This is a genomic window from Aequorivita iocasae (genome assembly GCF_016757735.1).
In the GTDB taxonomy this organism is placed as follows: domain Bacteria; phylum Bacteroidota; class Bacteroidia; order Flavobacteriales; family Flavobacteriaceae; genus Aequorivita; species Aequorivita iocasae.
Genome location: NZ_CP068439.1, coordinates 576,420 through 634,090 on the forward strand (window position 1 = coordinate 576,420; position 57,671 = coordinate 634,090).

Consider the following 57,671-nt stretch of genomic DNA (forward strand, 5'->3'; position numbering starts at 1 on the left):
CCACAGGGAATCATGTTATCAAAATAGCCTAGATCTGTATTTACATTCAGTGCAAACCCATGCATCGTAACCCAGCGGCTGGCGCGTACGCCCATGGCACAAATTTTTCTCGCAAAAGGGGTACCCACATCTAGCCAAACTCCGGTTTCTCCTTTACTGCGCATTGCGTTTAAACCGTATTCACCTAAAGTGAGGATAATCATTTCTTCCAGCAAACGCATGTATTTATGAATGTCTGTAAAAAAATTCTCCAAATCCAATATGGGATAGCCCACAATTTGCCCAGGGCCGTGATAGGTAATATCGCCTCCCCTATTAATTTTATAAAATGTAGCGTTTATTTCCTTTAACTTTTCTTCGGGAATAAGCAAGTTCTCAATATGCCCGCTTTTCCCCAGAGTGTAAACGTGTGGATGCTCCACAAATAAAAAATAGTTAGGAGTCTGCTTTATTGGAGCAATCTGTTTGTGATTGGCTTTTTTCAATTCTAGAATTTTTTGAAAAAGGGCTTCTTGGTAATCCCAGGTTTCTTTGTAATCCCTTAATCCCAAATCTTCTACCTTCAATACTCTTTGCAAAACCGTTACCTTTAAATTTAGTGGGGTAAAATTATTAATATATATTAATTATTATATCCCATTTAATGTATTTCAAATTTTTTTGGACAAAAAACAAAGTTAAGTTCTTAAAAATTTACTAATTTCCTTAAAGGGTCTTATATTTACAGTTCTAAACATTCATAAAATTACCTAAAAATGAAAAAAAGTACTTTTAAATCCATTGTGGTTTTATCCCTTTCACTCTTGTGTTTTGGATTAAACGCACAGAATTCCTCTAAACTTTGGACCCCAGTATCAGAGCGGGCTGTCTCATCAAAAGTTAAGGAGTTCAGAAATTCTGTTCCTACTGATTATAAGCTTTTCAGTTTAAACACACCAGCACTACAATCCATTCTTGCTACTGCTCCTTCTAGAGCAAACCTTAAAAACTCTAATGTAATTATTGAGCTTCCAGTTGGCAACGGTGAATTGCAAAAATTTAGAGTTGTAGACGCGTCAAACTTTGCTCCAGAATTGCAGCAAAGACACCCTGATATCCGTTCTTTTGCTGGCCAGGGTATAGAAGATCCTTCAGCAGTTGCTAGATTTAGTGTTTCACCATATACAGGTGTACATGTAATGATAACTTCGGCAAAGCACCCTACAGTATACGTAGATCCATACACTCAGGATAAAGGCCAATACATCAGCTATTCCAGAAAAGATTTGCCTTCATCTCTGGAGCCATTTGTATGTTTGGTAGAGGAGCAAATTGGGCCACGACCAAATATTGATGAAAATGCAAGTGCCAATCGAAATGCAGACGATGGGATGCTTAGAACCTTTAGATTGGCTCTAGCTGCTAATGGAGAGTATTCTCTTTGGCATTTAAACAATCAAGGTATTGATCCAGCTGCTAGCGATGCTATTAAAAAAGCAGCCGTTTTATCTGCTCAAAACGTAGCAATGACAAGAGTAAACGGTATTTATGAAAGAGACGTTGCCATAACAATGGTAATTATTCCTAATAATGAGGATATTATATTTTTAAACCCTGCCACAGATGGCTTAGATAATACTTCTAATGTAATTAACCAAATACAGGCTAAAATAGACGGTATTATAGGTTTTCCAAATTATGACATAGGACACGTATTTACCACTGGAGGTGGAGGTATTGCACAACTGCGTTCCCCTTGTACTGCAAATAAAGCAAGAGGTGTAACAGGATTACCAGCCCCCATCAATGATCCATTTTATGTAGATTACGTAAGCCATGAGATGGGCCACCAGTTTGGTGGTAACCATACCCAAAACAATAACTGCCAGAGATCGAATGCATCTTATGAACCAGGAAGCGCATCAACCATTATGGGCTATGCCGGCATTTGTCCTCCTAATGTTCAAAACGTTAGCGATGATTATTTTCACGGTTACAGCATCCAGGAAATGTGGAACTTTGTATCAGTAGGCCAAGGCCAATGTGCTGTACAAACTCCTACTAACAATCTTCCTCCAGATGTAGATGCAGGACCTGACTATACCATTCCAAAATCAACTCCTTTTGTACTTAAAGGAACAGCTATGGATCCTGATGGAGATATTTTGAGCTACTGCTGGGAGCAATTAAACAGCAATCCCGCACCAATGCCACCACTTAACACTTCAATATTAGGGCCAGCCTTTAGATCTATAGATCCACTTGACTCACCGGATAGATATATGCCTATGATTTCAACTGTTCTTGCTGGACAATTAGGGGGACCAGGAACTTCAAATATCTGGGAAGTTGTACCTTCTGTAGCCAGAACTATGAACTTTAGATTAACCGTTCGGGACAACGTAGCCGGTGGTGGCGCTTCGCAAAGCGATAATATGCTATTGACTTTTGATGGAGCTTCGGGTCCTTTTGTAGTAACCTCACAAGCCACACCTACCAATTGGACTATCGGAGATACAGAGACCATTACTTGGGACGTCGCCGGAACTGATGTGGCACCCGTAAGTTGCTCTAATGTTGATATATGGTTTTCTACTGACGGTGGAATCACTTATCCAATCTCTATTGCACTTAACGTACCTAACACCGGTAGCGCAGTTATAGATGTGCCAAATGTGAATACGACTACTGGAAGATTGATGGTAATGGGATCAGACAACATTTTCTATGACCTTAACGACGATGTTATTACAGTTGATGGAACTGTAGGTGTAGATGACTTTACGTTTGAAAATTTTGCTGTTTATCCAAACCCTTCAAATGGCACTTTTAATCTTTCCTTCAAGCCAGCTTCTAACGACAACATTGAAGTTTCACTTTATGATTTGAGAGGAAGAGCTATTAATCAATATACATTTGATGATGTTGCTGCTTCTACTACATTCAGCAAACAATTGAATTACAACTATATTGAAAGCGGTATGTATTTCCTTGTTGTGAAAAATGGCAACAAAGTAACTACCAAGAAGATTGTGAAGAATTAATTCAAAACAGCTTTTCAATAAAAAAAGAGGCGTTCATAATATGAACGCCTCTTTTCATTTAATACAGTTCTTTTCTCTTTATTCTTTATTCTTTATTCTTTATTCTTTATTCAAAGTTTAACCGTTTCCGTAATCCGAGAAACTACTTGCGATGTTTTTCCCACCTTAAAATTAAGTTCAAACATCAAATCACGATTATTTTTTTCTACCAAAAGTTTTCCGTCATTTATTGGGTAATAACCCGCTTCTCCTTTACAATAGCAATGCTTGCCATATAGTAGTTTCACATCACTTAAATTCTGGTTTATGATACTCATATTTTCTGCCGTAGCTGGTATTTCGAAATGGATGGTTTCAGAATAATCACCATCTACAGTTCCTTCAGGGCCCTTTTTTATATAAGTATAGACTACTACTATATTTTGGCCATCAACCATTTCTGGATAGACCGCTCCCGTACCATCTTCTTTAACAATAAGGGTTTTATTTTTATGCAAGACCACGCTACACGTACCTTCTTCTGGGCAATTGTTTTTAGTATCAACTTGTTCCATAGTGTTCTTTTCTGTTGTAGTTACTGTTTCAGTCTGCGTTTTACAGGCGTTTACCATAACTAGTGGGATTAAAAAATAGAATGCTTTCATAGGTGAATGTTTATTGTTAGTAAAGGTGAATATACAAATACATTGCCGAAGTTTATTATTTCTCCAATTCCACTTCCAAATCTAGCAGGTCTGGGTTCTTGAAATATTCAATAAAAGATTTTTGTACGGTCATTGTTTTTCCATCTGCTGAAAATGTAGCTCCAGGTTGGGATGTTTTCTTTATTTTCTTAGGAAAAGTATATTTTAAAGTATAATTAGAGCCCCCCATAAATGCTTCAGCCTGTTTTAAACTATCCACCTGTTTTTGGTGCATTGCCTTATCTTTTATATAAGCATCGCGCTTAAATATATTCTTTTTAAAAGAATAGTTTACGCCTATAAGTTCTGGAGAATCCTCTTCTTTTTTTATTTCGGTATTTGAATCTGGGTTGGGCATTAAATCGCTTGCCTGTTCCAGTCCGTTAAACATATCGTTCGCCTCGTCCACATTTTTAAAATTTGTTGAAATATCATAGACCATTTCAGAGGCTTCTGAATCCATTTTCAAATGAATGTTGTAATTCTCCAGTTTTTTCAGTTTAAGCTGTTCCTTAGCAGGAAGTTTGGAGATACTGTCCCTTTTTTCTTCCAAAAAAAGTTTCATATTAACAATAGTATCCATTTTCACTACTGTTGAATCAACCATTGCGGCACCACCAAAGGCCATCATTTCGTTAAGGTTTACTTCTATGGCCATGGAACCACTTCCATCTTCATTCAAAACCATGGTTTCTGTAAATTGGCAGCTCAATACGGTAAATGCCAAGATTAAAAGTGCTGGTAATTTTAGTCGCATGGATTTATCTGTTAGGATTATTCAAAATGATAAGTGCTGCAATAACACCGGGAATCCAACCACAAACCGTAAGGATAAAAACAATCAATACCGAACCACAACCTTTGCCGATAACGGCAAGCGGCGGAAAAAGGATTGCTAGCAGGACGCGCCATAAACTCATAGAAAACAAAGCTACGATTTATATTCGTTATTTTCAGACTTAGTTAATTCGGGATTTGGAATTTCATACGTGCCTTAAACTTCTTATTTCCAACTTCAAATCTTCATTTCGTTTTTCGTATTTCGTTTTTCCCTCTCCATTTCCCTATCTTTGCAAACTTATATTTATACATACTTTATGCAACTGTCTGAACTGGAAATCATCCGAAGAGAAAAACTACAACAACTGCGCAATATGGGCATCAATCCCTATCCCGCAGACCTGTACCCCGTGACCGATACCTCAAAAAAAATAAAACAACATTTTGAGGAAGGTAAAAGAGTAGTTATTGCCGGAAGGTTGATGAGCCGTAGAATTCAAGGAAAAGCTTCTTTCGCCGAACTTCAGGATGCAGACGGACGCATACAGGTATATTTTAACCGCGACGAAATCTGTACCGGCGAAGACAAAACCCTTTATAACGAAGTCTATAAAAAACTGTTGGACATAGGCGATTTCATTGGGATCGAAGGTGAACTCTTTAATACTCAAGTAGGTGAAAAGACCGTAATGGTAAAAAACTTCACCCTGCTTAGCAAAGCCTTAAAACCATTGCCACAACCGCGCGTAGATGCAGATGGAAAAGTACACGATGCCTTTACCGACCCCGAACAACGATACCGCCAGCGCTATGCAGATTTGGTAGTGAATCCGCACGTAAAGGAGATTTTCGTAAAACGAACCAAGCTTTTTAACGCCATGCGTACCTTTTTTAACGAGCGCGGCTATTTTGAAGTGGAAACTCCCGTTTTACAACCCATTCCGGGGGGTGCTGCGGCAAGACCTTTTATTACGCACCACAACTCCTTGGACATTCCACTGTATATGCGAATTGCGAATGAATTGTACCTAAAAAGATTGATAGTTGGTGGTTTTGACGGCGTGTATGAATTTTCCAAAAACTTCCGAAACGAAGGGATGGACCGAACCCACAACCCAGAGTTTACCGCAATGGAAATTTACGTTTCCTATAAAGATTACAATTGGATGATGGAGTTCTGCGAGCAATTGCTGGAGTTCTGCGCAATGGAAGTAAACGGCACCACAAAAGCAACCTTCGGAAAATATGAAGTAGATTTTAAAGCGCCTTACACCAGAATTACCATGGCCGATGCTATTAAAAAATTCACCGGTTTTGACATTACCGGAAAAACCGAGGACCAAATCCGCCAAGCGGCTCTGGATATGAAAATACCCGTGGACGATACCATGGGCAAAGGAAAGTTGATAGATGAAATTTTCGGTGAAAAATGCGAAGGTAATTTCATACAGCCCACCTTCATCACAGATTATCCAAAGGAAATGAGCCCGCTCTGCAAAGAGCACCGCGACAATCCCGAGCTTACCGAACGTTTTGAATTAATGGTCTGCGGCAAGGAAATAGCAAATGCGTACAGCGAATTGAACGACCCAATAGACCAGCGCGAGCGTTTTGAGGCACAACTAAAACTCGCAGACAGAGGCGATGAAGAAGCTACGGCCTTTATAGATTACGACTTTCTTCGGGCGTTAGAGTACGGCATGCCGCCAACCAGCGGTATGGGCATTGGTATGGACAGATTGATTATGTTTCTTACCAACAACGCGTCCATACAGGAAGTGCTCTTCTTCCCGCAAATGCGCCCCGAAAAGAAAAAAGTGGAAATGACCGAAGATGAAAAAGCTGTTTATACACTTTTAAAAACCAACTCGCCCATTGCTTTGGAAGAACTAAAAGCCCAAAGCGGCTTAAGCAATAAAAAATGGGACAAAGCCATAAAAGGATTGACTGCTTCAAAATTGGCAAAGGTTGAAAAGACGGATGAAAGCTTGAGGGTTTCTGCAACTTAACTTGCAAATTTTCTTACTTCGAGTAGAGCATCAAAATTAGATGTAGTGACAAAAATCTAGGTATCTTAATAAACCACCGCCCATGCTTTTCCTCCTTTTTGGCATAAGTGGTCTGGCATCCCTGCCAGAAACATGAGCGGCGGTATTTTAATTTCGAAATTATTTATTTTATCGCTTCTAGAAAACAAACAATTAGGGAAGACATCCTTTCGTTGAGGGAAAAATGCGTTTTAGGCAATTTTTTAATTTAACAGCCAAAAACGTACACATTCGTACTATTTTTATATTTTTAGCCACCATATTATTTACAAAATGAAAAAAATATTTCTACTTATTTTAATAGGCGTTGTGATCATTTCCTGTGGAAAGGATGACGATTATGAACCCGTGGAAACAGACAACCAAGCGCCTTCAAAACCCTTAAACCTAACCGCATCCGAACAAACGGAAACTTCCCTGAAACTCACTTGGGATGCCGCAACAGATAATGTGGGCGTTACTGCCTACCGAATTTATCAAGACGGAACGGCACTTTCAAGTACAGTTACCGAGACTACTACAAACATTACTGGTTTAAATCCGGGAACGGCATACAGTTTTTACGTAACGGCACTTGATGCAAAAAATAACGAATCTGCCCCAAGCAACACGGTTGATGCACTTACCGTAGCCCAGCCGTTAACTTTTTTGCCCACACTTTCTGAAATGGGCGTATTTGCAGGAACCCTTTCAGATTTAAATCCTGCCGATGGCGTGCAACTTTACGAAATAAACAGCACCCTTTTTACAGATTACACCCATAAACAGCGATTGATTCGATTGCCGGAAGGGCAAAGCATGCGTTATAACAATACAGATTTACTGCCAAGCTTTCCTGATAATACTTTAATTTCAAAAACCTTTTATTACAATATAGACGAGCGCGACCCTTCCCTTGGGAAAAAAATAATTGAAACCCGCATTCTTCTAAAAGTAAACGGCGAATGGCTTGCGGGAGATTACATTTGGAACGCCGCCCAAACAGAAGCTACCTACCGTGAAACAGGAAGTACAGAAGCAATCAGCTATATTGATGGCAATGGCCAAACCCAAAACGTAGCTTACGAAATACCTTCCAAACAGGATTGCTTTACCTGCCATAACAATAATGCTACTACTTTTCCCATCGGTCCAAAACTGCGCAACCTAAACTTTGTACCCTCCTATACCACCCAAAACCAATTGGATTATTTGGCTTCAATAGGAATGTTACAAGGTGTGTCAGCCAATAACATAAGCGTTCTACCCAATTGGGAAAATGACAATTTATTGTTGGAAGACCGCGCACGTGCTTACATGGATATTAATTGCGCTCACTGCCATCAGCCCGGCAGCAGTGTACCACCTGGTTTCATGTTAGATTTTAGACTAGAGACAGATTTCAACGATACCGGTATTTATGCCAATCGCGGCGAGGTAATAGCACGTTTTCAAAGTACACTGCCAACCTACAGGATGCCACAGTTAGGAAGAACTGTCGTACACTCAGAAGCTTTACAAATGCTGGAAGAATATATTGATTCCCTTTAATGTTTTAGAAAAAAAGTATAGAGCCGCTGATTGCGGCTCTTTTTAGTTTATACTGTTTAGAAATTAAACCTATTTGTATTTTCAACGTCATAGCTATGTTGAACAATAAAAATAATAAACATGAAAAAAGCAATGATAATTTTACTGGCGTTTACAACTTTCGCCATAACCGCACAAAACAAAGATGCTGACCGAAGGGAGCAACGTAAGGAGATGAAAGAAAATTTCACAGCTGAGCAAAAGGCTGAGCTACGGGCAAAAAAAATGACTCTTGCCTTAGACCTAAACCAGTCACAACAGGAAAAAGTAAAGAAAGTTTTTCTGGAAATGGAAGCAACAAAACCCAAACGTCCCCACAACTGGAAAGAAATGACCGATACCCAAAAGTTTGAGGCTAAAAACACCATGCTGGACAGCCGTATTGCCATGAAAAAAGAAATGAAAAATATTCTTACCGAAGAACAATTTACAAAATGGGAAAAGCAACAACAGCATAGAGAGCACCGCTTCAAGAACAAAAAAGGCAATAAGCAAAGCCTTCACAGGCAATAAAATCTCTAAAAACATTTTTTGGTGCAATTATTGTTTAAATTATAGGCAAATTGGTTACATTAGTAACCTTAAATTAAAAAAACAAAAAAATGAGAAACCTACTAACAGTATTTGCCTTTGCAGCCACAATGCTTTTTGGAATTCAGAATGCTTCTGCTCAAGAGTTATCACAAGATAACACCCGCCCAGAAGTAATAGCAAAAACGGAAACTGCAAAACTTACCGAAACCTTAGACCTGACTGGTGACCAAAGTCGAACCATTTTCAGAGCATTGGTGGCTAAAGAAGTAGCCTATCGGAAAAATAATTTGACTACCGACACTAACAGCAATTCAGCAGAAAAGAAACAAATTGATAATCAGTTAAAAGATGCAATGAAAAAAACACTTACTGCTGAACAATATGCTAAGTGGCTGAAAATAAATAATTAGTGATTAATTATATTTAAAGTCAAGACCCTTTCTAAATTTAGAAAGGGTCTTTTATTTTATCTAATTTTTATTTCTTAATTAAGTGTTTTCGCAACTTTGCCGCAGGCAGAAATGGTAGCATCCAAATCATCATAGCTTAAAGCATCGCAGATAAACCAGGTTTCAAAAGCGCTAGGTGCAATATAAACACCTTCCTTTAGCATTCCATGGAAAAACTTTTTAAAGCTTTCATTGTTTGCCGCTGCCGCGGAATCAAAATCAGTAACGGGTTTGTCAGAAAAATGTACTGAAATCATGGAGCCCACACGATTTATTGTAAATTTTACACCTTCTGAAGTAAGTACCGCTTCCAAACCTTTGTGTAAATATTCTGTCTTTTTGGCAATGGAATTGAAGATCTCTCTGTTTGAATCCAATTCCTGCAGGATGGCCAATCCAGCAGCCATCGCCAAGGGATTGCCACTTAAAGTCCCTGCCTGATAAACAGGCCCCACAGGTGCCAAACGATTCATAATTTCTTCTCTTGCAGCAAAGGCACCAACTGGCAATCCGCCGCCAATAACCTTTCCAAAGGTTACAATATCCGCTTTCACTCCAAACAATTCCTGTGCGCCGCCGGCAGCAAGCCTAAAACCCGTCATTACTTCGTCAAAAATCAAAAGGATATTGTTTTCATCACAAAGTTTCCGCAAGCCTTCCAAAAATCCCTTGGAGGGTGGAATACAGCCCATGTTACCTGCCACAGGTTCTAAAATAATACAGGAAATCTTATCCTTATTTGCTGTTATTACTTCTGCTACATTTTTTAAATCGTTGTAGGTAGCCAGCAAGGTATCTTTTGCAGTGCCTTGCGTAACCCCCGGACTGTTTGGGCTGCCAAAAGTTACTGCGCCACTTCCGGCTTGTATGAGGAAAGAATCGCTATGCCCGTGGTAACAACCTGCAAATTTTATAATTTTATCCTTTCCCGTATAACCTCTTGCCAATCGCACAGCACTCATACAAGCTTCAGTTCCGCTGTTCACAAAGCGTATTTTATCTATATTGGGAACCATGGAAACGGCCAGTTCGGCGATTTTAGTTTCAATTTCCGTAGGCATTCCAAAGGAAGTTCCTTTTTTTGCCTTTTCAATTACAGCATTTACTACAGCTTCGTGTGCATGGCCCAAAATCATCGGGCCCCATGAATTTATATAGTCAATCAGTTTGTTTCCATCTGCGTCATATAGATAAGCGCCTTTTGCTTTTTCAACAAAAATGGGTGTCCCTCCCACTGCCTTAAAAGCGCGGACAGGGGAATTGACACCGCCAGGAATGACTTTCTCTGCTTCTGCAAAAAGGGCGCTGCTTCTTTGGTAATTCATATTAAATAATTGAGGGTTTTATTTATAAATAAGTGGGTTGATTTTAAGAAATCTTTTTATTTCTCTGAAATTTTAAATTTCCACTCAAAAGATTTTACTGATTTTTTTCAGGATGCAAATACAAGATCTGCCCAATAGACAAATCGTTATTTTTTAAACCATTGTATTTTTTTAGGGTTTCAACGGTAATATTAAACCTTTTTGAAATACTGTAAAGGGTATCTCCAGCTTGTACGGAATAAGTTCCAATTTTTGCATCATCGGGGTCAATGGCACCCACCCTTCTTCCTAAGACCTCATCATCATAAGCGGTAAGATTATATCTTTCAATAATGCCTATAAGCTTGTCAGGATATTTGGGGTCTGTGGCATAGCCCGCGTTTCGCAAGCCTTTTGCCCAACCCTTATAGTCATCCTTGCGAAGTTTGAATAAATCTTGATAGCGGCTTCGCTGTGTTAGGAACAAAGAGTGGTCTCTATAGGAATATTTAGGGTCGTTATATTTTCTAAAGCATTCGCCACGCTCGTCATCATCATGATAAACGCGGTCGCCTTCCCAGCCTGTATGGCATTTTATCCCAAAGTGATTATTGGCCTTCAATGTAAGCTCACCGGCCCCGGCACCACTTTCCAAAATTCCTTGGGCCAATGTAATGCTGGCGGGTATTCCGTATTGCAGCATCTCTTCCTTGGCAATTTCACCATATTCTTTAATGTAATTGGCCACGCGTTCGCTATAAGGTATGTTGACCGGCACTACTACAACCTCGGGTTCTTCTGCCTTTGTATCCTTTTCCTTTACGGTTTGATTTACCCTAACAACACGTTCGGTGTTATGTTTTTTTCGGTACTTGGTCGCGGTTTTTTTTGATTTGCAACTGCTAAAACAAACGATAACTACAAGAAGAAGGATAGTAATTCTGCCAATCATTTTATTCAATTATAGGTAGGTTTTTCTTTTTCAACTTTTGATTCATTCCGGCCATGCCCTGTAAGCCTCCGGTATGGACTGCAAAAATACGGCTATTTTCTTTGAAATGCCCTTTTTTTAAAAGGTCCATAATGCCATACATCATTTTTCCGGTATAAACCGGATCCAGCGGAATATTGGTCTCTTTTTTAAACTTATTCATAAAACGTATTAAATCAGCATCTATTTTACCATAACCGCCGAAACTATATTCATCCGTTATAGAAAAATTGCTTTTTAATGTATACTTTTCAATTTCTCGTGATTGAAAGATACCCTTTAATGCCGAAAATCCAAGAATGTGTTGAGTTTTATTTGATGCCTTTACCAATCCCGCCATGGTACCGCCAGTACCCACTGGGACGCAAATATAATCAGCACTTTCTGGAATATCCTCTAGAATTTCTTCGCAGCCCTTTACCGCCAAGGCATTGGTGCCTCCTTCGGGAAGGAGGTAAAAATCTCCAAACTTTTCTTTTAGATTATTAATAAATTCGAGTTGATCTTTGCACTTGTATGAATCCCTTGATATAAAGTGTAATTGCATTCCACAAGTAGCGGCAAAAGTAAGTGTAGGATTTTCAGAAATTTTACCTTCAAGCTCCTCTCCTCTAATTATGCCAATAGTATGGAAACCCATTTCCTTGCCGGCTACAGCTACTGCAGCAATGTGGTTTGAAAAAGCTCCTCCAAAAGTAAGTAAGGTTTCATAACCGTTAATTTCGGCAAATTGGATATTGTATTTAAGCTTTCTGAATTTGTTGCCTGATACAAAAGGATGCAACATATCCTCTCGCACCACATACAGCGAAAATGAATCCATTCCAAACGATGAAAGGGAAATATTCACCAAGCTACGATTTTTAAAATCAAAAAAAGTGTTCATTCCTCCAAAGATAATAAGACAAGTGCCATAAAAAACCAAATAAAATAAAAGAGCCGACAATATAAATTACAAAAACGCAAACCATTGTCAGAAAAAACTTAAATAAATGTGAAAAAATGTAGGAAATAACTGATAAATAACAATTTATGAAAAAATAAATCAAACATTTTATCCGGAAAATTTGCACTTTATCGGAATTATGTTATATCATTGTACGAATATTTTCAACAACCCCAAATCATGAAAATACAACTACTTCTGCAATTAACAAACCATAGTATATAACCACGAGTATATACTATGGTTTTATTTTTTAAAAAAATAGATTCTTTAACTCATGTCAATTTCATACACTATTGCCCCAAAAAACTTGTAAATATGAAACGATTCTTACAATATTTTTTATTGCTTAGTGCCCCACTACTTTTTTCACAGACTCCCTGTGTCAATGGAATGGCCGGCGGTTTCCCTTGTGATGGACTTACTTTGCAAGGACATATAAGCATTGCGAATTTAGGAGGCAAGGCATATTCGGGGAATAATCCAATGGAAGCACAGGATTCTTGGGGCTGGACAGATCCACAGGATAACAAAGAATATGCACTTGTAACACTTAACGACGGAATTGCCTTTGTAGATATTTCTGTACCCACCAGTCCAAGATTTTTGGGGAAATTAAACTCTACTACTGGAGCGACTAGCTGGTGGCACGACGTGAAGGTTTATAATAATCATGCCTATATAGTGAGTGAAAGTTCAAACTTTGGAATGCAAATTTTTGATCTTACAAGATTAAGAAATCTTTCTACAAGTACTATTAATACTAGTGGTCCAAACCCCATGAGAATATTTACACGCGATGGATTATATACTGGTGTATCTACCACCCATAACTTGATTATAAATGAAGAAACAGGTTACTTGTATTTATTAGGCTCCAACCGGAATGGTGGCGGTCCCAGAATTTTAAATTTAAATAGCAACCCCACAAACCCAACAGCAGTAGGAAATATTTCAACTTGGGGTTATTGTCATGATGCTCAAGTTGTATTGTATGATGGTCCCGATCCCGATTACCAAGGCCATGAAATTTTTGTTGGCGCTTTTGGGGGAAACAAAAAAGTTAACATAATAGATGTTACCAATAAAAACAGCCCCACTCTCATTTCATCCGTAACCTATCCAAATATGTTCTATACACATCAGGGTTGGTTTACTGAAGATAAACGCTTTTTTATTGCAGGCGATGAAGTGGATGAAGAAAATATTGGAGGAGGCACCCGTACTTTTGTCTTCGATTTAACTGATCTCGACAATCCCTCTTTACATTATACATACGAAGGCCCAACCGCAGCTATAGATCATAATGGCTATGTTGTAGGAAATCGTTTTTATTTGGCTAATTACAATGCTGGAATGAGAGTTTTAAAAATTGATAATATATATAATTCCACACCTACGATGAGTGAAATCAACCATTTTGACACCCATCCAAGTACAGACAATGCTTCTTTTTATGGAGCGTGGAATGTATACCCGTTCTTCAAAAGCGGAAATATTATTATTAGTGATTTGAATGAAGGTCTCATTATCGTAAAAGATCCCTTTTTTGACAATATACCTCCTGTTGCAATTTGCCAAAACTATACAGCAACTCTTGACAAAAACACCGGCAGCGTAACTATCACCGCTGATGACATAGATAACGGTTCCACAGATAATTTCGGGATAACTAAAAGAACAATTACTGCAGGTCAAACCATTTTCACCTGTAAAGATGTTGGACAAACTTTTAATCTAACCCTAACAGTAGAAGATGATTATGCAAACAAATCGTCATGTACTGCAACTGTTACTGTTGCTGCGCCCACAACAATTTACTCAGGAAATAATTGGAACAATGGCTCTCCAGGCCCTGGCTCAAATGCCAAAATAAGTAGTAATTATGATACTGCTACCAAAGGAAGCATCGACGCTTGTACTTGTGAAATTGATGCATCAAGAACCCTGACCGTGGCAGCAGAAGACTATTTAAATGTAACAAAAGATATTACAGTAAATGGCAACCTTATTGTAGAACACCAAGGCAGCGTGGTTCAATCAGACGATAGTGCACTAGTAACAAACAATGGCACTATCAATGTTAACTACACAACTCCGTTTATGGTCCCTAGAGTATTTCTTGTTATGGGAAGCCCAATGACCACAGAAACCCGCAATGGAGCTTTCGGAAATTCATATATGTTCCTGAACCATTTAACTGAAAACTTTCTCCCAAATCCAGATGTTGCGGCCCAATTCCCCGGCGCGGAAAATTTTGCAGATGATAATCAAGACAATTGGGTTAACTTTACAGGAACTTTAAATCCAGGCGAAGGCTACATTTCGCGACCACAATTGAACGGAAATGATGGCAATAAAACGTATGATATTACTTTTGAGCAAGGTACTCTAAACAGTGGAAATATTGATTTTACTGTAAAGTATAATGGAAACAGAAACAGCAGCCCAAATGTGTTAGCCAATCCGTACCCTTCGGCTATACGTGCCATAGATTTCATAACAGCCAATAGTATGGTTAATGAAGTTTATTTTTGGAATCCCAACACACCACCAAGCCCGCTACTTCCGGGCGCATATACCATGAATTTCAGTATGGAGGATATTTCCATGTATAACCTTTCCGGCGGAACCTATGCACCATCAGACCCAACACAAACGCCTCCCAACGGATTTATTTCCACGGGGCAAGGGTTTGGCATTAAAGCTACCGCTTTAGGAGTTGCCTCCTTTAGTAATTCCATGCGCGTAACCGACAATAACAATACAGCAACCCGGCCTACACAAGATGGTATAAACCGTATTTGGATAAAAGTAACAAACGACCAATATGAAATGGGCAATAATACACTAGTTGCTTTTTCTCCCTTTGCTACAAATGAAATGGATGCCGGTTATGACAGTAAAAGGATGGCTACGGTAGTTTCCCTTTACACCCATCTGGAAGATGCTTCAGAAGAATTAGGCATACAAAGTAGGGCGGCTTTTGAAGATGGTGCAAAAGTGCTTATGGGCTTTTCTACATTAATGGACGAAAGTCTAGACTATACAATTACCATTAAAGACCTTGAAGGTGTAGGCCTTGAGAACGCCACGGTATTTCTTATAGATAATGAATTAAACATATCGACCAATTTATCCCAAGAGAGTTATACTTTTAAAGCCGAAAAAGGGACTTATAATGCGCGCTTCACTTTACATTTTAGAAGTAATGAAGTATTGGGAGATGAAAATACTGGTCTTCAAAACGTGTCAATCTATCCAAACCCAACCGCAAACGTTATTAAGGTGGTATCTCCAGATGCTAGATTGAGCACCTTGGAAATATTTGATATTAGCGGAAGAAGGCTTCAAAGCATTGATTTGTCTACTAACACACAATACCAGGCAGATCTAAGCAATCTGCAAAGTGCGGTTTATTTCATCAAAATAAATACAGATAAAGGCTCGGTTACCAAACAGATAATCAAACAATAAATCCCCACAATCAATTATTTACTTTACCTAGATAAAGACCGCTGTAAGGCGGTCTTTTTTTTATTAATGAAATTGGATTGGGTAAGTATTTCTGAAATAAAAAAAGTCACAGTTTTTAGGGTGCTGCAAGAATTAATGACCAATATGAAAAAATACAGTGAAGCCTCTGCAGTAGTACTTTCATTTCAGCAAGTGGGTAAAAAAATAACAATTGAATATACCGACAATGGTAAAGGTTGTATCATAAAAAATAAAAATGGCCTCCAAAATGCGGAAAACCGTATTCATGCCATAAAGGGAACAATTACTTTTGATTCTGAACCCGGAAAAGGGTTTAAATCAAAAATTAACATATGAGCATGTTTAAAAAAGTTTTGGTGTCAGACGACTTAGATTGTATCAACCAAGGTGTAATATCAGTATTGAATTCACTGGAAATTGAACACATTACGCAAGTCGCTTACTGTGACGATGCCTTTCTGCAAATAGAAAAAGCCATCTTGGAAAATACACCATTCGACTTATTGATAACCGACCTCTCGTTTGTTGCGGATCATCGCAAGCAAAAATATCCATCCGGCGAAACTTTAATCAGCGCCCTTAAACAAAAGCATCCCCAACTTAAAATAATTGCCTATTCCGTAGAGGACAACTTGCAAAAAGTACGTACAATAGTTTTAGACTGCAATGCTGATGCCTATGTTTGTAAAGGACGGTACGGACTCAAACAATTAGCCAGGCCATTGAGGAAGTAAGTCAGGGTAAACAATATCTTTCTCCCCAAATAGCAAACGCTCTTCATAAAAAATTGACTATAGATATTAGCGATTACGATATTGAGGTTCTTAAACTACTTTCCCGCGGTTATTCCCAAAAGGAAATAAGCAATGATTTCCTTGCAAATGATATAACACCATCTAGCCTTAGTTCCATAGAAAAAAAAATCCGCAAGCTTTGCGATCATTTTAAAGCAAACAATACCATCCATCTGGTGGTAATAGTAAAAGACCTAGGGCTTATATAAAATTTTATTTCCTGAACTACCTAAACCCCTAAATCTTAATACCTACTTCTTGCCGCCTATAGAATTCTGCAAATAATTTTTTGCACCATACGGATTTCCGTAAAAAAACACCCCGCTCTCTTTCTAAATTTGTTATGTAAATAGCCATCTACATATTCTGGGGAGAATAGGTAGGTTATTTTCAATCCCTTACGGAATCCTGTAAGGGATTTTTATTTGTAGGCTGTAAGTTTGACAAAAAATATAAAACAAATACCATGGAGTACAAGGTAGTTCCCTTCGCCGCACACTTAGACCATAAAACAGGATACTCTAACCATGTATCTATACAACTGGAACAATTAATAAACAAATATTCAGAACAGGGTTGGACCTTTCTCCACATGGAGACTATAACAAACCATCTAATAGGTACTGCTGGATGCTTTGGCTTTGGTGCAAAACCCGGATTTACATTGGTAAGCAATATGTTGGTTTTTAAAAAATGATTAAGGCAATTCTAATTTTAATTATTAAGTGCTATTGGCTAATAATACCAAGGAGCAGTCGAAGAAAGTGCTTGTTCAAAGTATCATGTTCCCATTATGTATACCAACAAACCAAAATAAATGGTCATGCAGGATTGCGGGCACTGCTTTTCAGAATAAAAAACTGCAATCCCAGTTACCAAATAATTGACTTGGGAGATGAAAAAATACTAGTAACTAAAACCAATAAAGTCTTTTCTGAAAAGGAACTGAACAAATTAATTTTAAATCCACCCAATGCACCGGAAAAAACAAAAGCCCCCAAGCAATGCTAACGCATAACCAAAAATGGGAGATGCTATCATCATTGATGTGCAAAATGAGGAAGCCAAATATATCGCAGGCGGCCACCTTCCCCTCTAATCATATGGTTCTTTTGAAGTATTGCATTTTCCATGGGGAAAGAGCTCTTTGGACCGGGTTAATGCTAGAGAGCGGTTTTTAGAATTTAAAAGGTAGTCTGCAACTTTAGTTTATACGTAGCGGCACCGAATTGAAACATTGTAGATAGAGTCAAAAAATGATCACAAGGGCCGAGTGAACTTCAGTGAACCAAAACACACCTACAAAAGATTACAAGAAAATAATAAAGTGAAATGAGGGACCAATAGAAATAATATTCCTAAAAAGAAAATCCAAAAACCCCCGTAATCCCAAACTCTCGGGCGCCCGGATTGTCAAGATAATTCCCACGAAAATTGAAGTCCAGTCTAAAAACCCGAAAGATGTTGCCCACGCCTACACTCCATTCCCAATAGATTTCTTCGGGCGCCTGATACACAATATTTGAAGCATTTAAATCTTTATTTTCTTGGGATATGGTACCATATACTGCCCGAAAACCAACAACTTCACGCAAATCGAGCTTTCGAAGTAATGGGATTCGAGAAAAAATTCTACCTCCAAAATTATGTTGCAAGTGGAGCGATGCGTAGGTATCACTAACAAATTCGTAATAATCCAATTGTGTAAAACTATTGTAAAGGCTAAAATAAGTCTGATTTCCAGGGATGGGATTTAATAAACTTAACGGAACTGCACCAATGGTTGTGCCCACTTCAACCGTGGATAACAAACGACCTAACCCTCCAATATTCCAAGGCTGCGTGTATAGAGCCTGTAACTTTTTATACTCAAAATCGCCCCCCATCACATCTTTTAAACCATAACTATAACCCGCGTAAAATGAAGGGAAATCTCCGTCATTAATCACTGTTCGCTCCACTCCGTATCCTGAGGTTTTTCTGCCGGGAGTGTAAAAGAATCCAAATTGGATTTCTGCCTGCTTTAGTTCGCTTTTTACCTCTCCGGTAAAAACACCGTCTTCCATTACCTTATAGTCAATACTGAAAGTATCGGTTGCCGATTTCAACGTACGGTAGGAACCGGTTAAGCGTAAAATAAAATTTTTCCAAGGCTCAATATCAAAACCCACGGTGCTTAAGTTTATCCGCGAAAGTCTATCGTTAGCCCCAACAGACAGCAAAGAAGAAGATGCAAGGCTACGCCCCAAAACATCATTGCTGTTGGTTAAACTAGCCCCCGTCTGCTCTACATCGCGTCGGTTACCTCCGTAAACTGTAAGGCGTGATTTTCTATCCAGCAACCATTTTCCGGAAATACCATATTTGAAACGCTCATCTTTAAAACCATATGCTCCAAAGCCCTCCAATCGCCAGGAATCATTTTGAGTAAAATAGGTTCTGCCTCCAAGACGAATCCGTAAGCCTTCGGCTTCATTAAAACCAAAAATTGAAAACACAGGGCCCACGTCAAAATTATTGACTTCGTAATACCCGCTGGCCAAAGTTGCGCCTATATTATACAGCGCCTTAAAACGGCGGACAGTTTTAAGTGTGTCCAGCATATCATACACGCCTTTTTCGTCCTTGCTAAGTTTCTCCATCCGGTTCTTATCCCAAAACTCGTCCGGACGGTTGTAAACTTCATAATTATAAGGATCTACTTGCTGGGCATAAAACTTTTTGTCTTTGGGAATGTTGAAAACATAATTGTCATATAAGGTAGTTCGCTTACCATAAACACCTTTCGCCTCTTCCTTTTTCCGAAAGCTGAAATCACTCATGAAATAGTCACGGGTAATTAGAAAGGTAGAATCGTTCAGCACCTCAAACTCTTGTTCAATATATACATCGCGCACCCAGTTTAAGTTCGCACTTTTGGATGCCTGCATGTTTATTTCCTTTATTGCCCACGTAGTATCATTGACCCAAAAGTCTCCTTTAAAAGTTAATTCATTTTTGCGTCTGGGGTAATAAACAATGTTATAACACCATTTGTTATCGCGGTAAGCGCTATCGCGAAGTACGTAATTGTAAACATCTATTCCAGTTCGGGATAATGGACTGGTAAAAGCTTTGTCGAAAAATTTTAGGTAATTGTCATATACATCATATTCGCTGTAAAGATCTTTTACAAAGGCTATGAGAGTTTGGTTGTTCTCAAAACCTGAATTCTTGTTTCCCTGAAGCACTTCCTTTTCTTCATTTAGCAAGTTGTCACCATATACCTTGGAAGCCGCTTCGTTTATAAATATGGGCAAATATGTGTTTCCCGTAACGTTTGAAGTATCGGTTTGGTCAAAAATAAATTCCATCCCTTTAAAAACCCTACTTTTAATAAGAGCACTATCAATTGTGTTCAAATCAAATTCCAGTTTTTCGTATTTGTCGTACTGATACTGTTTGAACTTTTTAACTCCGTTTTCTCTTCGGTTTTCCCAGATCTTCCGCAGAATATCAATAGCGGGATTGTTCTTCTTTGAAGTTTTCCCGCTGTAAACTACTACCTCGTCCAATGCTGAGGCGCTTTCTTCAACCACCACTTCCATGTTGTAGGTACTACGGGAGCTAAGCTCTACTTCTTTGGTAGTATAGCCTATAAATGAAAAAACGACCGTTTTATAGGTTTTGTCGCTCTCCAAATAAAAACGTCCGTTTTCATCTGAAATAGTACCTTCTTGCGAATCTTTAAAAATCACATTGGCGAAAGCCACCGGATAACCGGTTGGGTCCTTTATGGTACCACTAACCTTGGTTTGTGCAAATGCCGAAGCGCCTAAAATTAAAATTGAAAAGAATAATAGGCGCTTCATAATGGTAGTGACTGAATTTTTAGTACGGATATAAAATTAGTCTCTATAAAGAACTTTCTTTACGGCCTTAACAACATCTTCACTATTTGGCAACCATTCCTCCAATAAAGCTGGTGAATATGGTGCGGGAGTGTCGGCTGTATTTATTTTTACAATTGGAGCGTCCAGATAATCAAAAACTTCGTTCTGAACTTGATATGTTATTTCAGTAGCAACATTTCCGAAAGGCCATGCTTCTTCTAAAATTACCAAACGGTTGGTTTTTTTTACCGATTCAAATATAGCCTCATAATCTAAGGGACGAATAGTGCGTAAATCGATAATCTCGCACTCAATGCCTTCTTCGGCAAGGGTTTCAGCAGCTTTATAAGCTTCTTTTATAATTTTTCCAAAAGAAACAATGGTTACATCCTTTCCTTTTCTTTTAATATCGGCAACCCCCAAAGGAATCAAATATTCGCCTTCGGGCACTTCATCCTTATCGCCATACATTTGCTCGCTCTCCATAAAAATCACTGGATCATCATCGCGGATTGCGCTTTTCAACAGTCCTTTTGCATCAGCTGGGTTACTCGGCACCACAACTTTTAACCCGGGACAGTTTGCGTACCAGCTTTCAAAGGCCTGGCTATGAGTTGCGGCAAGTTGCCCCGCAGAAGCTGTTGGCCCACGGAAGACGATAGGAATATTAAACTGCCCGCCGCTCATTTGGCGCATTTTGGCAGCGTTGTTTATTATTTGGTCAATGGCAACCAAAGAAAAGTTGAAGGTCATAAACTCAATAATCGGTCTGTTGCCGTTCATTGCCGAACCTATACCAATACCTGAAAAGCCCATTTCGGAAATTGGAGTATCTATTACACGTTTTGCACCAAACTCCTCGAGCATTCCTTTACTGGCTTTATAAGCCCCATTATACTCGGCCACTTCCTCGCCCATTAAATATATAGATTCGTCGCGACGCATTTCTTCGCTCATCGCCTCGGCTATTGCCTCTCTGAATTGTAATGTCTTCATCTGTCTAAATTGAAATGTAAATAACTGAAATTTTTCAGGGATAGCAAAAATACTATAATTACCATCTGTTTAGGTATATTTTCTTCACTTTTAACCAAAATTTATTATGCGTGCATAACAAAAAAAGGAAATATATTCTTAACTTCGCACACGAGCAATTTGAAAGCCTTTTGGTTTCTATTTGCTGAAAATTTACAATCCAAAAACACTTCAAAAAATGAAAATATTAGTCTGTATCAGTCACGTACCGGACACAACTTCCAAAATTAATTTTACTGACGGCGATAGCAAGTTTGACACAAATGGGGTTCAGTTCGTAATCAATCCAAATGACGAATTTGGTCTTACTCGAGCTATGTGGTTTAAAGAAAAACAAGGAGCCACAGTACACGTGGTAAACGTTGGAGGTGCTGAAACTGAGCCTACACTTCGCAAAGCATTGGCTATTGGAGCCGATGAAGCTATTAGAGTAAACACTGCTGCAACCGATGGTTTTTCAGTTGCAAAACAACTTGCAAATGTTGCAAAAGAAGGCGGTTACGATTTGGTAATTGGCGGTAGGGAATCAATCGATTACAACGGCGGAATGGTACCCGGAATGGTTGCCAAACTAATTGGCGCAAACTTCGTAAATACCTGTATCAGCCTTGAAGTGGAAGGCGATAAAGCCACAGCAATTCGCGAAATAGATGGCGGAAAGGAAACTTTGAAAACATCACTTCCGTTGGTAATTGGCGGACAAAAGGGGTTGGTTGAGGAAAGCGATCTTCGCATCCCAAATATGCGCGGTATTATGCAGGCCCGCACAAAACCTTTGAACGTTAAAGAACCTGTGGATGCAAACGCCGAAACAAATACGGTGTCATTTGCAAAACCTGCACCTAAAGGTGCGGTAAAGTTGGTTGATAACGTAGACGAATTGGTGAACCTTCTTCATAACGAAGCGAAGGTAATTTAAGAATTAAAAAAAGAAAGACATGTCAGTTTTAGTATATACAGAATCAGAAGAAGGAAAAATTAAAAAAATAGCTTTGGAAGCAGTTTCGTACGCAAAAGGAATTGCGGACCAAATGGGAACTTCGGTTACTGCCGTTACCATTAATACCAATGATGTTTCAGATTTGGGGAAATACGGAGCTTCAAAAGTTTTGCAGGTTTCCAATGAAAAATTGAACAAGTTTAACGGCGAAGCGTATGCCGATGTAATCGGCCAAGCTGCAAAAAATGAAGGCGCACAAGTAATTGTATTAACTTCTAGCGCAAACAGTAAATTTTTGGCCCCCACCCTCGCAGTTAACCTTGAAGCGGGTTACGTGGCAAACGTCATCGCCCTTCCTGAAAGCACTTCTCCATTTAAGGTAAAACACAGCGTTTTCACAAACAAAGCCTTCGCTACTACCGAAATTAAAACCAATATTAAAATAATTGGGTTGGGAAAAAATTCATATGGATTGAAGGAAAATGAAACCTCAGCTTCCACTGAAACTTTCTCGCCAAATCTTGATGCCCACGATTTTGATATGGAAATTGTTTCCGTAGATAAAGCAACCGACAAAGTAACCATTGCCGATGCAGAAATAGTTGTTTCCGGAGGTCGCGGCCTGAAAGGCCCCGAAAACTGGGGAATGGTTGAAGAGCTTGCGCAAACGCTTGGTGCTGCCACAGCTTGTTCAAAACCGGTGAGCGATATGGGCTGGAGACCGCATAGCGAGCACGTGGGGCAAACTGGAAAACCAGTGGCTTCCAACCTTTATATTGCAATCGGTATTTCCGGCGCAATACAGCATTTGGCGGGCATTAACGCCTCAAAAGTAAAAGTGGTAATCAATAACGATCCCGAAGCACCTTTCTTTAAGGCTGCAGACTACGGTATTGTAGGCGATGCTTTTGAAATAGTACCAAAACTCACCGAAAAATTAAAAGAATTTAAAGCGCAAAACGCATAATTTTTTATTAATTTGTACCCCGAAAAAGGGCTGTTTAGATAGGGAAACATCCAAATTTAAACACCCCTTTTTTTATTGATTTTTTATTCGTTACTTTTATAAGCCATTGTTTAACTGAACACTGCAAAAGGAATATTACAACAGTACTGAAGAATGAGTTTAGTAAAACTTACCATAAAAGGAATATCTTACAGCCAAACCCAAAATGGCGCCTACGCACTTATCTTGAACGAAGTGGACGGCGAACGCAAATTGCCGATAGTAATTGGCGCTTTTGAGGCACAGTCCATTGCTATTGCCTTGGAAAAAGACATTACCCCGCCTAGGCCTCTTACCCACGACCTTTTTAAGAATTTCGCTGACCGTTTTGAAATTGTGGTGAAGCAGGTAATCATCCACAAACTGGTGGATGGGGTTTTTTATTCAAGCATTATTTGTGAACGTGACAAAATCGAAGAGATTATTGATGCACGTACCAGTGACGCCATAGCATTGGCCCTTCGGTTTAAAGCACCCATTTTTACTTATAAAAACATTTTGGACAAAGCAGGTATTTATCTTAAAACTTCCACTTCCAAAAAAACACTTTCAAAAAAGGAGGAAGCAGTTATTGAAAACTTAATTCTTGGAGAAGATAAAGAATCTGTAAAGCCTTCACGGGAAGATTATTCCAAGTTTAGCCTAAGTGAATTAAACAAAATGCTGGACGCTGCCGTAAAAGACGAAAATTATGAAAAGGCAGCAAGCCTACGCGACGAAATATCAAAAAGGGAGTAGGTTTATTATTATTTTTAAAAAAATATAACCCCCTTTAGCGAACCTGTCTAGAGCGCAGTTTAAGCAATAAAGGGTTGGAGTTTAAACAGAATATGCGAAAATTCACACTTGTAGCCATTGCGCTTTTTTTCATCGGCAATACTTTTGCTCAAAGCATTGAAAAAACCTGGCAATTTTCCGAAGTAAAAGATGAAAACGGCCTTTCCGTTCTAAATATAAACCCTGAAAAGGATTTCCTTAAACTCGAAAACGGTGTTTTTGAATATCAGGTTGCCAGTGATAGTTTAAAGTCGAGCGGCGATTATATGTTTCAGAACAATTTATTGGTGCTATTTTTCAACAATCCCACAGACAGCATTAGAAGATTTCGCGTAGAGCAAATTACAGATAGCACACTTTCCCTTTCAGAAAAAAATTACAAATACCAGCTAAAAACGCCCAACATGCAAAATGCTTCGGCATTGGAGACCGTTACTAAAACTTCAGAGATAATTCCCAGCGCAGGCTTTTCTTTCCAAAGTCTTTGGCGTGGTGTTTTAGGGATGTTTTCATTAATAATTATAGCTTTTCTTTTCAGCTCAAACAGAAAGGCTATCAATTGGAAAACGGTGGGTCTTGGACTGGCTTTCCAACTGTTGATTGCCATTGGTGTTTTGAAAGTAAATTTTATAAAAAATGCCTTTGAAGGTGTGGGCCAAATATTTGTAAATGTCTTGGATTATACCAAAGCAGGAAGCGAGTTCCTTTTTGGCGGAATGCTGGATATCAACTCTTTCGGTTTCATCTTTGCGTTTCAGGTATTGCCAACCATTATATTTTTCTCTGCACTTACTTCTGTGCTTTTCTATTTCGGAATTATCCAAATAGTTGTAAAAGGAATGGGATGGCTGCTTACAAAGCTTTTGAATATTTCAGGCGCTGAAAGTTTGAGCGTTGCAGGAAACATCTTTTTGGGCCAAACCGAAGCCCCGCTTTTGATTAAAGCATATTTGGAAAAAATGAACAAGAGCGAAATGCTACTTGTTATGATTGGCGGAATGGCAACTGTTGCGGGAGCTGTACTTGCTGCGTATATCGGCTTTTTGGGCGGTGACGACCCCGAATTGCGATTGACTTTTGCCAAACACCTTTTGGCAGCCTCCGTCATGGCAGCGCCAGGCGCTATCGTGATTTCTAAAATACTCTATCCGCAGACTGAACCTATCAATACTGATGTAAAGGTTTCTTCTGAAAAAATTGGCTCCAACTTTTTGGATGCTATTGCCAATGGAACTACTGAAGGTTTGAGACTTGCGGTAAACGTGGGCGCTATGCTTTTGGTTTTTGTAGCCTTTATTGCAATGCTCAACGGAATATTAGGATGGGTTGGCGAAGTAACTTCAGTCAATAGTTGGGTTGCCGAAAAATCTGCTTATGACAGTCTTTCTTTGGAAGCAATATTGGGGACGGTATTTGCTCCTTTAATGTGGCTTATAGGCGTGGCAAAAGAAGATATGTTTATGATGGGCCAATTATTGGGAATAAAACTTGCCGCAAGTGAGTTTGTTGGGTACATTCAGTTAGCAGAACTTAAAAACGTAACCAATGAGCTACACCTTAACTACGAAAAAAGCATCATTATGGCCACTTATATGCTGTGTGGGTTTGCGAATTTTGCATCCATCGGAATTCAGATTGGCGGAATTGGTTCTCTGGCACCCGGACAGCGAAAAACCCTTTCTAAGTTTGGGATGAAAGCTTTGATTGGCGGAACAATTGCATCGTTAATATCTGCAACTATCGCGGGAATGATTATTGGCTAATAGCTTCCTATAACTGTTTTTGCCCAATCAGAAGCTTCTTCTATAGACTGGAAGTAACTAAAGGCGCCCTCAAATAGACCTTGCTCCTCGATAGCTTCATTTTTAACAGCATTGTTATTTGAAACAATTGCTATCCCTACCACACTTTTAGATTTTTTACTATTGTAAACCTCAGGGTTCACTCTTTTTGCCATTTCCCTATTAGAAACTACCACACATTTCCGCCCTCTATAATGTGAATCAATTATTCCCACAAACTCCTCTGCCTCTTCAAGATCATAAACAGATGCATTAAAGTGAAAAATTGCATACAAGGGGTAGCACTCCAATATCCCGGTTGATAGCTGATATTTATTTTCCATTTGCTCAAGGATTTCGAATTAAATTTAATCAAAATTTTAACATAATTCTGAATCGTTAATAACTTATTTAAAAGCAATTCAGAAATAATTTGAGCATCAACATCCCTATTAGTATTTTTAGACCAATAATCTATTTGCACATACAATGAAACAATATCACGATCTTCTAAGGCACGTAATGGAAAATGGTACTGTAAAAAAAGACCGCACGGGCACAGGCACCAAAAGTGTTTTTGGCTACCAAATGCGCTTTGATCTCAGTGAAGGTTTTCCTATGGTCACCACTAAAAAACTTCATCTAAAATCTATAGTTTATGAACTTTTGTGGTTTTTGAATGGCGATACAAATGTGAAATATCTTCAGGAAAATGGGGTGCGTATTTGGAACGAATGGGCAGATGAAAATGGCGATTTGGGCCCCGTTTATGGCCACCAATGGCGAAACTGGAACAGTGAGGAGATTGATCAAATTTCAGATATCATAAAAACCCTAAAAACCAATCCCGATAGCCGCCGAATGCTCGTTAGCGCTTGGAATCCCAGTGTTTTGCCAGACACCTCAAACTCTTTTTCCGAAAATGTATCCAATGGTAAGGCAGCGCTTCCACCCTGCCATGCCTTCTTTCAATTTTATGTAGCCGATGGTAAGTTATCCTGCCAGCTTTACCAACGCAGCGCCGATATTTTCTTGGGCGTTCCTTTCAACATTGCATCCTATGCACTATTAACGATTATGATGGCGCAGGTTTGTGGCTATCAGCCTGGCGATTTTGTCCACACCTTTGGCGATGCCCATATTTACAGCAATCATTTTGAACAAGTAGAACTTCAATTATCGCGTGAACCGCGAGCTTTGCCAAAAATGTTGCTTAATCCAGAAGTAAAAGATATATTTGGCTTTACTTTTGATGACTTTACACTTGTGGATTATAATCCTCACCCCCACATTAAAGGTGCTGTTGCCGTTTAACTTAAACTAATTCTTCAAAATGAAAACCCTACTTATTGCAGTATGCATTCTATTCTCAACCACCATCTTTGCACAAGAAGAATGGGGTGATGTTAAAAAAAACACAGTGACCCTTAAAGAAATAGGGCCAATCTGGCCAGGTTGTGAAAATGGTAGCGCTGCAGAACGCGATAATTGTTTCAACAACAAACTAGCAACACACATTGCCAAAAACTTTAAATATCCACCAGAGGCCTACAAAAAGAACGAGGAAGGTAGAGTAATCGTAGAATTTATTATAAACGAACAAGGCATGGTAGAAGTGAAAAATGTTTCCGGAGGATCAAAAGCGTTGCAGGATGAAGCCAAACGAAATATTATGGCCATCCCGAAAATGGCAAAACCCGGAATGATGGGCGGTAAACCTCGCACTATTAAATTTACGGTCCCTTTTACTTTTAAAACCGGGAAATAGTTTTGCTAAAAGGTTTAGTTTTCGCATTATTCCTTTTAATTTACTTAAAGAGTTTCGGACAATTTATAAGTCTTGAGGCTTGTAATGAAAGTAGCAGCATTGCTTCTCGAAATACCTGTTTTAAAAGTTATATTGAAAGTATATTACTTAATGCATTTGAAGAAAACAAAAGTAAGATTAAGTTAGGTCACGATTCTGATAAATTGCATTTGGAAGTATTAGTAGATGAAAATGGAAACTTCAAAATTTTATCATCTAGATGTTAAAAATATTGGATTATACAAAATTACCGAAAAAGTCATCGAAAACTTACTTCCTATTTCTAAATATAAAAATATTGAAGGAGTTACGCTTTACGATACATTTAATATTGAACTAGATTTTCCTTTAAAAAAAATTCCACATACAACTAAAGAAAAAATTTATACTCTTCAAAGTGTAGAAAAAAGTCCTGAGTTTCCTGGATGTTATGCTGATAAAAATGAAGAGCTCAGAGTCTGTATGTCTGAAAATATAAAAACACATATTGCCAATAATTTTAATGTTTTTTTAAAACCAAACTCCAGAGTTAAAAAAGGAAATCAACGCATAAATATTCAGTTTATAATCAATAAAAATGGATTTGTGGATGATATTAAAGTAAAAGCAAAATTTAAAGAATTAGAAAAAGAAGCAATTCGGGTTATAAAAAGTCTTCCAAAGATGACCCCAGGCAAAAACGGAAAAGAATCTGTTGATGTTTTATTCCTTTTACCCATGACTTTCAAATTACAATGAGGTTTTAAAATATGGTGATGGCCTTTAACATGATTTAAACATATACCGAAAATTATATTATTAACTTTAAAGTGTCGTAAAAAAATACGGCACTTTTTTATGATTGCTACAGATACACTGGTTTCCTTCTTTCTCGAAACCCGCCAACATACAGAAGATATTTGCAAACCGCTGGAAATTGAGGATTATGTGGTACAGCCCATTGTGGACGTTTCCCCTCCCAAATGGCACTTGGGCCATACCACTTGGTTTTTTGAGGAATTCATTTTAAAGCCCCACAAACCAAATTACAAACTCTTCCACGAGGACTTCGCTTTTGTTTTTAACAGCTATTATGAAAATGTGGGCAAACGAGTAATAAGAAATGATCGCGGCAATCTCTCGCGACCCGGCGTTGCAAAGGTTTATGATTACAGGCAGTATGTTACCAATGAAATGAAGGATTTTCTTTCAGAGGAAATTTCCGCAGAAATTGAAGAAATTCTTCTAATAGGAATCCATCACGAAAAACAGCATCAGGAACTTCTGGTTACAGATATAAAATACATCCTAGGAAATAACCCGCTATTGCCGAAATACAACGACTCCTTTTCAGAAAATCCGCGCCAGAATTTTCAACGGGAGTGGATTGAAATGTACGAAGGTATTTATGAAATAGGCCATACAAATTCCGACGAATTCTGCTATGACAATGAGCTAGGAAGGCACAAAGTATATCTACACGATTATAAAATTTCAAACAAGCTTGTTACCAATGCCGAATACCTGGAATTTATAAATGCCGGAGGTTACCAAGATTTTAATTTGTGGCACGCCGAAGGCTTGGACTGGGTGAAACAAAACCAGATAGAAGCCCCAATGTATTGGCACAATATTGATGGGGAATGGCACCAATATACATTGAATGGACTTCAAAAATTAAATATTAATGCCCCCCTTTCCCACATTTCCTATTATGAAGCTTTTGCATTTGCACAATGGAAGGAATGCCGCCTACCCACTGAATTTGAATGGGAAGTAGCCCAAGAAAATTTTGAATGGGGCAACCGTTGGGAATGGACTGAGAGCGCATACCTGCCCTACCCAGGTTACACCAAAGCTCCCGGCGCCATTGGCGAGTACAATGGAAAATTTATGGTAAACCAAAAAGTGTTGCGCGGCGGTTCCGTGTCAACATCTTCCAAACATACACGACCTACTTACAGAAATTTTTTCCACCCTAATCTGCGGTGGCAATTCACAGGATTAAGGTTGGTGAAATAATAACGACTACCTCTCTATGGCAACAACTACCGCTACGCTTTTGGACACTACCTTTAAAAAAGAAGTTTTTGAAGGTCTCAGTGCATTTCCTAAATATTTATCTTCGAAATATTTCTATGATAAAAAGGGCGATAAGCTCTTTCAGGAAATTATGGCAATGCCCGAATATTATCTTACTGAGTGCGAATTCCAAATACTTTCATCACATACTGAAACCATTGGAGAGCTTTTTCGTGACCGCGAAAACGGTTTGGATTTAATTGAACTTGGCGCTGGTGATGGGAAAAAGACAAAGGTTCTGCTAAAATATATGGCTGAAAATAACTTCAATTTTATTTACAAGCCCATTGACATTAGTGAAAATGCCGTGGAAATGCTGTCAAATAATCTCGCCGAAGAAATGCCAGCTTTAAATGTAGATGCTGAAGTGGGAGAATATTTTGAAGTCCTGGAAAGATTGAAAGGTTTTAATAAACGCAAAAAGGTAATAATGGTTTTGGGAAGTAATATCGGAAACCTAAAACATCCAAAGGCAATTGAATTTCTCACTCAATTAAAAGATGTAATGCTTCGGGATGATCTGCTGTTCATGGGTTTTGACCAAAAAAAGAATCCACAAAGCATACTAAACGCGTACAATGACAAATCTGGAATTACAGCGGCATTCAACAAGAATATTTTAACCCGAATAAATCGTGAGCTTGAAGGAAATTTTGATATTGAAAAATTCACTCATTGGGAATCCTACAATCCCGAGACGGGTACTGCCAAAAGTTTTTTGGTTGCTAACGAAGCGATGCAAGTAACTATCGAAAAGTTGCAGTTAACTGTAAATTTTGATCAATGGGAAACCATCCACACCGAAATTTCACAGAAATACGATGATAAAACGGTACAATGGCTTGCAGAAAAATCTGGCCTCGAAATTGAAACTTCCTTTACGGATGAAAAAGAATATTATAAGAATTATGCTTTTAGAAAACTTTAATTTGCTGAAGTGGAATGTACGCTATATCTCTCAATTCATTTTTAAAATCTCTATAAGCCTTTCCAGTTCCTCATCCGTATTGTAGTAATGAAAACTTACACGAATTCCACCACCACGTGGGGAGCATACAATTTTGTTCTCTTGCAATTTTTGAAATAGTGCTTTATCACCTTTTAAATTATAAATAGAAGAATGTTTTTTGCGCAGCAGCGTATCATTTCTCAATAAATTCATATCGGTAAAACATGCTTTCGCCTTTGCTGAAAGTGAAGCAATTTTTTGATACAGATTTTCTTTTCCAATTTTTTTCTGAAATAATATCGCTTGCTCCAAACTGCCATAATTCAAGGTGTCTTGGTGGCCCGGTTCAAAATGCTTCATAAAGGCAGTTTCCGTTGCCAAACTTTCAAAACGTTCGGCAGAATTGAACCCGATGGTCTTTGGAAAAATCCTTTCACGCGCAGCTTCCTTCACCATTATAAATCCATTGCCATAGCCCGCCGTTAGCCATTTGTAGGCGCTCGTCCCTAAAACATCAATTGCATTTTCGGTAAAACTGAAATTTTCCGTTCCCAAATATTGGGTGCCGTCAGCAATTAAAAGTAGGTTGGGGTGATAGCTTTTTAACTGTTTCAAAAATTCAAAATCTATTTTTATCCCGTTTAACCATTGTACAATGCTGAACATAAAAATATCAGGCCTGTGCTTTGCCACCGTCTCCTCAATATTCTGTTCCAAATTTTCATCAATTTCAGCATAACAGACATCAAAATCGCGGGTTTCCACTGGCCAATTCACGGAAGGATAATCATTTTTTAAAAGAAGTATTTTTTGCCCTTTCGGAAGTCCTTCCAAGGTAGTGTTTATTCCAAAGGATAAATTGGGAACCAAGGCAGTTTCATCTGTAGCGGCATTGAAGAAATCAGCAACTGTTTTACGGATTTGTTCAATATGAACTTTATGTTTATCTCGAAAAACGCTCGCATGGTTCATTAAATCCAGATCGTGTTGTCTGCGCCATTCAACAACAGGCTTTGGAATTACGCCATTTGAGGCAGTATTTAAGTAGGTGCAGGATTCCAGAGCGGGAAAGTGTTTTCTTAAATCTTCCATAAGTGGGTGGCCAAAATGGCGAATTTTAGGTATTTTTACAAGACAGATTTTAGCAGCGCTTGTTGCATTCAACGAAAGTAACCAACTATGTTTTCAAAAACTAAAAAAACCGAAAGAATTGATGCTGAACAGCGCGAGCAATACGAGTACGCCCGTAGCCGCATCAAACAGAAAAAAAACTTGATGCGCCATTTTATACTGTTTTTGGTGGGCTCCGTTTTGTTAATTCTCATAAATCCTATTTTAGGGTATGGCGAAAATTTCTTTATAAAGGATTGGTTTATTTGGGCCATTTTAATTTGGACTTTTATATTCCTCGTGCATCTTTTCAATGTTTTTGTAATGAACAAGTTTATGGGCAAGGAATGGGAAGATCGCCAACTTGAAAAATTGAAAGCACGACAAGCAGAACGCATGGCTGAACTTCAGAAAAAAGTAGAAACAGAACTACAACTGCCTACAACCCCACCAGGCACTTCAAAAAAAAACGAACTGAACAACCCATTACCGCCAGACGTACAATGATAACCATGATTGCCGCCGCGGGCGAGAATAACGAACTGGGAAAGAACAACGACCTGCTTTGGCACTTGCCCGATGATTTTAAGCGTTTTAAGCAATTAACTACGGGCCACCATATTATTATGGGGCGCAAGACATTTGAATCGTTCCCAAAACCGCTTCCTAACAGAACCCACATTATAATTACCCGAAATAAAGACTATAAAAAAGAAGGTGCCATAGTGGTGCAAACCTTGGAAGATGCTTTCAATATTGCAAAAGATGACCCAAAACCTTATATAATTGGAGGTGGTGAAATATATAAAATAGGACTTCCCTTTGCACAAAAAATTGAGCTTACCCGAGTCCACGAAACTTTTAAGGATGCTGATACTTTTTTTCCAGAGTTTTCAAACGAGAAATGGGAACTAATTTCCGAAGAGGAGCATCCTAAAGATGAAAAACATAAGTATTCCTTTACATATGAAACTTGGGTGCGCAAATAATACCTTTTAAAACCTCGCAATTTTTTAAAAGCAGTAAGGTTTTATAAAAAGCATCAAACTTGAAAGCCATTCTAAAAAATATAGCTTCACAAAACAATTTCAACTTTATTGATTGCAAACCACTTTCGGGAGGTGACATCAACAAAGTTTTTCTTCTAAAATGTGAAGAAGGAAATTATGTTGTTAAAATAAACAATGCTTCCAAATTTCCTGGAATGTTTCAGGCAGAAGCTAAAGGACTTCAGCTTTTACAGGCTACGGAAAGTTTCCAGATTCCGAAAATCATCGCTGTTGGTGTTTTTCAAAATCATTCATATTTAATGATGGAATATTTGAAAACAGGAACTCCAAATTCAAATTTCTGGAAAAAATTTGCTGAAAATTTGGCAACACTGCACAGAACCACACAGCAAAATTTTGGATTGGACCACGATAACTATATAGGCAGTCTTCCTCAGAAAAACGGCTTCTGCAGCTCGGCTTCAGAATTTTATATCACCCAGCGTTTGGAGCCACAGTTTAAAATGGCTTCAGACAAAGGCTTTCATTTTAATAACTTAGAGGGATTTTTTAAGAATATTTCTGTGGAAATCCCGAACGACCCCCCGTCCCTAATTCACGGAGATCTTTGGAATGGCAACTATATGGTTTCCGAAACTGATGAGCCTGTTTTAATAGATCCCGCGGTGGCTTTTGCGCCGCGTGAAATGGATATTGCCATGATGAAATTGTTCGGTGGTTTTTCAGAAGAAGTTTTTTTAGCTTATAATGCTATTTTTCAACTAAGTGAAGGCTGGAAAGAACGGGTTCCGCTTTGGCAACTCTACTATTTATTGGTACATCTCAATCTTTTCGGAAGTGGTTATTTGTCACCAGTCAATTCCGTTATGAAAAGATATTCCTAATAATAAATCCTATTTTTGTATTTCTAAACCAATTGACAATGAAAGCATATATATTTCCCGGACAGGGCGCCCAATTTACGGGAATGGGCAAAGATCTTTATGAAAACTCTTCGAAAGCGAAAGAAATGTTTCAACAAGCCAATGAGATTTTAGGTTTCGATATTTCCAAAACAATGTTTGAAGGCAGTGCCGACGAGCTTAAAGAAACCAAAGTTACCCAACCCGCTATTTTCCTTCATTCCACCATTTTGGCAGAAGTTATGGGCAATAAATTCCAGCCAGATATGGTAGCAGGACATTCCTTAGGTGAAATTTCGGCATTAGTTGCCAATAGAACGCTTGCCTTTAGCGATGGGTTGCTACTGGTTTACAAACGTGCATTGGCAATGCAAAAAGCCTGTGAAAAAACACCCTCAACAATGGCGGCTGTTTTAGGGCTGGAAGACCATTTAGTTGAAGAAATATGTGCAACCACACCTGGAATTGTTGTTGCCGCAAATTATAACTGCCCCGGCCAATTGGTAATTTCTGGCGATGTGGATGCTGTTGGAAAAGCCTGTGAAAGTTTGAAAGAAGCTGGTGCACGCAGAGCTTTGATTTTACCGGTAGGTGGCGCTTTCCACAGTCCATTGATGGAGCCTGCTCGTGAAGAGCTGGCAGCGGCTATTGAGGCAACACAATTTACCGAACCTGCCTGCCCTATATATCAAAATGTTTCAACATTTGCGGTTACTGATCCTTCAAAAATAAAGGAAAACCTCATCTTTCAACTTACTGCTCCGGTTAAGTGGACACAGAGTGTACAGAATATGATAAAAGATGGAGCTACTAAATTTATTGAAGTTGGTCCAGGCAATGTTTTGCAGGGGCTCGTGAAGAAAATTGATGCATCTGCAGAAACTGAAAAAGCGGAAGTATAATTTGATATTTCGAAAATAAAAACACCGAACGGAAAATTCCGTTCGGTGTTTTTATTTCATTTAGTTTTCTATCTATGCGCTTATCCTACAATCTGCACAATCTTTCATTTTGCCATAATAGGTTTCACGGTATTTGTGTACTGTTTTAAAGGGAACTTTCAAAAAAGTTTTTTTGATGTAAATCACATTAGTGGTAAACATCCCCATTTTTTCTGTAAATCTTTTTTCCGTTTTTGTTTGTCGTTTCACTGAAACTAACTTCATAATTTTTGTTTATCGGTTTGTGGCAAAGAAACAAAGGCTCGTTACCAATTCCAAATTTTAAGCGTTAAACCTTTTATAAAAACAAATATAAGTTGCTGATAATTAAATATTTCTGATTTTCTTTTCCCACTTCCACGCGGATTCAAGAGCGTCTTCCATCGTTTTTTCAGCTTTCCATCCCAATACTTTATTTGCCTTTTGGGTATCTGCATAAACAGCTATAACGTCTCCCGGTCTTCGATCCACAATTTTATAATTCAGTTTTTCGCCCGTTGTTGTTTCAAAAGAATTTACAACTTCCAAAACTGAGCTTCCTCTGCCCGTTCCAAGATTGAAAACCTCAAACTGGGTTTCATTTTTTTTAGAAAGTAATCGTTGTAACGCTATAACGTGCGCTTTAGCCAAATCCACAACATGAATATAGTCGCGTACACAACTGCCATCTTCTGTAGGGTAATCATCTCCAAATACAGAAAGTTGTTCCCGAACCCCAGCCGCCGTTTGGGTTATAAACGGCACTAAATTCTGCGGCACTCCCGCCGGAAGCTCTCCGATTTCTGCCGTTTCGTGCGCCCCAATAGGATTAAAATACCGCAACGCAATCGATTTTAAAGCCGAAATACAACACGTATCCTTCAGTATTTCTTCACTTATTTGTTTTGTATTTCCATAAGGTGAAGTAGCAGGCTTAACCGGCGCATTTTCTGTAATAGGAAGGGAATCCGGCTCGCCGTAAACGGTGCACGACGAACTAAAAATAAAATTCTCAATTCCGTAAGCATTGCATTCTTGAAGTAGATAAATAAGCGTATTCAGATTGTTTTCGTAATAAAGCAATGGGTTTTGAACGCTTTCGCCCACAGCTTTGCTAGCGGCAAAATGGATAATTCCTTCAATATCTTGATTTTTTTTGAAATAATCTGCAACATCGGCTTTTAAGCGAAGATCGAGCCGTTCAAAAGTTGGGGCTGTTTTAGTAATATTTGTAATTCCTTCCAAAACATCTAAAGATGAGTTTGAGAGATTATCGATAATTAAAACCTGATAACCTGAATTTTGAAGTTCAACAACGGTGTGGGACCCTATATAGCCCAAACCGCCAGTAACGAGTATTTTTTTCATTATTTGGTAACGAAATTTATAACAGTTTCTGTAATATACTTAATTTGATCATCATCAAGTTCAGTGTGCATAGGCAGTGAAATTACTTCTTTTACCAATTGATTGGTAACTACAAAATCTTCTTCTTTATAGCGCTCATCTTTATAAGCCTTCTGAAGATGCAGCGGAATGGGGTAATATACCCCGCACGGAATTCCTTTCTCGTTTAAATGGTTAACCAACGCATCTCGATCTGTATTTAATATTTTTAAAGTGTATTGGTGAAAAACATGACAATCGCATACATCGCAGATGGTTTGAGTGTTGTCACAAAAACCGGTGGGTGTAATAATATTTTCAATTCCAGCTAAAGCTTCACTATATTTTCTTGCTGCATTTCTACGTGCTGCATTATATTCGTCCAAATGTGGCAATTTTGCACGAAGCACAGCCGCTTGGATGGAATCCAATCTACTGTTAACACCAACCACATCGTGATGGTAACGCACGTACATACCATGGTTTACAATTCCTCTAATTATGTGGGCCAAATCATCATCATTTGTAAAAATAGCACCGCCATCTCCATAACATCCCAGATTTTTTGATGGAAAGAATGACGTGGAAGCCACGTGCCCAATGGTTCCAGTTTTTTGTTTAGTACCATCTTTTGAAGTGTAATCGGCGCCAATACCTTGTGCGTTGTCCTCAATTACATACAGGTCGTGCTCTTTGGCAATGGCCATAATTTCGTCCATATTCGCCGCAAGGCCAAAAAGATGGACTGGTACTATCGCTCTGGTTTTTGGTGTGATTGCTTTTTTTATGGCTTCTATATCTATATTGAAATTTATGGGATCCACATCTACCAAAACAGGTGATAATTGCAAAAGCGCTATCACTTCTACGGTTGCTGCAAATGTGAAATCGGCCGTAATTACCTCATCACCGGGTTTTAGGCCAAGTCCCATCATTGCAATTTGCAAAGCATCTGTTCCGTTCGCGCAGGGAATTACGTGCTTTACACCTAAATAATCCTCAAGTTCCTTTTGAAATTCGTGGACTTCGGGACCGTTTACAAATGCAGTGGTTTCTATTACATTCATTATGGAGCTGTCCACGCGCTCTTTTATATTTTCATATTGACCTTTTAAGTCAACCATTTGTATTTTCTTCATGCTGCTGAAATAATATTGAATTCGGTAAAATTACGAAAATGATATTTGTTAAGAGTTAAGTTATAAGATTAGGTTTTGGTATTTGGTACTTGAAATTTGGTATTTTTGTTCGGTATGCACACCATCTACAATTTACTGATTCTCATTGCCTCTTTTCTTTTAAAGATTGTAGCGCTTTTCAGCAAAAAAATGAAACTTTTTGTAAACGGCAGGAGAAGTGTATATGAAACACTTCAGCAAAAAATCTCCGCTACCGACAAAACCATTTGGTTTCACTGCGCTTCTTTAGGAGAGTTTGAACAGGGGGTGCCCATAATGGAAGCAATAAAAAAATTAAAACCCGACCATAAAATTGTGGTGAGTTTTTTTTCGCCTTCGGGATATGAAATAAAGAAAAACACACCTTTGGCAGATGCAGTGGTGTATCTTCCAATGGATACGCCGGCCAATGCAAAAAAGTTTATTTCTGCGGTTCATCCATCGCTTACCTTTTTTGTGAAATATGAGTTTTGGCCCAATTATCTTTTTGAGCTTCAGAAAAAGAACATTCCCACCTTGTTGGTTTCGGGTGTTTTCAGGGAAAGCCAAATCTTTTTTAAACCTTACGGCGGCTTTATGCGAAAGGTATTAGCTACTTTTGATCACTTTTTTCTGCAGGACAAAAATTCTGAAACGCTTTTAAAAAATATTGGTTTTACCAACACTCGTGTAAGTGGCGACACACGTTTTGACAGGGTTTCGCACCAAATTGAAATGGACAACACCCTAAAATTTGCAGAAGATTTCAAAGGAAATTCGCTCTGTGTTGTCTGCGGAAGCACCTGGCCCGAAGATGAAGCCGTACTTCTGCATTATATAAATTCCGCTCCCGAAAACGTAAAATTCATCATTGCTCCCCATAAAATAGAAGCAGATAAAATCGAGGATTTCACTAAAAGGATTGTAAAAAAAACAGTGCTTCATTCAAAAATAGACGATGTAAATATATCAGATTATTCTGTTTTGATAATTGACTGTATCGGCTTGTTGAGCAAATTATACAGCTATGCAGACATAGCGTATGTAGGCGGGGCGATGGGCAAAACGGGACTTCATAATATTTTGGAACCTGCTACATTTGGGGTGCCCATAGTTATAGGAAAGAATTTTGAAGCATTCCCAGAGGCGAAAAGACTTCGGGGTTTAGCGGGTTTGTTTTCAATTTCAAACGCTTCGGAATGCACTGAAATTCTTAACAAATTAATTCTAAATGATTCATTTCGAAATAAAACAGGGTTGATTGCTGGGCATTTTGTCAATAAAAATACAGGCGCAACCAAAAAAATAATTGATTACCTTAAGACAGATTGAAAACACCCAAAACTGATATTTTTAAGAAAATCAATTCATTCTTAAAATACATTTTACTTAATTAATACTATTTTCACAATTTTTAGCATATAATTATACATTTCAAGAATTTTAAAAGCTAGATTTGTTTTAACATTTAAAAACAATCTAATTATGAGAAAACTGTTTATTGCATTCGCAATAGTTTCATTAGCCTTTGGTTCATGCCGTGAGCAAAAGACTGAAACCAAGGAAGTAATTCGAGAGGTAGAAGTTGAAGTAGAGCCAGAAACCCCAGAAAATGAGGGAATTCTTGAAAGGACTGCAAAAAAGGTGGATAAAGAGGTAAATGATGAAATTGACAAGAAAATCGAGGACATCGGTAATGATGATTAAATCGGATTCTAAAACTCAATATTATGAAAAAACTAATTTTAAGTTTCGCTCTGGTAGTTGCCTTTGGAACAAGTTTTATTTCTTGTCGTGAAAATAAAAAAGCCGACGATGTTGAAGATGTAGTTGATGATGTTAATGATGCTATGGAAGATGCTGAAGATGAAGTTAAAGATATAACAGATGATGATGCTACAGATCCCGTAGAAAATACTATTCAAGAAGGTGTAAACGAAATTCAAGAAAATACCGGTACCGGCGGAACAGATGATATTTAAACAAAATCTTTAATACAACCTAATTAACTTTTAAAATCAACAATTATGAAAAAAGTAGCATTATTTATTTTAAGTGCAGCATTTATTTCTGCAAGCTTTACTTCTTGTCGTGAAAACAAAGAAGAAGTAACTGAAAAAGAAGCAATCATCCAAGAAATGCAGGATGAAGGCGCCGATGTGAAAATCAAAGAAGACGGCGGGGACACTAAGATTAAAATGGAAACCGACGAGAAAGAAGTAAAAATTAAAAAAGATGAAGATGGGGATACTAAAATAAAAATTGACGAAAATAATTAACCCCCAGCTTTAACTATAAAAAAACCGACTGTTTCAGTCGGTTTTTTTATTTACAGTATCTCTCATTTGAGTTTTAAGCTCTTCCATAGATTGTTGTAGCTGACGGAGCAAATTACTCTCGGAGGGTTCATCAACCCCAAACGTTAATTTGCTGTTGACCATCCAAAGCTCTTGAATATCTTTAACTTTTACATTTATTGGCAAATATTCCGTATTCAACGAAATGAGCCGAATACGCTGTGGGTTATTAGGAATTTTCTGAAGTTTTTTCACTAAAACTGAATCCCTGAGCACAACAATATAAATCTTACTATCCGTCGCCTCGTTAATACTTGGTACGGCACGGCCCAACACCCATTCATTCGGTTTAATGTTTGGCAGCATACTGTCCCCTTCTACTTGAAAGCCGCGATATGACGCATTCCTATATTCTGGCAAAGGAATATTAAAAGCTGGTAAGGTTTGGTACCAACCCGTGTCATGAATATTGTTTGGATAACCGGCCGCAGCTTTCTGGTTTACCAGAAGAATACTGTCATTACCGGTGGTGTCTACAGTTAAAACCTTAGGACTTACATCACCTCGCGAAGTATTTATATGCTTTTCAAAACTTTTGCCATAAATCCATAAGGGATTGATATTGAATTGGGCCATAAGCTCCATAATAACTTTTCCCGTTATTTTAGTCTTACCCCTTTCAATATCAGCTGTAGTTGCACCAATATCTAAAATTTCAGCAAAGGATTGCTGAGTATAATTGAGTTCTTCACGCAACTTTTTAAAACGTTGCGCTTCAATGGGTAGCTGTGTTTTCATACCCAAATATATACTATTTTGGAAAATATCCAAATAATTTTTTGGATTATATCCATTAGGGTTGGAATATTTCCTTATTTTTGGCAATACTCCAAATTTTGCTATGGATTTTAATCGAATAAAAGAAAAACTCAGCATTTTAGCCGATGCTGCAAAATATGATGTTTCCTGTTCTTCAAGTGGAAGTAAAAGAGAGAATAAAAACAACGGCCTAGGCAATAGCAGCGGAATGGGCATCTGCCATAGTTATACTGAAGATGGTAGATGTGTTTCGTTGTTAAAAATTCTGCTTACCAATCATTGCATTTTTGATTGTGCTTACTGCGTTACGCGAAAAAGCAATGATATAAAGCGTGCCGCTTTTAAAGTACAGGAAGTGGTAGACCTAACCATAAATTTTTACAGGCGTAATTACATTGAGGGTCTTTTTTTAAGCAGCGGAATTTTCAAAAACGCAGATTACACAATGGAACGCTTGATAGCCGTGGCAAAAAAGTTGCGTGAGGAAGAAAATTTCAACGGATACATTCACCTAAAGTCCATTCCAGGTGCAAGCGATGAATTAATGCGGGAAGCTGGCCTATATGCAGATCGTCTTTCCGTAAATATTGAAATTCCCACAGAAAAAGGCTTGAAATTACTAGCACCGGACAAAAACAGAAAAGATTTTATAAAACCTATGGAAAAAGTTAAAAATGAAATTATTCAATATAAAAATGAAAAAAGCCTCTTAAAAAAAGTTCCGCTCTATGCCCCAGCAGGACAAAGCACACAAATGATTGTGGGTGCCAGTGGTGAAAGCGACGCAGAAATCATGTACACTTCGGCATATTTTTATAAATCATTTAATCTAAAAAGGGTTTATTATTCAGGTTATGTTCCCATTAGTCACGATAATCGACTACCCGCCATTGGCACACCCGTTCCTTTTATACGTGAAAATAGACTCTACCAAACAGATTGGCTCCTTCGGTTTTATGGTTTTGATGTTCGCGAATTGCTGAATGCGGAGCATCCTAATTTAGAATCAGATATTGATCCCAAATTAAGCTGGGCCCTCCGCAATCTAGACCAATTTCCTGTAGATATAAATAAGGCAGATATGCAAATGCTACTTCGAGTGCCGGGTTTGGGAGTTAAGTCAGTTCATAAAATTATAGCTGCACGCAAGTATCGAAAACTTAACTGGGAAAATCTTAAATTAATTGGCGCTTCCTTGAATAGGGCAAAATATTTTATAACCTGTGATTCCAGAATTTTTGAAGGAAAAGATAGGACTGCCTCACAATTAAAAGGATTGATAATGAATGGCTCTGAAAGCAAATTCAGAAAAGAGTTAAATACCCAGCTAAATCTGTTTGAAAATCCAAGTTTTCAGTCTGCATGAAATTCATTTTAATTTATGATGGAAGCTTCGAGGGGCTTCTTTCAGCCGTATTCTACTTTTATGAACATAAATTGGACGATGCTTCAATTGTAAAAAAAGAAAACTCCCAACCTAGCTTTTTGTATATAGACAAGGAAATAATTACGGACTACGGAAAAGCAAAACGTGTTTGGAAGGGACTTTCAAAAAAAGTTTCGGTACGAGGGAGAGAAAAAATCTACAAAGCTTTCTTAAGTGAAATCCCAACAATTGAAAATGCTATATTACACTTTATAAAACGCACTTTTTCTTCTGAAGTATCTATTGAGAATGATTACAGTGACCCCATTATTCTTGAAATAGACAAAGTTTCAAAAAAGGTGGATCGCGAAAAACACAGGATGGATGCCTTCGTACGCTTTCGATTAACTAACGATGGAATTTATTTTGCGACCATTGAGCCAGATTTTAATGTTTTACCCTTAAATATGGAACATTTCAAAAAAAGATATGCGGATCAAAAATGGCTTATTTATGACCTGAAACGTAAATATGGTATTTTTTACAACCTCCAAAAGGCAGCATTAATTGAGTTGGAAATTTCTGCTGAAGTAAACAGCACCACAAGGGCTCTTACATATTTTACGGTAGATGAAATGCATTTTCAAAAACTGTGGGGCATCTACTTTAAAAACAGTAATATACCAACCCGAAAGAATATGCGTTTGCATATAAAACATATTCCAAAAAGGTATTGGAAATATTTACCCGAAAAAAAGTTTTGAATTAATTTTTTAATTACTTTTGCCCACTATTAATCACTAATCTATTTCAACAATGAAAAAAGTATTTTTATCACTTGCCGCTCTTGCTTTAGTTGCTTCAGTTTACTCTTGCAGAGAAACCAAAGAAGAAAACATGGAAGAGTCTGCTGAAACTATGCAAACTGAAACCGAAGAAGCAATAGACAACGCTGCTGAAGCTACTGAAGATGCAATGGAAGATGCAGGAGATGCTGTAGAGAACGCTGCTCAGGAAACTGAAGAAGCTGTTGAAGACGCTACTGACGGTCAATAAGCATTTTTTGCTAAAAAACCTAAAAGCCCTTTCAAATTGAAAGGGCTTTTTTTATTTTGTAACCTCAATTTTTTAAAGGTATGCTTGAGACTCTAACAGAAAAATTAAGAAAAGTTTCCTTCGCGGAAGTGTGCATTTATAGCATTCTATATTTGGTAACTGGCATTCTGATGAATAGCATCGGAATTTATTTTGAAATAGTCCGTTTTGAATATTGGTGGCAAATAATTACCTGTTACGTACTCTATATGGTACCCATTTCAATATTGATAAAAGAATATTCCTTTTTTAACCAATACTGTTATGGACTTTTGGCAATAGGAATATTAGAGCTTTCGGGCTATACTTTCCAAACCTCATACGTATATCCTAATAATATACTGTCTCAATTGTTTACTCCATACAATTTAACCCTAGCAATGACGCTGTTTTTCGCAGTTTACTTTCCGCTGGGTAATATGTTGGTAAGCTATATCTACAAAAAACTCCCTTTACAAAAAAAGCTCCTTCAATAAAGAAGAAGCTTTTAAGTACTCGAGGCGGGACTTGAACCCGCACGACCAGATGGTCACAGGATTTTAAGTCCGGCGTGTCTACCAATTCCACCACTCGAGCAGTTGTCTATACAACTCGGACTTAACAAAAAATGCCGAATTGCATCGGCATTCAAGGTTGAGCGAAAAACGGGATTCGAACCCGCGACCTCCACCTTGGCAAGGTGGCGCTCTACCAACTGAGCTATTTTCGCAGAATATTTAATGAACGTCGCTTCACATTCAAAGCGGGAGCAAATTTAAAAATTTTACTTCAAAAGCAAAGTCTTTTTTGATAAATTATTGCTGAAATTTACTTTTTCAATTTAACCGAAGCATTCCGCTGTAACATCCGCCTAATTTCGTTCAATTTCATTAAGGCCTCCACAGGTGTAAGTGTATCTATATCAATCTCTAATATTTCCTCACGAAGTTCTTCCAGCAATGGATCGTCCAGTTTAAAAAAGCTCAATTGCATTTCTTCTTTGGAAACAGCCTTCATTTCTTCGGTCAGTTCTTCGGAAGCGTGGCTTTTTTCGAGTCTTTTCAAAATTTTATTTGCGCGTTGAAGAACGGCTTGCGGCATTCCCGCCATTTTTGCAACGTGAATTCCAAAACTGTGGTGGCTTCCTCCGGGAACCAATTTCCGAAGAAAAAGAACATTATCCTTCAATTCCTTAACCGAAACATTGTAATTTTTTATCCGCGGAAAAGTTTCCGTCATTTCGTTCAACTCGTGATAATGGGTCGCAAACAACGTTTTTGCTTTGGAAGGGTGCTCGTGAAGATATTCGCTAATTGCCCACGCAATGGAAATTCCATCGTACGTGCTTGTTCCCCGGCCAATTTCATCCAAAAGAATCAAACTCCGCTCCGAAAGATTGTTCAGAATACTCGCCGTCTCGTTCATCTCCACCATAAAAGTAGATTCGCCCATCGAAATATTATCGCTTGCGCCTACTCGGGTAAAAATCTTGTCCACACAACCCATTCGCACTGCCGAAGCCGGAACAAAACTTCCCATCTGCGCCAATAGAACAATCAGGGCCGTTTGCCGAAGAATAGCAGATTTCCCGCTCATATTCGGCCCGGTTATCATAATAACTTGCTGGTTTTCGCGGTCAAGGAAAACATCGTTCGCAATATAAGGTGCGTCTGGCGGAAGTTGTTTCTCAATTACCGGATGGCGCCCTTCTTTTATATCCAAATCAAAAGTTTCGTCTAAAAGCGGGCGCGTGTAATTTGCTTCTTTCGCTTGCGTTGCGAAAGAACAAAGACAATCCATTTGCGCAATCAATGCCGCATTTTGCTGCACCGAACCTATAAACTGAAGCATCCAATCCACCAATTTTGAAAAAATTTCCTGCTCCAAAGCGAGAATCTTTTCCTCGGCGCCAAGGATTTTTGTTTCGTACTCTTTTAATTCTTCGGTAATATATCTTTCGGCGCTAACCAATGTTTGTTTACGGATCCATTCCGGCGGAACTTTGTCCTTGTGGGTGTTTCGAACTTCTATGTAATATCCAAAAACATTGTTAGAAGCTATTTTAAGTGAAGAAATCCCGGTGCGCTTGGTTTCGCGTTCAAGCATTTCATCAAGATATTCCTTTCCGTTTGCTGAAATATTCCGCAATTCGTCCAGAGTTTCTGAAAAACCCTCGGCGATTGAATTTCCTTTCAGAATATTTACCGGAGCTTCCTCAAAAAGTGTTTCCTTTATTTTATTACGAAGCAATTCCAAATCGTGCAATTGTTCGCCAATAATTTTCAACGATTCGTTTTTGGAATTCAGCGCCAAAACTTTTATGGGAACAACTGCTTCCAAAGAATTTTTAAGTTGGATAACCTCTCGCGGATTCACTTTGCCCGTTGCCACTTTTGAAATCAATCGTTCCAAATCGCCGATGCGTTTGGTGTATTGTTGGATTTTTTCTAGAGTAATCGGGTTGTCGAGCAAAAAGCTTACAACTTCGTGACGGCGGTTTATTTTTTCGGTATTTATCAAAGGAAGCGCCATCCACCGCTTCAAAAGCCGCCCGCCCATAGGCGAAATGGTTTTATCAATGACATCCAAAAGCGTAACCGCGTTCTGCTGATTGGAATGGTACAGTTCCAAATTGCGGATGGTAAAACGGTCCATCCACACGTATTCATCTTCCGCAATACGCGCCAATTTCGAAATATGTTGCAATTTTGTGTGGCGTGTTTCACTTAAATAATGAAGTGCAGCGCCTGCAGCGATTATGCCTTCTTCCAAATGATCTACGCCAAAACCTTTTAAATTTTTAACGTCGAAATGTTTTGTAAGCGTTTCAAACGAATAATCGCTTTGGAAAATCCAATCTTCGAGATGGAAAACGTGATAATTATTTCCAAAAGTTTCAGAAAAAAGTTTTCGTTTCTGTTTTGAAAAAAGCACTTCGGAAGGGTTAAAATTCTGAAGCAATTTATCAACATATTCCGCTGAACCTTCCGAAACCAAAAACTCGCCCGTGGAAACATCCAAAAAAGAAACACCTAAATTCTTCGACCCAAAGTGTACAGCAGCCAAAAAATTGTTCGATTTTGATTGCAAGATATCATCATTAAAAGCAACCCCAGGTGTAACCAGTTCCGTAACGCCACGCTTTACGATTGTTTTGGTCATTTTTGGATCTTCCAATTGGTCGCAAATAGCAACCCGGCAACCCGCCATAACCAGTTTTGGCAAATAGGTATTCAAGGAATGGTGCGGGAAACCGGCAAGCTCAGTCCTATCGCCACCGTTGTTACGATGTGTGAGCGTAATATTTAAAATTCCCGCCGCACGCACGGCATCTTCTCCAAAAGTTTCGTAAAAATCACCCACACGGAACAGCAGCAAAGCATCGGGATACTTAGCTTTTATAGTATTGTACTGCTTCATTAACGGGGTTTCCTTCTTCGCCATAAGTCAAAAAAATCTTTAATCGATAAATGTAACTAAAATGCTGTTTTCTTTAAAATGAAGTGATTAGGATTTATTGGGTTTTATCAACAATTCGCTTCAACTTTTGCCACCGAACGATTAACTTTGCCGCCTATGAAAAATCGAAAACTGAAAAACAGCGAATTGGACCGTATAAACCCCGAAGAATACAAAGCTTCGGAAAAAACGCCCCTTATAATCATCCTCGATAATATTCGCAGTTTAAATAACATCGGTTCTGTTTTTCGCACTGCGGATGCTTTTTTGGTAAAGAAAATCTATCTCTGCGGCATTACCGCAAAACCACCGCACAAAGACATCCAAAAAACCGCTCTTGGCGCAACGGAAAGCGTGGATTGGGAATATGCTGAAAACACACTCGATGTAGTTTCAAAACTAAAGCAGGAAGGTATTTTTGTAGCTTCTATTGAACAGGCGGAGCTTTCCGTAAATTTGAATGATTTTTCAGTTCAAAATAATTTAACCTATGCAGTTGTTTTTGGAAACGAAGTGAAGGGAGTTCAACAAAAAGTAGTCAGTGCAAGCGATGCCGTGATTGAAATTCCACAGTTTGGGACGAAGCATTCACTTAATATTTCGGTAAGCGTGGGGGTGGTGGTTTGGGATCTTTTCACAAAACTGAAAAATAATAGCCTCTAATTTCAAATCTAGGAAAAACGGCTTAACAGTAAATCTACATCTATTAACACAATACTAAAAACTCCGATGACGATGGCAAACTTCAAAATATTGTGCAACACCATATAATGTATTTTGTTTTTTGAATACCACAAAACCGCGAGAAACACAGCTAGGCCGACGATACTTGCATAAAAATAGTAGTCCATATAGCCTATTTCTTCCTTAAATTTTGTGATGAGCAAAATGATGGGCGCAAGCGTTAACATACTCAGCACAGTCAACATTCTTTTTGAAGTCTTTTCACCATAAACCACGGGAATAGTTTTATAGCCATGTGTTAAATCGCCTTTTAGGTTTTCGAGGTCCTTTACCAATTCGCGCATAGAAATAAGCAAAAACAAAAAGGTAGCATGAACGAAAATAACCACGTCAAAATTTGCATAATGCACAAATATTGCAAAGAAGGGAACTACAGCCATAATGGCCGCAGTAATATTACCAATGAATGGATATTTTTTAAGCTTATGGGAATACAACCAAAGGAAAAATATATAAATTGAGAAGAATAACACTGCTCTAAAGGAAACATAACTTGCAAAGATGACCGATAAAAAGTTGAGCACAAAATACGCCGAAAGCTTGGTGCGCTGGCTCACAAGTTTGTCCAGCATGGTTTTACGCGGACGGTTTATTAAATCCTTTTCGCTGTCATAAAAACTGTTTATAATGTATCCGCCGGCAATTGCTGAAGAAGATGCCAAAACGAGCATCAATAAATTTACATCAAACAAAACCTGCCTCACAGGCAAATCAGACGCTAAAATATAAATACTAGTAAGGTATTGTGCAATAACAATAATTAGAATGTTATAGCCGCGAACCACAGAAAACAAGCTGAAAAACTTTAGCAGGAAGAGTTTTTGTTTTCGGTTCAGCATAAAATTTTAGGATTGAAGAAATCTAAGAGGAATTTCAGAAAAAGTATTCCTAAAAACTATAAACCACTTCCAGATTATAATCTTTCAATGCTTTGCGCGCTTCGTCAATATTCTCGGTGAAGCCAAGCATATAGCCACCACCGCCTGAACCGCATAATTTTAGGTAGTATGCATTGCTATCTATTCCCTTCTTCCACAGTTTGTGAAATTGTGCGGGAATCATAGGTTTAAAATTATCGAGCACTACTTTTGAGAGTTGCTTGATGTTTCCAAAAAGTGACTTTACGTCACCTTTTAAAAAATCATCAACACAGGCATCGGTATGTTTTACAAATTGGTCTTTCAGCATATTGCGAAAACCTTCCTGTTTCATATTTTCCATAAAAATCTGGACCATCGGCGCGGTTTCGCCAGTACTGCCGCTGTCCAATAAAAACACGGCACCCTTTCCATTTTCAGTTTGTGAAGGTATTCCAGCCGGCTCAATATTATCCTTGGAATTGATCAAAATGGGAAGGCTCAAATAACTATTCAAAGGGTCTAGACCTGAAGATTTTCCGTGGAAAAAAGATTCCATTTCGGCAAAAATAGCTTTTAAGGAAAGTAACTTTTCCCGTGTTAAGTTTTCAAGCACGGTAATCTTATTATTGGCATATTTATCATAAATAGCCGCCACCAAAGCGCCACTGCTACCCACTCCGTACCCTTGGGGAATACTACTGTCAAAATACAATCCGGCTTCAACATCCTTTTTTAAGGATTCCATATCAAAGGTAACCAAGTTTGGGTCTTCCTTTTGAAGCGTTTCCAAATATTCAGCAAAGCGTTTTAAACTCGCATTTGATTTGTGGGTAGAAACAGTGTGGTGTTTATCAATTTTTAGCGCACCATTGTAAAAATTGTACGGAATTGATAATCCTTTGGAATCTTTAATGATTCCATATTCACCGAAAAGTAAAATTTTTGAGTAAAAGAGGGGGCCGCGCATAAATTGTGTTGTTATAGCTATAAAAATACAGATTTTAATTCTGAAATCCGCGACAAAGATAACCATTTTCGCAATTATGTTTTCAGAAATATATGTGAACATATCCATCTATAAACCTTCCCAATTTGCTGTATATAAGTTTTGTAAAATTATATTTAGGTTTTTTTGAGTACTTTTTTAGACTAATGCGGCTTTTTCCAAATGTGTCTTTTTAGGAATCTGGAAAATTTTTAAAACCCAAAATAATTTGAAGAAAAATTATTTGTATCTTTCATAACATTATCCCCCGGAATTAATTTAATTATTTGGAAATTCTAAATTATGATAAATAAAAACCGGAGATTTGCCTTTGCCTTTCCACTACTGTTTCTTTTCACATTTTTTCTTGGGTTTACACAGGAAAAAAACACAACAGTAAAAAAAATCCAAACCCTTATTGAACAGGATTCCTTGGCAGCAGCACGTACCGAAGTAGCAAAAAGCATTGCTTTCTATAAAGCCGAAAAAAAATACGATAGCCTCTATAGCTACATTCAGTTTGAAGGAAGTTTTAAATTGAACAACGGCAACAAAAATCTTGCTGTTAAAAAAGCCGAAAATCTTACAGAAGAAATAAAAAGACACGCCAGTCCACATTATATAGTGGAAGCCATAACCGAACTGGGCTGGATATACGATGATGCGGGCAAGCACGAAGAGGCATACAAACTACTTAAAACTGCAATTCCCTTTGCCCAAAAAAACACAGAACCCAATAACACCGATCGGGCAGGCCTTGAATACCGCCAGGGATTTTACGCATCAAAACTGGGCGATTTTCCATTGGCAAAATCACATTACCTTAAAGCCTTAAAATTATTGATAAAAACAGGTCAGCAAGATTATGTGTTTTACAACCAAATCTATAATGCGCTTGGCGGAATGATGTGGCAGGAAGCAAAACTGGACAGCGCCAAATATTATTTTCAGGAAGCCGTGAATGTTCTCGAAAAAACAGATGAAACCGATATAATGAATCGGTATTACCGTCCCGCATTAGTAAAGATGAACCTTGCCGTGCTGTGGAATGCTTTGGGAAAAAATCAAGAAGCCATCGCCATTTCAGAAGAATCAATCGAAGGGTTTCAAGAATATATAAACCGTTCTACCGATGAAGCCCGTACTTATAAGGCAAAAAACCATCAATTCATAGTCATTGATAATATGGCCACTTTCTACAATACGCTAGGGGAACATTCGCGCGCCCAGGAATTAATCGAGTATTCTTTTGAACAAAAGAAAAAACTTTTTGAGGAAAACGATATTAATATTATCATTTCAAACATCATTCTTGCGGAAGCAAAAACAGCCAGCCGTGATTTTGAAGGTGCCGCCAAAAATGCCGATACCGCCTTACTACTCTTAAAAAGTAGCGGCAGCGCAGATTTGTATTGGGAAGCAGCAGCCCTTTCTACCCGAGCCACTATTTATGAGCACGAGGAAGATGTAGATAACGCCGCCCTTTTTTATGAAAAGGCTAGAATAGTCTATCAAAAAACGATGGGCACTACCTATACCAAAGATTTTTTAGACAATATTATGGAATATTCCCTATTTGCCGCTAAAAACGGAAAAAAGGAAAAAGCCCTCGCGTTGGCCAATGAAACTTATAATTTTACCCATAACGGAGATTTCAAAAACACACTACAAGAGTTTTACCACACCGTAAACCTCGCACAGGTATATTACCATTTAAAGGAGTATGCAGAAGCAGAAAAATATAGTGATGAAGCACTCCGCTTCAACGTTTTAGATAAAGGCGGAAAAATAAGCACAACAGATTCCATCCTTACCCAATACAGAAAGCCACAAGCTTTGCTGATAAATGCAGCATCAAAATACTATTTGGCAGAAAACAAAAATCCTTTTCTCTTAAAAGAACTTTTGCAGCAAATTGAAGAAGGAATTTCCATCCTGGACCAACGCAAAAAAATAATTACCAACCACGAAGATGTAACGCTTCTAATAACCGAAAATGAGGAACTTTTAACTTTTGCCGAAAAATTACGGCTGGAACTCTATGAAACCACTAAAAATCCACTGTATTTAGATAAGCTTATCGCCCTTCACGAATCCAGTATCTACAACCGTATCCGTTCGCGACTAAACCTTCGGGATAACGTTCGTTTTCAGCACATTCCAACACAGGTATTAGAGCGCGAAAGCACCCTAAAAGACCAAATGAGGTCTTCTTTAAATGATTCGGAAAACGGCAGCCTCTACTCCTTTTTTGAAGCTTCTGAAAACTGGGAAAGCTTTTTGGATTCGCTCAAGCAACATTTTCCTAAATACTATAAAATGCGCTATGCCACGTTGGAGGAATCACTGACCGATCTTCAACAAAAAATTCCAGAGAATACAACCGTTGTGCGGTATATTTTTATTGAAGATCAACTGTATGCTTTTGTTGTTTCTCCCTCAATAAAAAAAATGGTGCGTTTAAATTATACTTCGGTCAAAAACCACATATCAAAAATAAAAAATGATGAGTTTTCCGTTGAAAAAACCAGACCGTTACTCTATGAACTATATAGGGCGCTCTGGTTTCCTCTGGAAAAATACGTGTTTAGTCATAAAGTAGTAATCGTGCCTGACAGAGAACTTTTCAACTTAAGTTTTGAAACGCTTACGCCCAAACCGATAAAGAATTTTCAAGAAATGGCCACAAACAGTCTTTTGGCAAAATATGATATATCATACAATTTCAGTTTGTTGCTCTATAAGGACCAAGGCAAGGTAGCGGATTACTCTTCCGATTTTATTGCCTTTGCCCCCGGCTTCAACAAAAAGATGAAAGAGGAATACCAACTGGCTATAAAAGATTCGGTAAAGCTGGATAAAACCTATCTTACCCTTTTGCCCCAACCCTTTAGCGAGGAATTGGTAAAACAGTATTCCAAAATTTTCAACGGCCGTTATTTTGTAAATGAAAACGCAAGCAAGGATTTATTCATTAAACAAGCTAAAGAACATAAAATAATCCACATAGGCACCCACGCAGAAAGCAACAATATTAGTCCAGAGTTGAGCAGACTTATTTTCGCAAAAAAGACCGAAGTCAAAGAAAGTTATGATGAAAACTCATTGTATTCCTATGAAATTTACAACATAAATCTTTCGTCAAACCTTGCCATTCTCACTGCCTGTGAGACTGGCAAACCCACCTATCAAGCCGGTGAAGGAATGATATCATTAGCACACGCCTTTAATTATGCCGGAAGCGAAAGCATCTTGACCAGTCTTTGGGAAATAGATGAAGAATCCAGCGCAAAAATTGTAAAGTTATTTTATGATAATCTTTCCGAAGGGATACCAAAAGACGAAGCACTGCGCAAAGCTAAACTACGCTATATTGAAACTGCGGAAGGGCGTACTGCAGCACCACAATATTGGGCAGGACTCGTTCTTATTGGCGATACCGCCTCCATAGATTTAAAAACTGGTGCTGCTTGGTGGTGGTATTTGTTGGCTGGAATTGTAGCTCTTGGACTTGTAATGCTTATTGGCAATAAAAAGGAAAAGACGGTTTAACGCTGGATATTGATAGCCCCCAAACCAACCTCATCTTCAATAAACTCTCCGTTTTTGCAATACTGCGAGAGTTCCTTTTTAATGAATTGCAAGACGGTATCTTTTTCAACTTTTGGATAAAGTACGTGCACATTGGCACCGGCATCCAGTGTAAAGCAAAGGTTGCTATTGGTTTCTTTGCGAAATTTCCAAATGCAATTTATTATTTCCAGAGTGTTCGGTTTCATCAATATAAAATATGGCATAGAGGTCATCATCATGGCGTGTAGCGACAAAGCCTCGTGTTCCACTATTTTAATAAATTCTGTAAGATCGCCACTTGTAAAAACTGGAAGTAATTTGGAAAGATTTTCCTTTGCCTGCCGAAAGCGCTGTTCAGCAAAATGGTGATCCACCATCAAATTATGACCCACGGTGCTACTTACCTGTTTTTCGCCTTTATCCACTAAAAGAATAGTATCTTGATAACCGCTAAAATTTTGATGGATCTCAAAAGGATATTGTGTTCCAAAACAGTTGTTGCTACCCTCAATTTCTGTATGTTCACCCCATACAATCAAAGGCCCCTCTACACTTCGGCAAGCGCTCCCAGAACCTAATCGGGCAAGAAAGGAAGCTTTTTCATTAAAATAAGAAGCGGTAATATCTGGCTGCATTTGGCGCTCCATGTCCATCAAGCAAAGTGCCAATGCACTCATCCCACTAGCAGAAGAGGCAATCCCGCTACTATGTGGAAAACTGTTTGTGGTTTCAATTTTAAATTTGAAATCATTCAAAAATGGCAAATACACCACTACCCTTTCAAAAAACTTTTGAATCTTCGGCTCAAAGGAAGTTTCCCTGTTCCCATCGAGAAAAACCTCAAACTCAAACCCGTCAGTTTGTTTCTTTTCATAATTAAGAAGAGTTCGGGTATGGCAGTTTTTCAAGGTAAAACTGATGGATGGGTTCAGTGGCATTTGCTCCCCATATTTACCCCAATATTTCACCAAGGCAATATTGCTCGGCGATTGCCACCCAACTGTTCCAATAGTCAAACTTTGGGAGTAATTGCAAACTATAAACCTGTGTTGCGGCATAGTGATAGGGATAGATAACAAAGGTAAAACAAAATTACTTGTAATGAAAGTGATGACATAGCAAGAGCTGTTTCGATAAAGATATGTGCATACTAGAGAAGGATCTACCTTTTTAAGGATTATAAAAGAATAATTCCTCAATAGCTTGTAAGGTTGAACATCAACCGGGAATGCCCCTAAATATGGGGCATTTTTTTTGGCGAGACGAAGGAATGCCTACCCCAAAATAGAAATTGAGAAATTGAAAAACGCATCCCCTGCTTGCCCTATCAGTCTTTCCCCTTTTGCCTTTATTCTTTTTCCGATTAGCGATGACATTTCTCGAACCTACCGATGATACCCTAGTAATCCTTAACAACCAAAATAATGAAAGCTTCAATTACTTTTCTAGCATACCTCTTCGGTACATTCTGTTTGTTTTCCCAAGACCCGGCCATCCTTTGGCAAAACACCATCGGCGGTAGCAATACCGATTTCTCAACTGCATTTCAAGCCACTACCGACGGCGGGTACATTCTTGGCGGCTATTCAACAAGTAATATTTCTGGCGACAAAACCGAAAACAGCAACGGCCAGATTGATATCTGGATCGTAAAAGTAGACGATACCGGAAACATCCAATGGCAAAACACCATCGGCGGAGCGGGAGATGACTATCTTATCTCCATGCACCAAACCACAGATGGCGGTTATATATTAGGCGCCGGTTCAGATTCAAACATTTCTGGCGACAAAACCGAAAACTCCCGCGGAGGTTTGGATTATTGGATATTAAAACTAGATGCAGCAGGAAATATTACTTGGCAAAAAACCTATGGCGGCAACCAACCCGAATTTGACACCTACATAGTTCAAACCGCAGATGGCGGGTATTTTGTGGGCGGGTACTCCGATAGCGATGTAAATGGAGACAAAACCGTGCCTACCAATGGACAGCGCGACTTCTGGGCACTGAAACTGGATAGCAGCGGAAGCATATTATGGCAGAACAGCATAGGCGGCAGTTTGGTTGACCGTCCACAAGCTGCATTTCAAACTAACGACGGAGGTTTTATAATCGGAGGTTTTTCAAACTCTCCAATTTCAGGTGATAAAACCGAAAACACACGCGGGGGCAATGATTACTGGATAGTAAAGCTTGACGCAAGTGGAACTGTACAATGGAACCGAACCCTTGGCGGAAATGATAGCGATGTGTTTCGGGATATGGTACAATTGGCAGATAGCGGTTATCTGGTGGGCGGCTATTCCAAATCTAATATTTCGGGAGACAAGACCGAAAACTCACAGGGCGATTATGACGCCTGGATTTTAAAATTGGACGGCAGCGGCAACTTGCTTTGGCAGAACACCATAGGCGGCAACGGCATTGATTACCCGCGCGATGTAATGCAACTCTCCGATGGCACCTTTATGGTTGCCTGCTGGAGCAATAGTAACATAAGTGGCGACAAGACCGAAAACAGCAATGGCGGTTATGACTATTGGCTTTTAAGACTTAACTCTGTGGGAGGTATAATCTCCCAAAACTCCATCGGCGGCGCAGCAGATGAAAGCGGCTCTTACATCCTTCCAACTGCAGATGGCAATTTTGCCATGTTCTGCTCCTCAGACTCAAACATCTCTGGCGACAAAAGTGAAAACAGTGAAGGTCTAGACGATTATTGGATATTTAAAACCACCCCGGCAATTCTTGGCCTTTCGCAAAACACCTTTCCCTCGCCCATCAGCGCCTATCCAAACCCAACAAACGGCAAGTTTACTATAAACCTGGGGCAAACCTATTCAGAGACCAATGTCACTATCACCAATATGCTTGGCCAAGTTGTTTCCACCTCGAACAGCAAAAACACACAAACAATAGCTGTGGAAATCAACACTTCGGCAGGTGTATATTTCGCAACCCTTACAACCAGTACCGGCAATCAAGCCACCCTAAAAATAATCAAACAGTAATTTTTTAACCGGATATTAGCCAAATGGAAAAGCCCCTTACAAGGGGCTTTCTTCATGCCTTTTTTCCTTCATATTAATCTACAGATATTCAAAAAAGCATAAAAATTGCTATCTTCACAAAAGTTTAAAAATGCAATAAATCAATTCATTAAAAAATATACCTATGAAAAATGCAATCATGCTATTCGTTCTCGCCCTTTTTGCCACTTCAGTACACAGTCAGTCGCTTACCCAGAAAGACCTCACCGGTACTTGGCTCGTCACAAATATTGAAAATAGCAGCAGCAACCCAAAAATGGCCGCAGCAATGGAGAAAGCCGTTATAAACCTATATGCAGATAACAGTTTTGAAATAAAGGAAAAACAGGACGACGGCCCTTATTCCTACAAAACTACCACAAGCAAAAATGCCACCTGGACCTTCAACCCAAGCACCCAGACCATAAGCATTACGCAAAGCAAGATGACATTAAAAGTTTCGCAAAGCGGTGGCAAAACCTATTTTACTGACTCAAATAGTGGACTAAAATTTGAAGTTTCACAACCCATGTAAAAAGCGTATTCTGTATACTTTTATTTTTAAACCATTGCAAAATCCCCCCAGGATCGTGCAATGGTTTTTTTATTCCGAAAAACAATTCCTCCCACCCAAAGGGAAAAAGACTAAACTTTAATAAAAGAAACTTGAAACCAGCACCCAGAAAGCATAAATTTGCACCCGCTATAAAAAAGTTAGGAGTACCCCTTGATGAAGTCTATTGTTTTTCTGTGGTTTGCCCTGTGCTGCATCTGTCTATCCCTAGCACAAAACATTCAGGTAGATGCTACCACCTACACCCCCCAACAACTGGTTGAGGATATCCTAATAGACAGCGGCTGCATCAGCAACGTACAAATAACCGGCTCCACAACCGGCAACTTCCCCGATGGTGACAGGAGTTTTGGCTATTTCAATGCCAACGGCAGCAATTTCCCTTTTGAAAAAGGCATTGTAATGAGCACCGGCAAGTTACAAAACGTCCCCGGTCCCAATACAACCCTCAGCGATGACGATGCCCCCAATTGGCCCGGCGATCCCGATCTGGAAAACGCCCTCAACATCTCAAACACCACCAATGCTACCATCATCGAGTTCGATTTTGTCCCTAATGCAGATAATATACAGTTCCGCTACCTCTTCGCTTCTGAAGAATATCAGCAAGGCGATCCCAACACCTGCATTTATAGCGATGCCTTTGCCTTTTTAATCAAGCCCATTGGCGGTGCATACACAAACATTGCCCTCGTTCCGGACACAAACACCCCTGTGCTTGTCACCACTGTCCATTCGGGCATCCCCGGCGCCTGTCCTCCCATAAACGAAACCTATTTTGAATGCTGGAATGGGCCAAATGTGCCCATAAACTTCAACGGACAGACCAAAATTCTCGTTGCACAAACCCCCGTAACCGTCAATCAAGCCTACCACATAAAACTTGTAATCGCAGACGAAGCCAATTACCGTTACGACTCCGCCGTTTTTTTGGAAGGTGGCAGTTTCAACATTGCGGCCAACCTCGGTCCAGACCGAAGCTTCGTTACCAACAACCCCCTTTGCGAAAACGAAACCTACATCCTCGATGCTACCCCGCAGGGCACCGCTCCTCTAGGGTACAAATGGTACAAAAACGGCATTATTATCCCCGGTGAAACCTCCGCCCAGCTCGCGGTAACCACTGCTGGTATTTATAAAGTAGATATAGACTATGGCAACAACTGCATCGCCTCAGATGAAGTATTGATTGAATATGGCGGCCCGGTAGCCGTTCAAAATACTGAGCTATATCAGTGTGAACCCCTCGCAAACGGCCTAGCTACCTTCAATCTTTTTGATGCCGAAGAAATAATCATCAATGGAGACCCCTTACTTCGCGTATATTCATTCCATAAAAGCCTCACGGAGGCCCAAAACAACATAAACCCAATAAGAAACCCCGAAAGATATACCAATACCCAGCCAGATGAAATAGTATATGCCCGCACCGTGTCCGATTATGGCTGCGTAGGCGTGGCAGAAGTAACCCTAAAAACCACCACAAACACTGTTTCCGATTTCTTTTTGGTGAATTGTTCCACAGCGGGCACACCAGGTTTAGCAAGTTTCAATTT

The 57,671-nt window shown here is 38.8% G+C and carries 56 protein-coding genes and 2 tRNA genes (2 of these 58 cut by a window edge); 37 read left to right on the forward strand and 21 right to left on the reverse strand.

Going from position 1 to position 57,671, the window contains the following annotated elements:
- A protein-coding gene (lipB, locus tag JK629_RS02790) for a lipoyl(octanoyl) transferase LipB (RefSeq protein WP_202337117.1) crosses the window boundary here: on the reverse strand, nt 1-578 show its 5' portion. Its footprint begins 139 nt before the window's first position; 578 of the gene's 717 nt are visible here — the first part of the coding sequence; its start codon is at nt 576-578; its stop codon lies off the left edge, out of view.
- A 177-nt stretch (nt 579-755) separates the two neighbouring features.
- Here lipB and JK629_RS02795 point away from each other — a divergent pair, with 177 nt between their 5' ends.
- Nucleotides 756-3,023 (forward strand): zinc-dependent metalloprotease, encoded by a 2,268-nt coding sequence (locus JK629_RS02795; RefSeq protein WP_202337118.1) that lies wholly within the window; start codon nt 756-758, stop codon nt 3,021-3,023.
- Nucleotides 3,024-3,133: 110 nt separating this feature from the next.
- Here JK629_RS02795 and JK629_RS02800 read toward each other — a convergent pair whose 3' ends face one another.
- From JK629_RS02800 to JK629_RS02810, 3 genes are read right to left on the reverse strand one after another with little or no spacing between them, the layout of a single operon-like run.
- A complete protein-coding gene (locus JK629_RS02800; protein WP_202337119.1) occupies nt 3,134-3,667 on the reverse strand; it encodes a hypothetical protein in 534 nt (177 codons plus the stop codon).
- 55 nt (nt 3,668-3,722) lie between these two features.
- Nucleotides 3,723-4,463, reverse strand: a complete 741-nt coding sequence (locus tag JK629_RS02805; RefSeq protein ID WP_202337120.1) for a hypothetical protein — start codon at nt 4,461-4,463, stop codon at nt 3,723-3,725.
- Between the two features lie 4 nt (nt 4,464-4,467).
- Nucleotides 4,468-4,626, reverse strand: coding sequence for a YqaE/Pmp3 family membrane protein (locus JK629_RS02810; RefSeq protein WP_076692431.1), 159 nt, complete (start codon nt 4,624-4,626; stop codon nt 4,468-4,470).
- 177 nt (nt 4,627-4,803) lie between these two features.
- Between JK629_RS02810 and lysS the strand changes: the two genes are divergently transcribed.
- From lysS to JK629_RS02830, 4 genes are all read left to right on the forward strand, one after another.
- Nucleotides 4,804-6,495: a lysine--tRNA ligase gene (lysS, locus tag JK629_RS02815; RefSeq protein ID WP_202337121.1), complete on the forward strand. Its 1,692-nt coding sequence runs from the start codon at nt 4,804-4,806 to the stop codon at nt 6,493-6,495.
- 312 nt (nt 6,496-6,807) lie between these two features.
- On the forward strand, nt 6,808-8,064 hold the full coding sequence (locus JK629_RS02820; protein ID WP_202337122.1) for a fibronectin type III domain-containing protein: 1,257 nt from the start codon (nt 6,808-6,810) through the stop codon (nt 8,062-8,064).
- A gap of 120 nt (nt 8,065-8,184) precedes the next feature.
- On the forward strand, nt 8,185-8,616 hold the full coding sequence (locus JK629_RS02825; RefSeq protein WP_202337123.1) for a hypothetical protein: 432 nt from the start codon (nt 8,185-8,187) through the stop codon (nt 8,614-8,616).
- Nucleotides 8,617-8,705: 89 nt separating this feature from the next.
- Nucleotides 8,706-9,047, forward strand: coding sequence for a hypothetical protein (locus JK629_RS02830; protein WP_202337124.1), 342 nt, complete (start codon nt 8,706-8,708; stop codon nt 9,045-9,047).
- A gap of 74 nt (nt 9,048-9,121) precedes the next feature.
- Here JK629_RS02830 and hemL read toward each other — a convergent pair whose 3' ends face one another.
- From hemL to JK629_RS02845, 3 genes are all read right to left on the reverse strand, one after another.
- Entirely contained in the window at nt 9,122-10,411 is a 1,290-nt protein-coding gene (gene hemL / locus JK629_RS02835; protein WP_202337125.1) for a glutamate-1-semialdehyde 2,1-aminomutase, read from the reverse strand.
- Nucleotides 10,412-10,505: 94 nt separating this feature from the next.
- Nucleotides 10,506-11,342, reverse strand: a complete 837-nt coding sequence (locus tag JK629_RS02840) for a glucosaminidase domain-containing protein (RefSeq protein WP_202337126.1) — start codon at nt 11,340-11,342, stop codon at nt 10,506-10,508.
- A 1-nt stretch (nt 11,343) separates the two neighbouring features.
- The gene (locus JK629_RS02845) at nt 11,344-12,267 is read right to left on the reverse strand and encodes a 1-aminocyclopropane-1-carboxylate deaminase/D-cysteine desulfhydrase (RefSeq protein WP_202337127.1); all 924 of its coding nucleotides are present in this window, start codon (nt 12,265-12,267) and stop codon (nt 11,344-11,346) included.
- A 378-nt stretch (nt 12,268-12,645) separates the two neighbouring features.
- Here JK629_RS02845 and JK629_RS02850 point away from each other — a divergent pair, with 378 nt between their 5' ends.
- From JK629_RS02850 to yidD, 6 genes are all read left to right on the forward strand, one after another.
- The gene (locus JK629_RS02850) at nt 12,646-15,804 is read left to right on the forward strand and encodes a choice-of-anchor B family protein (RefSeq protein WP_202337128.1); all 3,159 of its coding nucleotides are present in this window, start codon (nt 12,646-12,648) and stop codon (nt 15,802-15,804) included.
- A gap of 66 nt (nt 15,805-15,870) precedes the next feature.
- Nucleotides 15,871-16,161, forward strand: a complete 291-nt coding sequence (locus JK629_RS02855; protein ID WP_202337129.1) for a sensor histidine kinase — start codon at nt 15,871-15,873, stop codon at nt 16,159-16,161.
- 20 nt (nt 16,162-16,181) lie between these two features.
- Entirely contained in the window at nt 16,182-16,559 is a 378-nt protein-coding gene (locus JK629_RS15460) for a response regulator (RefSeq protein ID WP_237460068.1), read from the forward strand.
- A gap of 53 nt (nt 16,560-16,612) precedes the next feature.
- Nucleotides 16,613-16,828: a helix-turn-helix transcriptional regulator gene (locus tag JK629_RS15465; protein WP_225626102.1), complete on the forward strand. Its 216-nt coding sequence runs from the start codon at nt 16,613-16,615 to the stop codon at nt 16,826-16,828.
- Between the two features lie 257 nt (nt 16,829-17,085).
- Nucleotides 17,086-17,316, forward strand: a complete 231-nt coding sequence (locus tag JK629_RS02865) for a hypothetical protein (RefSeq protein ID WP_202337130.1) — start codon at nt 17,086-17,088, stop codon at nt 17,314-17,316.
- Nucleotides 17,313-17,630, forward strand: coding sequence for a membrane protein insertion efficiency factor YidD (gene yidD, locus JK629_RS15650; RefSeq protein WP_202337131.1), 318 nt, complete (start codon nt 17,313-17,315; stop codon nt 17,628-17,630). Before JK629_RS02865 ends, yidD begins: the two co-directional genes overlap by 4 nt.
- Nucleotides 17,631-17,977: 347 nt before the next feature.
- On the opposite strand, the gene JK629_RS02875 is transcribed toward yidD, so the two are convergent.
- A complete protein-coding gene (locus JK629_RS02875; RefSeq protein WP_202337132.1) occupies nt 17,978-20,470 on the reverse strand; it encodes a DUF5686 and carboxypeptidase-like regulatory domain-containing protein in 2,493 nt (830 codons plus the stop codon).
- Nucleotides 20,471-20,506: 36 nt separating this feature from the next.
- Nucleotides 20,507-21,487 (reverse strand): pyruvate dehydrogenase complex E1 component subunit beta, encoded by a 981-nt coding sequence (locus JK629_RS02880; RefSeq protein ID WP_202337133.1) that lies wholly within the window; start codon nt 21,485-21,487, stop codon nt 20,507-20,509.
- A 217-nt stretch (nt 21,488-21,704) separates the two neighbouring features.
- Between JK629_RS02880 and JK629_RS02885 the strand changes: the two genes are divergently transcribed.
- The 4 genes from JK629_RS02885 to JK629_RS02900 all read left to right on the forward strand — a co-directional run bounded on the left by JK629_RS02885 (nt 21,705) and on the right by JK629_RS02900 (nt 26,012).
- On the forward strand, nt 21,705-22,445 hold the full coding sequence (locus tag JK629_RS02885) for an electron transfer flavoprotein subunit beta/FixA family protein (RefSeq protein ID WP_202337134.1): 741 nt from the start codon (nt 21,705-21,707) through the stop codon (nt 22,443-22,445).
- 19 nt (nt 22,446-22,464) lie between these two features.
- Nucleotides 22,465-23,433, forward strand: a complete 969-nt coding sequence (locus JK629_RS02890; protein ID WP_202337135.1) for an electron transfer flavoprotein subunit alpha/FixB family protein — start codon at nt 22,465-22,467, stop codon at nt 23,431-23,433.
- A gap of 153 nt (nt 23,434-23,586) precedes the next feature.
- Entirely contained in the window at nt 23,587-24,210 is a 624-nt protein-coding gene (locus tag JK629_RS02895) for a bifunctional nuclease family protein (protein WP_202337136.1), read from the forward strand.
- 92 nt (nt 24,211-24,302) lie between these two features.
- Nucleotides 24,303-26,012, forward strand: coding sequence for a NupC/NupG family nucleoside CNT transporter (locus tag JK629_RS02900; protein ID WP_202337137.1), 1,710 nt, complete (start codon nt 24,303-24,305; stop codon nt 26,010-26,012).
- Here the strand turns inward: JK629_RS02900 and JK629_RS02905 are convergent.
- Nucleotides 26,009-26,374, reverse strand: coding sequence for a hypothetical protein (locus JK629_RS02905; protein WP_202337138.1), 366 nt, complete (start codon nt 26,372-26,374; stop codon nt 26,009-26,011). The two genes, JK629_RS02900 and JK629_RS02905, sit on opposite strands and share 4 nt — an antisense overlap.
- Before the next feature lie 145 nt (nt 26,375-26,519).
- Between JK629_RS02905 and JK629_RS02910 the strand changes: the two genes are divergently transcribed.
- The 5 genes from JK629_RS02910 (at nt 26,520) to JK629_RS02930 (ending at nt 30,826) form a co-directional block, all read left to right on the forward strand.
- Nucleotides 26,520-27,344 (forward strand): thymidylate synthase, encoded by an 825-nt coding sequence (locus JK629_RS02910; RefSeq protein ID WP_202337139.1) that lies wholly within the window; start codon nt 26,520-26,522, stop codon nt 27,342-27,344.
- Nucleotides 27,345-27,363: 19 nt separating this feature from the next.
- Nucleotides 27,364-27,798, forward strand: coding sequence for an energy transducer TonB (locus JK629_RS02915; RefSeq protein WP_202337140.1), 435 nt, complete (start codon nt 27,364-27,366; stop codon nt 27,796-27,798).
- 231 nt (nt 27,799-28,029) lie between these two features.
- On the forward strand, nt 28,030-28,575 hold the full coding sequence (locus JK629_RS02920; RefSeq protein WP_202337141.1) for an energy transducer TonB: 546 nt from the start codon (nt 28,030-28,032) through the stop codon (nt 28,573-28,575).
- A gap of 99 nt (nt 28,576-28,674) precedes the next feature.
- Nucleotides 28,675-29,838, forward strand: a complete 1,164-nt coding sequence (egtB, locus tag JK629_RS02925; protein ID WP_202337142.1) for an ergothioneine biosynthesis protein EgtB — start codon at nt 28,675-28,677, stop codon at nt 29,836-29,838.
- 16 nt (nt 29,839-29,854) lie between these two features.
- A complete protein-coding gene (locus tag JK629_RS02930; protein ID WP_202337143.1) occupies nt 29,855-30,826 on the forward strand; it encodes an L-histidine N(alpha)-methyltransferase in 972 nt (323 codons plus the stop codon).
- Between the two features lie 30 nt (nt 30,827-30,856).
- On the opposite strand, the gene JK629_RS02935 is transcribed toward JK629_RS02930, so the two are convergent.
- Nucleotides 30,857-31,939 (reverse strand): aminotransferase class V-fold PLP-dependent enzyme, encoded by a 1,083-nt coding sequence (locus JK629_RS02935; protein ID WP_202337144.1) that lies wholly within the window; start codon nt 31,937-31,939, stop codon nt 30,857-30,859.
- Nucleotides 31,940-32,026: 87 nt separating this feature from the next.
- On the opposite strand from JK629_RS02935, the gene JK629_RS02940 reads away from it, so the two are divergent.
- From JK629_RS02940 to fabD, 4 genes are read left to right on the forward strand one after another with little or no spacing between them, the layout of a single operon-like run.
- Entirely contained in the window at nt 32,027-32,464 is a 438-nt protein-coding gene (locus JK629_RS02940) for a 2TM domain-containing protein (RefSeq protein WP_202337145.1), read from the forward strand.
- Nucleotides 32,461-32,946 carry a dihydrofolate reductase gene (locus JK629_RS02945; RefSeq protein WP_202337146.1) on the forward strand — a complete coding sequence of 162 codons (486 nt, stop codon included), beginning with the start codon at nt 32,461-32,463 and terminating at the stop codon, nt 32,944-32,946. Before JK629_RS02940 ends, JK629_RS02945 begins: the two co-directional genes overlap by 4 nt.
- Nucleotides 32,947-33,005: 59 nt before the next feature.
- Nucleotides 33,006-33,851 carry a fructosamine kinase family protein gene (locus tag JK629_RS02950; RefSeq protein ID WP_202337147.1) on the forward strand — a complete coding sequence of 282 codons (846 nt, stop codon included), beginning with the start codon at nt 33,006-33,008 and terminating at the stop codon, nt 33,849-33,851.
- A 38-nt stretch (nt 33,852-33,889) separates the two neighbouring features.
- The gene (gene fabD, locus JK629_RS02955) at nt 33,890-34,771 is read left to right on the forward strand and encodes an ACP S-malonyltransferase (RefSeq protein WP_202337148.1); all 882 of its coding nucleotides are present in this window, start codon (nt 33,890-33,892) and stop codon (nt 34,769-34,771) included.
- A 72-nt stretch (nt 34,772-34,843) separates the two neighbouring features.
- Here the strand turns inward: fabD and JK629_RS02960 are convergent, their stop codons facing one another.
- From JK629_RS02960 to JK629_RS02970, 3 genes are all read right to left on the reverse strand, one after another.
- Nucleotides 34,844-35,035: a hypothetical protein gene (locus tag JK629_RS02960; RefSeq protein ID WP_202337149.1), complete on the reverse strand. Its 192-nt coding sequence runs from the start codon at nt 35,033-35,035 to the stop codon at nt 34,844-34,846.
- Nucleotides 35,036-35,137: 102 nt separating this feature from the next.
- Nucleotides 35,138-36,157: a UDP-glucose 4-epimerase GalE gene (gene galE / locus JK629_RS02965; protein ID WP_202337150.1), complete on the reverse strand. Its 1,020-nt coding sequence runs from the start codon at nt 36,155-36,157 to the stop codon at nt 35,138-35,140.
- Nucleotides 36,157-37,314 carry a DegT/DnrJ/EryC1/StrS family aminotransferase gene (locus tag JK629_RS02970; protein WP_202337151.1) on the reverse strand — a complete coding sequence of 386 codons (1,158 nt, stop codon included), beginning with the start codon at nt 37,312-37,314 and terminating at the stop codon, nt 36,157-36,159. Before JK629_RS02970 ends, galE begins: the two co-directional genes overlap by 1 nt.
- A 114-nt stretch (nt 37,315-37,428) precedes the next feature.
- Here JK629_RS02970 and JK629_RS02975 point away from each other — a divergent pair, with 114 nt between their 5' ends.
- The 4 genes from JK629_RS02975 to JK629_RS02990 all read left to right on the forward strand — a co-directional run bounded on the left by JK629_RS02975 (nt 37,429) and on the right by JK629_RS02990 (nt 39,611).
- Nucleotides 37,429-38,664, forward strand: a complete 1,236-nt coding sequence (locus JK629_RS02975; RefSeq protein ID WP_202337975.1) for a 3-deoxy-D-manno-octulosonic acid transferase — start codon at nt 37,429-37,431, stop codon at nt 38,662-38,664.
- A 153-nt stretch (nt 38,665-38,817) separates the two neighbouring features.
- A complete protein-coding gene (locus tag JK629_RS02980) occupies nt 38,818-39,039 on the forward strand; it encodes a hypothetical protein (RefSeq protein WP_202337152.1) in 222 nt (73 codons plus the stop codon).
- Nucleotides 39,040-39,062: 23 nt separating this feature from the next.
- Nucleotides 39,063-39,314, forward strand: a complete 252-nt coding sequence (locus JK629_RS02985; protein WP_202337153.1) for a hypothetical protein — start codon at nt 39,063-39,065, stop codon at nt 39,312-39,314.
- A gap of 45 nt (nt 39,315-39,359) precedes the next feature.
- Nucleotides 39,360-39,611, forward strand: a complete 252-nt coding sequence (locus tag JK629_RS02990) for a hypothetical protein (protein ID WP_202337154.1) — start codon at nt 39,360-39,362, stop codon at nt 39,609-39,611.
- A 33-nt stretch (nt 39,612-39,644) separates the two neighbouring features.
- Here JK629_RS02990 and JK629_RS02995 read toward each other — a convergent pair whose 3' ends face one another.
- On the reverse strand, nt 39,645-40,427 hold the full coding sequence (locus JK629_RS02995) for a LexA family transcriptional regulator (RefSeq protein WP_202337155.1): 783 nt from the start codon (nt 40,425-40,427) through the stop codon (nt 39,645-39,647).
- A 103-nt stretch (nt 40,428-40,530) separates the two neighbouring features.
- On the opposite strand from JK629_RS02995, the gene JK629_RS03000 reads away from it, so the two are divergent.
- The 4 genes from JK629_RS03000 (at nt 40,531) to JK629_RS03015 (ending at nt 43,385) form a co-directional block, all read left to right on the forward strand.
- Nucleotides 40,531-41,814: a putative DNA modification/repair radical SAM protein gene (locus JK629_RS03000; RefSeq protein ID WP_202337156.1), complete on the forward strand. Its 1,284-nt coding sequence runs from the start codon at nt 40,531-40,533 to the stop codon at nt 41,812-41,814.
- A complete protein-coding gene (locus JK629_RS03005; RefSeq protein WP_202337157.1) occupies nt 41,811-42,578 on the forward strand; it encodes a TIGR03915 family putative DNA repair protein in 768 nt (255 codons plus the stop codon). The genes JK629_RS03000 and JK629_RS03005 overlap by 4 nt, the downstream gene beginning before the upstream one ends.
- A 52-nt stretch (nt 42,579-42,630) precedes the next feature.
- Complete coding sequence (locus tag JK629_RS03010; RefSeq protein WP_202337158.1) at nt 42,631-42,870, forward strand: hypothetical protein; 240 nt, start codon at nt 42,631-42,633, stop codon at nt 42,868-42,870.
- 80 nt (nt 42,871-42,950) lie between these two features.
- Nucleotides 42,951-43,385, forward strand: coding sequence for a hypothetical protein (locus JK629_RS03015; protein ID WP_202337159.1), 435 nt, complete (start codon nt 42,951-42,953; stop codon nt 43,383-43,385).
- 16 nt (nt 43,386-43,401) lie between these two features.
- On the opposite strand, the gene JK629_RS03020 is transcribed toward JK629_RS03015, so the two are convergent.
- The 3 genes from JK629_RS03020 to mutS all read right to left on the reverse strand — a co-directional run bounded on the left by JK629_RS03020 (nt 43,402) and on the right by mutS (nt 46,332).
- Nucleotides 43,402-43,485 (reverse strand) — tRNA-Leu (locus JK629_RS03020).
- Nucleotides 43,486-43,545: 60 nt separating this feature from the next.
- A tRNA-Gly gene (locus JK629_RS03025) sits at nt 43,546-43,618 on the reverse strand.
- Nucleotides 43,619-43,716: 98 nt separating this feature from the next.
- Nucleotides 43,717-46,332 carry a DNA mismatch repair protein MutS gene (gene mutS, locus JK629_RS03030; protein WP_202337160.1) on the reverse strand — a complete coding sequence of 872 codons (2,616 nt, stop codon included), beginning with the start codon at nt 46,330-46,332 and terminating at the stop codon, nt 43,717-43,719.
- Nucleotides 46,333-46,464: 132 nt separating this feature from the next.
- Here mutS and JK629_RS03035 point away from each other — a divergent pair, with 132 nt between their 5' ends.
- Nucleotides 46,465-47,010 carry an RNA methyltransferase gene (locus JK629_RS03035; RefSeq protein ID WP_202337161.1) on the forward strand — a complete coding sequence of 182 codons (546 nt, stop codon included), beginning with the start codon at nt 46,465-46,467 and terminating at the stop codon, nt 47,008-47,010.
- Nucleotides 47,011-47,018: 8 nt separating this feature from the next.
- Here JK629_RS03035 and JK629_RS03040 read toward each other — a convergent pair whose 3' ends face one another.
- Both JK629_RS03040 and JK629_RS03045 read right to left on the reverse strand, forming a co-directional pair.
- Nucleotides 47,019-47,930: a geranylgeranylglycerol-phosphate geranylgeranyltransferase gene (locus JK629_RS03040; protein WP_202337162.1), complete on the reverse strand. Its 912-nt coding sequence runs from the start codon at nt 47,928-47,930 to the stop codon at nt 47,019-47,021.
- Between the two features lie 49 nt (nt 47,931-47,979).
- Nucleotides 47,980-48,918 (reverse strand): mevalonate kinase family protein, encoded by a 939-nt coding sequence (locus tag JK629_RS03045; RefSeq protein ID WP_202337976.1) that lies wholly within the window; start codon nt 48,916-48,918, stop codon nt 47,980-47,982.
- Nucleotides 48,919-49,239: 321 nt separating this feature from the next.
- On the opposite strand from JK629_RS03045, the gene JK629_RS03050 reads away from it, so the two are divergent.
- Entirely contained in the window at nt 49,240-52,488 is a 3,249-nt protein-coding gene (locus tag JK629_RS03050) for a CHAT domain-containing protein (RefSeq protein ID WP_202337163.1), read from the forward strand.
- Here the strand turns inward: JK629_RS03050 and JK629_RS03055 are convergent.
- Nucleotides 52,485-53,567 (reverse strand): diphosphomevalonate/mevalonate 3,5-bisphosphate decarboxylase family protein, encoded by a 1,083-nt coding sequence (locus JK629_RS03055; protein ID WP_202337164.1) that lies wholly within the window; start codon nt 53,565-53,567, stop codon nt 52,485-52,487. The two genes, JK629_RS03050 and JK629_RS03055, sit on opposite strands and share 4 nt — an antisense overlap.
- A gap of 366 nt (nt 53,568-53,933) precedes the next feature.
- On the opposite strand from JK629_RS03055, the gene JK629_RS03060 reads away from it, so the two are divergent.
- The 3 genes from JK629_RS03060 to JK629_RS03070 form a co-directional block, all read left to right on the forward strand.
- Nucleotides 53,934-55,523, forward strand: a complete 1,590-nt coding sequence (locus tag JK629_RS03060; RefSeq protein WP_202337165.1) for a T9SS type A sorting domain-containing protein — start codon at nt 53,934-53,936, stop codon at nt 55,521-55,523.
- A 163-nt stretch (nt 55,524-55,686) separates the two neighbouring features.
- Nucleotides 55,687-56,076, forward strand: a complete 390-nt coding sequence (locus tag JK629_RS03065; RefSeq protein ID WP_202337166.1) for a hypothetical protein — start codon at nt 55,687-55,689, stop codon at nt 56,074-56,076.
- Between the two features lie 195 nt (nt 56,077-56,271).
- A protein-coding gene (locus tag JK629_RS03070; RefSeq protein WP_202337167.1) for a T9SS type B sorting domain-containing protein crosses the window boundary here: on the forward strand, nt 56,272-57,671 show its 5' portion. 931 nt of this gene lie beyond the right edge of the window; only the first 1,400 of its 2,331 coding nucleotides appear in the window; its start codon is at nt 56,272-56,274; its stop codon lies beyond the right edge, outside the window.

Coding starts and splice junctions, on each gene's coding strand:
- JK629_RS02795 (WP_202337118.1), top strand. CDS start 756: ATGAAAAAAAGTACTTTTAAATCCATTGTGGTTTTATCCCTTTCACTC.
- JK629_RS02800 (WP_202337119.1), bottom strand. CDS start 3,667: ATGAAAGCATTCTATTTTTTAATCCCACTAGTTATGGTAAACGCCTGT.
- JK629_RS02805 (WP_202337120.1), bottom strand. CDS start 4,463: ATGCGACTAAAATTACCAGCACTTTTAATCTTGGCATTTACCGTATTG.
- JK629_RS02810 (WP_076692431.1), bottom strand. CDS start 4,626: ATGAGTTTATGGCGCGTCCTGCTAGCAATCCTTTTTCCGCCGCTTGCC.
- lysS (WP_202337121.1), top strand. CDS start 4,804: ATGCAACTGTCTGAACTGGAAATCATCCGAAGAGAAAAACTACAACAA.
- JK629_RS02820 (WP_202337122.1), top strand. CDS start 6,808: ATGAAAAAAATATTTCTACTTATTTTAATAGGCGTTGTGATCATTTCC.
- JK629_RS02825 (WP_202337123.1), top strand. CDS start 8,185: ATGAAAAAAGCAATGATAATTTTACTGGCGTTTACAACTTTCGCCATA.
- JK629_RS02830 (WP_202337124.1), top strand. CDS start 8,706: ATGAGAAACCTACTAACAGTATTTGCCTTTGCAGCCACAATGCTTTTT.
- hemL (WP_202337125.1), bottom strand. CDS start 10,411: ATGAATTACCAAAGAAGCAGCGCCCTTTTTGCAGAAGCAGAGAAAGTC.
- JK629_RS02840 (WP_202337126.1), bottom strand. CDS start 11,342: ATGATTGGCAGAATTACTATCCTTCTTCTTGTAGTTATCGTTTGTTTT.
- JK629_RS02845 (WP_202337127.1), bottom strand. CDS start 12,267: ATGAACACTTTTTTTGATTTTAAAAATCGTAGCTTGGTGAATATTTCC.
- JK629_RS02850 (WP_202337128.1), top strand. CDS start 12,646: ATGAAACGATTCTTACAATATTTTTTATTGCTTAGTGCCCCACTACTT.
- JK629_RS02855 (WP_202337129.1), top strand. CDS start 15,871: ATGAAATTGGATTGGGTAAGTATTTCTGAAATAAAAAAAGTCACAGTT.
- JK629_RS02865 (WP_202337130.1), top strand. CDS start 17,086: ATGGAGTACAAGGTAGTTCCCTTCGCCGCACACTTAGACCATAAAACA.
- yidD (WP_202337131.1), top strand. CDS start 17,313: ATGATTAAGGCAATTCTAATTTTAATTATTAAGTGCTATTGGCTAATA.
- JK629_RS02875 (WP_202337132.1), bottom strand. CDS start 20,470: ATGAAGCGCCTATTATTCTTTTCAATTTTAATTTTAGGCGCTTCGGCA.
- JK629_RS02880 (WP_202337133.1), bottom strand. CDS start 21,487: ATGAAGACATTACAATTCAGAGAGGCAATAGCCGAGGCGATGAGCGAA.
- JK629_RS02885 (WP_202337134.1), top strand. CDS start 21,705: ATGAAAATATTAGTCTGTATCAGTCACGTACCGGACACAACTTCCAAA.
- JK629_RS02890 (WP_202337135.1), top strand. CDS start 22,465: ATGTCAGTTTTAGTATATACAGAATCAGAAGAAGGAAAAATTAAAAAA.
- JK629_RS02895 (WP_202337136.1), top strand. CDS start 23,587: ATGAGTTTAGTAAAACTTACCATAAAAGGAATATCTTACAGCCAAACC.
- JK629_RS02900 (WP_202337137.1), top strand. CDS start 24,303: ATGCGAAAATTCACACTTGTAGCCATTGCGCTTTTTTTCATCGGCAAT.
- JK629_RS02905 (WP_202337138.1), bottom strand. CDS start 26,374: ATGGAAAATAAATATCAGCTATCAACCGGGATATTGGAGTGCTACCCC.
- JK629_RS02910 (WP_202337139.1), top strand. CDS start 26,520: ATGAAACAATATCACGATCTTCTAAGGCACGTAATGGAAAATGGTACT.
- JK629_RS02915 (WP_202337140.1), top strand. CDS start 27,364: ATGAAAACCCTACTTATTGCAGTATGCATTCTATTCTCAACCACCATC.
- JK629_RS02920 (WP_202337141.1), top strand. CDS start 28,030: ATGGAAACTTCAAAATTTTATCATCTAGATGTTAAAAATATTGGATTA.
- egtB (WP_202337142.1), top strand. CDS start 28,675: ATGATTGCTACAGATACACTGGTTTCCTTCTTTCTCGAAACCCGCCAA.
- JK629_RS02930 (WP_202337143.1), top strand. CDS start 29,855: ATGGCAACAACTACCGCTACGCTTTTGGACACTACCTTTAAAAAAGAA.
- JK629_RS02935 (WP_202337144.1), bottom strand. CDS start 31,939: ATGGAAGATTTAAGAAAACACTTTCCCGCTCTGGAATCCTGCACCTAC.
- JK629_RS02940 (WP_202337145.1), top strand. CDS start 32,027: ATGTTTTCAAAAACTAAAAAAACCGAAAGAATTGATGCTGAACAGCGC.
- JK629_RS02945 (WP_202337146.1), top strand. CDS start 32,461: ATGATAACCATGATTGCCGCCGCGGGCGAGAATAACGAACTGGGAAAG.
- fabD (WP_202337148.1), top strand. CDS start 33,890: ATGAAAGCATATATATTTCCCGGACAGGGCGCCCAATTTACGGGAATG.
- JK629_RS02960 (WP_202337149.1), bottom strand. CDS start 35,035: ATGAAGTTAGTTTCAGTGAAACGACAAACAAAAACGGAAAAAAGATTT.
- galE (WP_202337150.1), bottom strand. CDS start 36,157: ATGAAAAAAATACTCGTTACTGGCGGTTTGGGCTATATAGGGTCCCAC.
- JK629_RS02970 (WP_202337151.1), bottom strand. CDS start 37,314: ATGAAGAAAATACAAATGGTTGACTTAAAAGGTCAATATGAAAATATA.
- JK629_RS02975 (WP_202337975.1), top strand. CDS start 37,429: ATGCACACCATCTACAATTTACTGATTCTCATTGCCTCTTTTCTTTTA.
- JK629_RS02980 (WP_202337152.1), top strand. CDS start 38,818: ATGAGAAAACTGTTTATTGCATTCGCAATAGTTTCATTAGCCTTTGGT.
- JK629_RS02985 (WP_202337153.1), top strand. CDS start 39,063: ATGAAAAAACTAATTTTAAGTTTCGCTCTGGTAGTTGCCTTTGGAACA.
- JK629_RS02990 (WP_202337154.1), top strand. CDS start 39,360: ATGAAAAAAGTAGCATTATTTATTTTAAGTGCAGCATTTATTTCTGCA.
- JK629_RS02995 (WP_202337155.1), bottom strand. CDS start 40,427: ATGAAAACACAGCTACCCATTGAAGCGCAACGTTTTAAAAAGTTGCGT.
- JK629_RS03000 (WP_202337156.1), top strand. CDS start 40,531: ATGGATTTTAATCGAATAAAAGAAAAACTCAGCATTTTAGCCGATGCT.
- JK629_RS03005 (WP_202337157.1), top strand. CDS start 41,811: ATGAAATTCATTTTAATTTATGATGGAAGCTTCGAGGGGCTTCTTTCA.
- JK629_RS03010 (WP_202337158.1), top strand. CDS start 42,631: ATGAAAAAAGTATTTTTATCACTTGCCGCTCTTGCTTTAGTTGCTTCA.
- JK629_RS03015 (WP_202337159.1), top strand. CDS start 42,951: ATGCTTGAGACTCTAACAGAAAAATTAAGAAAAGTTTCCTTCGCGGAA.
- mutS (WP_202337160.1), bottom strand. CDS start 46,332: ATGGCGAAGAAGGAAACCCCGTTAATGAAGCAGTACAATACTATAAAA.
- JK629_RS03035 (WP_202337161.1), top strand. CDS start 46,465: ATGAAAAATCGAAAACTGAAAAACAGCGAATTGGACCGTATAAACCCC.
- JK629_RS03040 (WP_202337162.1), bottom strand. CDS start 47,930: ATGCTGAACCGAAAACAAAAACTCTTCCTGCTAAAGTTTTTCAGCTTG.
- JK629_RS03045 (WP_202337976.1), bottom strand. CDS start 48,918: ATGCGCGGCCCCCTCTTTTACTCAAAAATTTTACTTTTCGGTGAATAT.
- JK629_RS03050 (WP_202337163.1), top strand. CDS start 49,240: ATGATAAATAAAAACCGGAGATTTGCCTTTGCCTTTCCACTACTGTTT.
- JK629_RS03055 (WP_202337164.1), bottom strand. CDS start 53,567: ATGCCGCAACACAGGTTTATAGTTTGCAATTACTCCCAAAGTTTGACT.
- JK629_RS03060 (WP_202337165.1), top strand. CDS start 53,934: ATGAAAGCTTCAATTACTTTTCTAGCATACCTCTTCGGTACATTCTGT.
- JK629_RS03065 (WP_202337166.1), top strand. CDS start 55,687: ATGAAAAATGCAATCATGCTATTCGTTCTCGCCCTTTTTGCCACTTCA.